Source organism: Pseudomonas sp. AO-1, from assembly GCF_019775695.1.
Lineage (GTDB): Bacteria > Pseudomonadota > Gammaproteobacteria > Pseudomonadales > Pseudomonadaceae > Aquipseudomonas > Aquipseudomonas parakoreensis.
This window is the reverse complement of the sequence record NZ_CP079947.1, coordinates 2518040-2575268: the sequence shown is the minus strand read 5'-3', so window position 1 is coordinate 2575268 and position 57229 is coordinate 2518040. Positions and strand designations below refer to the sequence as shown.

Here is a 57229-nt window from a genome sequence, read left to right as displayed (position 1 = left end):
TGTAACCGATCACCTCCGGCAAACAAGCTTCACCGCAGGCACCGAGTGCCAGTTGCAATGCACCTTGCAGGTAGCGCTCATCGGCGATGGCGCTGGCATCCTGCAAACCGTGTTCAGCGAGCAGTTTGCGGTAGATCACCACATGGTTTTGCGCAGGATTGCCGTCGCCGAGTTCTTCCAGATAGGTACACAGCAAGCCATCAAAACGCGGGTCGCGCCATTGCGCCAACAAGCCGTACAGCCACGCGCCATCGACCAGTTTGGTCGGTGCCACGGCTTGCAGAAAGTACAACGCGTGAGCCTTGTTGCTGAAGAACTGGCGCGGTCCGCCGGCCTGACGCTGTTGCAGGTAATCGGCGTACTGCCGGGCAACCTCGGTGCAGTGCCCGGCGACCCACTCCTGCCACACCGACGGATCCTGCGGCAACGCTTCGGGCAACAGCGCGGCGCGCTGCAACTGCTCGGCGAGAAAATCCTGCGCGAGGGTGTCAGGCGAATGCTCGAGCAGCAGCGCCTCATAAATACGCCGCAGGTCACCGTCGGCAATGATCGGCTGTGGCTGCGCGCTCGGCGCTGGCAGGGAAGTCAAGGCAGTCATGTCAGTGTTCTCACTCGGTTGGCCGGTCAGGGCGTTGTTTCACGCCTCTACAGCAGCAGAGCAACCGCTACGGAGAAAAATTCAATCGACATGAAAATTGCCCTGACGGACGGCGATCAGCGCCAATTCTCTTTCACTTGATCACTTGGTCTGGTCACTGTAGGAGCTGCCGCAGGCTGCGATCTTTTGATTTTGTCTTTTACGATCAAGATCAAAAGATCGCAGCCTTCGGCAGCTCCTACATTTACATCGTGTAAAGGCTTGGCCGAGCGGAGTGTTTCGGGAGCGCTAGTGTTCAAGGACGATGGTTACGGAGGGCAAAGGAATGCCTGAAGCTGCAAAAGCCTGCGGTTTACGCAAGGGACGCTATTCGGAGGTTGGGCGGGTTTATTTGCTGACAGCGGTGGTTGAGCAACGCCGACCGGTTTTTTCGGATTGGAGAGCAGGACGACTATTGGTAGGGCAGATGCGGGCCGCCGATCAAGCGGGAGTGGTTCATTCGCTTGCCTGGGTTGTGATGCCGGACCACCTCCATTGCTGGTCGAATTAAAACAAGGCTCTTTGGCGCAATTAATGTGCCGTGTCAAATCGCGCAGTAGTCGCTCGGTCAACCTGCTGCGAGGCAATTCGGAGCCGGTGTGGCAACGCGGCTATTACGACCGAGCTCTGCGTCGCGATGAAGATCGTAAAGCCGCTGCCCGCTACATTGTCATGAATCCATTGCGGGCCGGTCTGGTAAAGCGTTTGGGTGATTACCCGCTATGGGACGCAATCTGGCTCTGAAGATCAACAGATCGCAGCCTTCGGCAGCTCCTACATTTGGAGCGCTTTTCCCCTGTAGGAGCTGCCGAAGGCTGCGATCTGTTGACTTTTGCTTCAGCCCTGCCCCTTGGCCTGCTGTTCCAGGTGCACCTGCAATTGCGGGTCGATCTGCAGGGCGGCGGCCAGTTCATCCAGATAGTTGCGTTCGGCGTCCTGCTGATCGTCCACCAGTATCACGCTGACCAGGTACATTTCGGCGGCCATGGCCGGGTCGCCGTTGGCGGCCTCGGCGACTTCGCTCGCATCCAGTGGTTTGGCGATTTCGCTTTCGAACCACTGCTGCAATTGCGGATCGTCGGTGTGCTTGCTGATTTCACTGTTGATCATCTGTTGTTCCCGGGTATCGATCTCACCGTCGGCCTTGGCTGCGGCGATCAACGCCCGCAGTACGGCATGACTGTGTTCCTCGACTTCGGGCCCGGCCAGCAGGTTGGCGGTTGGCGGGATCTGTTGCGGTGCCGCTGAGGCCTGACTGCGTTGCCAGGCCTGATACGCCTGGAACGCCATCATCCCCAGCGACGCCAGCGCCGCATAATGGGTACCACCGGAGCGGCTTTGCGTACCGCCACCCAGTGCCCCACCCAACGCGCCGCCCAAGCCACCACCGCTACCGCCGCCGAGCAGACCACCGAGCAAACCGCCCAGACCGCCCAGCCCACCGGACTGCGCCGCACTGCCGCCGGGGCCTGCACCGCCACCCAACAGACCACCGAGCAAGCCGCCCAGTCCGCCGAGTCCGTCCGGATTACCGGTCGAGTCAGCACGTTGTTGTCCCGCCGAGGCCTGGCCTCGCAGCAGTTGTTCGAGCAAATCGCTGGTGTTCATGATGTCGTCCTCAGGCATTGGCATTCACTGCGTCAGGCAACGATAGACCGGCGCAGCCATCGCGCCAGCACCGTCTGGCTGACACCGGCGGTTTTCGCCGAGGTATTTTTCGAGCGGCCAGCTAAGATTCAACAGTGGTGAACCTTATCCCGGCCAAACCGGTCGATAGCTGCAACCCCGACCCGGTTTGCCGGCGCCCTTTGCTCGAGGGTGATACCCGGCTTGCTTCATTTTTCTGGAGAACGCCCCTGTGATATCGACCGTACACATCGCCAGGCTCAAAGCATGGGGCGCCCATGGTTTTACCGCGACCGGCGTGGTCACTGCCTTTCTGGCGACCCTCGCCCTGCTGGAGAACCAGCCGACCCATTGCCTGATGTGGCTGGGTGTGGCATTGATCGTCGACGGCCTCGACGGGGCGCTCGCGCGCAAGGTCAATGTGCAATCGGTGCTGCCGAGTTTTGACGGTTCGATCCTCGATCTGGTGATCGACTACCTGACCTACGTGTTTATCCCGGCGCTGTTCATCTACCGCTACATCCCCCTGCCCGACTACACCCTGCTGCTGAGTGTGTCGCTGATTCTGGTGTCTTCGCTGTTCTGCTTCTGCAACGTCAACATGAAAAGCAAGGACAACTATTTCGTCGGTTTCCCCGCCGCGTGGAACGTGGTTGCCCTGTGCCTGTACATCATTGGCCCGGGACCGTGGATCACTTTCCTGACCATCATTGGCCTGGCGCTGCTGACCGTCACCCGCATGAAGTTCCTGCACCCGTTCCGTGTGCGCCGGTTCATGCCGATCAACATCGCGGTCACGGCAATCTGGCTGTTGTGCAGCCTGTCACTGGTGCTCAATCACCCGGTGATCAATCCGCTGGTGATGGGGTTGTGGCTGCTGATGTCGGCGTACTTTCTGGGGATCTGCATCTGGCGTACGGCGCTGGAGTGGGTTGATGGGGCACACCTGAAATAGCGCCAGACCTGCCAAACACGAATACCTGTGGGAGCTGGCTTGCCAGCGATTTCGTACTGTCAGTCGACATCGTTTTGACAGGACAGCCGCCATCGCTGGCAAGCCAGCTCCCACAGGGATTGGCATTGTTCCGCCATTCAGCGTTTGGTGATCACCACCTCCAGATACTCGCTCGGCACCACCAGCGAACCGGCTCCCGCCCGATTCGAGCGGTTGAGCAAGTCCGCCAGATCACTCTCCAGCGCCTGACCGCTTTCCGGCGGCAATGCCGCGAAGGCCTTGTGCACCGGCCCGTACCAGTGACGGAAGATGTCGATGAAATGCGCCGCCGAGCGATAACGGAAGTTGAACGTGCGGCGGGTGACCTGCAGCAGAAATTCACGTTCATCGAAGTGGCTGTGCAACCACGCTTCGGTGCCCCAGTTTGACGGTGGCTGCGCGACGGCGGGCGGCGGCACGTGACGGCCGAGAACCTTGAACATCTGGCCAACGAACCCTTCCGGGGTCCAGTTCGCCAGACCGATGCGCCCGCCACGCCGGCAGACCCGCGCCAGTTCCGCCGCCGCAGTCGCCTGATCCGGGGCAAACATCACGCCGAAGGTCGACAACACCGCGTCGTAACTCTCGTCAGCGAACGGCAACGCTTCGGCATCGGCGACCTGAAAAATCACCTCCAGATGCTCGGCTCGTGCCCGATCCTGCCCACGTTCGAGCAGCGCCGCGACATAGTCGGTCGAGGTCACCAGGCAGCCACGCCGCGCTGCCGCCAGGGTCGCATTGCCGTTGCCGGCGGCGACATCCAGCACCTCTTCATCGCAGCGCAGGTCGCAAGCCTCGGCGAGGTTTTCGCCGACGATCTGCAAGGTGGTGCCGATCACCGCGTAATCGCCGCTGGCCCAGGCGACTTTCTGGCGCTCCTTCAGACCCGTCAGATCAATGGGCGTACTCATCAATCGTGCTCCGCAGCAGGTTGGAGAACTTCATTCAGCCGTGGTCGGGTCAATGACCGTCATCACCCGTGCCACGCTGTTGGCCGGGAAGCCGCCCAGCCTGGCGTGCTCGCGCACCTGCTCTTCGTCAGGGGCGATGTAAACGCAATAGATTTTGTCGGCGGTGACGTAACTCTGCAGCCACTGCACTTGCGGCCCGAGTTCACGCAACACTTGGCAGGAGGTTTGCGACACGGCTTGGAGTTCTTGCGGCGACAGCTTTCCGGCCCCTGGAATCTCGCGTTCAATCACGAATTTCGGCATGGCAACCTCGCGTTCTTTTTATCAAGGACAGGGTCGGCAGTGGCCCTGCCTGGTCACTATCGCGCCGAGGGTCGATGGCGTCCGTGCCAATCGTCCGAAGAACACGTAAAACAAGGGCTGGGCCGATGAGTGGCGGTTTTTTGTAAAGCCTGCGAAACACCGTCGGGACTGCTCGGGATGGCGAGGAGCACTCAATTTTCGTTGTTGCAGCCATCGGCGAATTTACGGTAATCCAGCACTTGGGTTTTGCCTGCCGAATCGAGGTAGGTCATGCGCGCATCGACAATGCCGCAGGTCACTGAGGTGTCCTGAGTCATCGACAGCACTTTCTGCACGTCCAGGTGCGTGCCGTAGGTGTAGGTGTGCGGGGTAATATCGGCTTCGGCACGGGCCGACAGGGTGCAGATGTTCAGGGCGGCGAACAGGTAGGCGGCGATCACGGATGTGCGGGTCATGGCGGTTACCTCAAGGCGTGGATGGGTTGAGCCGAGGCAAGCTGGGTGCGCCTCGATGGAGCCTATTTGAGGCGCCTGAGGTATCACGTCTGTGTCTGGAAATGCCCGTTATGACGCGCTGTGTATCTGCGCCACCCGGAGATACACAGCGATACAAAACCCTGAAAAAATCGCGTTTTTGCGTGTGTATGTATCCGTCATGGCGCCAGATACACTGCAATACAAACCCCGGCAGGCAAGCCGGCGCAGGCTCGATAGACTGCATGGCATTGCCCTTTGATTAGAGGTTCTGCACCGATGGAACATGTCGATCACATTCTCATCGTCGACGACGACCGCGAGATCCGCGAGCTGGTTGGCAATTACCTGAAAAAGAACGGCCTGCGCACCACCGTGGTCGCCGATGGCCGACAGATGCGCAGCTTTCTCGAAGCCAACACCGTCGACCTGATCGTGCTCGACATCATGATGCCCGGCGACGATGGTCTGCAGCTGTGCCGCGAGTTGCGCGTGGGCAAACACAAGGCCACGCCGGTGCTGATGCTCACCGCGCGCAACGATGAAACCGACCGCATCATCGGCCTGGAAATGGGCGCAGACGATTACCTGACCAAACCGTTCGCTGCCCGCGAACTGCTGGCGCGGATCAACGCCGTGCTGCGGCGCACGCGGATGCTGCCGCCGAACCTGGTGGTCACCGAAAGCGGTCGTCTGTTGGGTTTCGGCCGTTGGCAGCTGGATACCTCGGCCCGACATCTACTGGACCAGGACGGCACGCTGGTCGCGCTCAGCGGCGCCGAATACCGCTTGCTGCGGGTGTTCCTCGATCACCCGCAACGGGTGCTCAGCCGCGATCAGTTGCTCAACCTGACCCAGGGGCGCGAGGCCGATCTGTTTGATCGTTCCATCGATCTGCTGGTCAGCCGCCTGCGCCAGCGTCTGCTCGACGATGCGCGCGAACCGGCTTACATCAAGACCGTGCGCAGCGAGGGTTATGTGTTCTCGCTGCCGGTGGAAGTTTTCGGGGCTTCGGCATGAGTTTCAGGCTGCAGTGGCCGCGTACGCTGGCGTCACGCTTGTCGCTGATCTTTCTGGTCGGGCTGATCCTCGCTCAGGCGCTGTCGTTTGGCGCGCAGTACTACGAGCGTTTCCAGAGTGCCCGAAGCACCATGCTGGGCAATATGCGAAACGACGTCTCGACGTCGATCGCCATCCTCGACCGTTTGCCCGCGCAGGAACGGCCCGCCTGGCTCAAGCAACTGTCCCGCACCAACTACGACTATCTGTTGAGTGTCGGCGAATCCGGTGCGCCGCTCGACCCCGAGGCCGACGAGGTGCCGGTGGCCGTGACCTCGATCAGCGCCGCGCTCGGCGGTGCACACCCGCTGAGCTTCACCCGGTTTGCCGGGGAGCAAAAACACTTTCAGGCCCATGTCAGACTCAGCGACGGCAGCCCGGTGACGATTGATGTGCGTCCGGCCATGCCGCCCTTGTCGCCGTGGCTGCCGGGGGTCTTGCTCGGACAACTGGCGTTGCTGATCGCCTGCACCTGGCTGGCGGTGCGCATCGCCATCCGCCCCCTCGCCCGCCTCGCCAACGCCGTGGACACCCTCGATCCCAACGCCCATCCCGTGATGCTCGACGAGCAAGGCCCGATCGAAGTAGTCCACGCCGCGCGGGCCTTCAACGCGATGCAGACGCGCATCGCCGCGTATCTGAAGGAGCGCATGCAACTGCTGGCGGCGATTTCCCATGACCTGCAAACCCCGATCACCCGCATGAAGCTGCGTGCCGAGTTCATGGACGACTCAGTGGAAAAAGACAAACTGTGGAACGACCTCGGCGAAATGGAGCACTTGGTCCGCGAAGGCGTGGCCTACGCCCGCAGCATCCATGGTTCGACCGAAGAAAGCCGGCGCACTGACCTCGATGCCTTCCTCGACAGCCTGGTGTTCGATTACCAGGACATGGGCAAGGATGTACGCCTGATCGGCAAGAGCGCGGCGGTGATCGATACCCGCCCCCAGGCCCTGCGGCGGGTGCTGGTGAACCTGACCGACAACGCGTTGAAATTCGCCGGTGCCGCCGAAGTCTGGGTCGAAGCCCACAAGGATAGCCTCGCAATCACCGTCATGGATCGCGGTCCGGGCATCGCCGACACCGAACTGGCGCACGTGCTGCAACCGTTCTATCGCGTGGAAAACTCGCGTAATCGTGATACCGGCGGTACCGGTCTGGGACTGGCGATCGCCCAGCAACTGGCCATGGCCCTCGGGGGTTCGCTGACCCTGAGCAATCGCGAGGGCGGAGGGCTGTGTGCCGTGCTGAAGCTGCCGCTGCAGCCCTGAGCCGTTCAACGGCCTCTGTTCAATCGCTGCCGACAGGTAACTGACGGTTAATGTGCACATTGTTGCGCCATGCCTGCACCTTTGTCGCAATCCACTGACTGCGCCGCCGGGTTGTCGCACTTATCGTTATGTTGTCCGTTTCGCGTTGGCGACCACTGGTCACCACTGTCAGATCTGACAGTGGTGAATCAGCGTCGGGATGCGGTTCCATGGCGATTGGTCCAACCTGTCGGGGCGCAACATGACTCTGCTCGAATCCGTCAGCCACGTGTGTACGCGCCTTGCCCCCGGCGGCTGGCATTCGCTGATGCTCGCCCACGGCCTGGATCTGCTCGGTGAACCGTTCGCTGCCGAACTGCAAAAGCCGCTGAACATCGACCGGTCGATACCCGGGTTTGCCGATTTCACAGTGGCCGGCAGCCGCGCGATCGAAGCCGGCGTGCCGGCGCACAGCCTGCTGTATCACGCGCTGGCCTCACCCGATGTGCTCTGCGATGAGAACGGGCAAACATTGCAACTGTTTCCCACCGCCGCCGAGATCGAGACGGTGCTCGACTATGTCTACAGCGTCATCCCGCCCACACTCGACAGCCTGCGCCACAAAGCCCGGGGCGCGCCGTTGGCGGTGGTCGCGTTCGCCAGTGAATATCGTTGCGCCGCCGACACCGTGCATGGCCGGCATGCCGACCTGTGCTTCTCGCGTACCGGTATCGCCCGCGTCGGCACCGCACCCGCGCGCTATGACGCGATGCGGCGCAGTTTCCTGCCCTTTGTCGACGATGACCCGCACGGCATCCGGGTGATGCCGGTACGCTACAGCGCCTACATTGCCGTGCAACTCAAGGGCGATGCCGAACGCTTCGGGCCGATGGATTTCCAGGTGGATCTCGACCCCGGGCTGGATTTCTGGGTGCCCCTGCACAAGTTGTTCAATGGTTCGCAGTGCCTGGAGGGGCTGAACCTGACGCTGACGCTGGACAACCACCAGATCAACGAAAAACTGCGACATATTCATTTGCGCCACAGTGGCACCGGTTGGCAGGAACCGCAGATCAGCCAGCCGCCCTTCGTCGTGACGGACAATCTTGCGCATTGGGCGTCGGCTGTGGATCTCGGGCCGGGTCTGCTGGTGCCGGAAACCAGAGCCCGGCTGGTCGCGCCCGTCGAGTACCAGGGCAAACCGTTGTCCTTTGTGCTGCCGGCCAATACCGGAGGTATGGTGCACGGACGTCACCGGGTCGAGGCGGATGGCAGCATCGAAGACCTGAACGACCACGAAGGTGTCGACGAGTTGGTTCGTCAGGGCGGTTATCGCGCCTTGCATTATCAGGACGGCACCGCCGATGGCTGGGTGTTGCCACGCTGCCGGATGCTGGAAAACTGCTTGCCGACGGTAGCCGCCTATTCGCTGATTGGCCCTCCGGATTTCTACCCGTTATGCACTCAACGCCGGCTGTTGCACTGGCTCCGCAATGAACCGTCGCTACCAGATGCCGGCGTCTGGCACGCCCGACTGGAAGCACTCTCTAACGTACGCTACTGCGCCAACCTGGACTTGCAGGATCAATTGTTCTCCCCGGCTGACCGCGGGGTGAGCGCGATAGTCGGCCTCGTCGATCAGCTCGGCCCGCCGCAATCCAACGGCGCACAAACGTCACCCTCGCGGCCCACCTCGCTGCCCGACGGCGCCGCCGGTGTGTTCGGGCCGGGCTGGGAGGTCGGCTGGGTTCGCCAGCGTACGGCGGACGACGAATGGATCAACGTCCTCGCCGGTTATCAGATGGCCAGCCCGTTTCCCGAGGATGCCAAGATCTGCGCCGCGCTAGGTTCTTTCTGGCCCGGGGTCGCGCCGGATTCGGCACGGGTCTTCGAACCGCGCTCGACGCTGCACAGCATCATTCCCCTGACCGATGAGGAAATCGGCATGGGCGGCGTGGCCTGGGATAATCAGCGCGCCCCGCAACTCATCACTGAAGACGAGCACCTGATCGTCCAATACCACGCGTACGCCCATGCCGATTACACACAGGTGGCCCTCGATGGCCGGTTTTCCCTGAGCCTGACCGGCCACACCGCGCAAGCCGCGTATCAGCAACGCGTGCGCTCGATGTATCGCGTGTACCGCGTGCTCGGCGCCGCCAGCGACAAGCCTCTGCGCAATGCCTGGCCGCTGCTGTCGTTCGTTGAGTTGCAGCGGCCGAATGCCGAACTTGAAACCGCGCAGGAAGAGTCTGGGCGGGTTCTCGACGGCTGGGTGCAGCGCTTTTTGCTGTACAGGCGCGGTGCCGTGAAAGTCGCTGAAAGTGATTTCAGGTTACGCCACGTTGAAGTCGAAGAGCAGGTGATTATGCTGCTCAGCGCGGATGCAATCCTGATCAAACGCGACTCCCTGCCATGGCAGGTAGCCGATGAAGCCATTTGACGTCGTGATCATCGGCGCCGGGCCTGCGGGCAGTGCAACCGCGATCAGTTGCGCCCGACACGGTCTGCGTGTGGCCTTGATTGAACGGCAGGCGTTCCCGCGCTTTCGCCCCGGGGAAAGCCTGCATCCGGGCATCGAACCGCTGCTGCAGCAACTGGGGGCTGCCGAGCAATTGTGTGGCCGCACGGCCCGGCGCTTCGACGGCCACTGGGTGCACTGGGACGGCGCACCGCGCTTCAATGGTTTTGGTGCCGATGATCGCGGCGCCTGGCAGGGTTTTCATCTGGAACGAGCACAACTGGATGCGGCGTTGCTATCGAGTGCCGCCGCGTTGGGTGTAGAGGTCAATCAACCCTGCCGGGCACGACGGGTACTGACCCAAAGCAACCGAGTAATCGGCGTGGAAACCGACAGCGGCTGCTTCTACGCGACCTGCCTGATCGACGCCAGCGGCGCTGGCTGCTGGCTCGGTCGCCAACTCGGTTTGCCGGTGCGCCACTGTTCACCGCCGCTGGTGGCGCGTTACGGCTACCTGCAGGGCCACAGCGCGACCTATGCAACGGCCGCGCATTTGCTGGCCGATCCTGACGGGTGGACCTGGATCGCCCAGGTTGAGCCCCAGTTGCTGCACTGGACGCGCCTGACATTCGAAAACAACGGCCGATCGGCGAGCCTTCCCTTGGCGCTGCATGCATTCCCGGCCGTGGGGCCGATACGAGGCGCCGATGTGACCTGGCGCATCACCACGACCGCCGCCGGTGCCGGCTATTTTCTGGTCGGCGATGCGGCCAACCGGCTCGACCCGGCGTCCTCCCACGGCGTGCTGAAGGCGTTGATGAGCGGTATGCAGGCCGCGCAAGCCGTGGTGGATTGCCTGTGCAAACCGGCCTTGCAAATACCGGCGCAGGCGCAATATCGCCATTGGCTGAACGCTGGATTCGCGCGCGATATGACGCACTTGCGCAATTTCTATCGTCAGCATCCCTGCCCACCGTCCTGGCTGCCTGCCGCATGACTCACAGGAAGCTGGCGAGCACGGAGTCCTGATGAAACTGCCGCAACAACGCCGATCCGCCGACGGTATCCTTCCCACAGTGATAGAACCGCACTGTCTTTGCAGGTTCACAAAGCCTGCAGGTTGCCCCAGCCCGGCTAGACTGATTTATTACCCAGTCGAGGGGGCTGCAGGACGCATCGTCTCGCCCTGCCCGCATCCACGACCACCGCCCGGTGGTGTATGCCTCGACCTTCAACACCGCCGGACTGTGATCCTGTTTCAGGAGCACATGTGATGGACGAGGCCCGACTCAACGCATTCATGGGCAAACTGGTCAACGACATGGGCGGCGCCGCAATGCTGGCGAACGTCATCGTTGGCGAAGAACTCGGGCTGTACCGGGCAATGGCCGACAGTCAGCCGATCACCCCGCAAGCCCTCGCCGAAAAAACCACCTGCAATCCCCGACTGGTGCGCGAATGGCTCAGCGCGCACGCCGCGTCTGGCTACATGGAACATCACGATGGCCAGTTCCGTCTGCCGGAAGAACAGGCACTGGCACTCGCCGTCGAAGACTCACCGGTGTACGTCGCCGGCGGACTCGGCGTGGTGGCCTCGTTTTTCCACGACAAGGACAAACTGGTCAAAGCCATGCGTGGCAACGGCGCCCTGCCCTGGGGCGATCACCATCCGTGCATGTTCAGCGGTACCGAGCGCTTCTTCCGCCCCGGCTATAAGGGGCACCTGATCGCGGAATGGCTGCCGGCGCTGGACGGCGTGGTGGCCAAGCTCGAAGACGGCGCCAAGGTCGCCGACATCGGCTGCGGCCACGGTGCCTCGACGGTGATCATGGCCCAGGCGTTTCCCAACTCGCGCTTCGTCGGTTTCGACTATCACGCACCGTCGATCACCGTCGCCACTCAGCGCGCGGAAGAAGGCGGCGTCAGCAGCCGGGCGAAGTTCTTCCAGAACACCGCCAAAAGCTACCCCGGTGACGACTATGACCTGATCTGCTATTTCGACTGCCTGCACGACATGGGCGACCCGGTCGGCGCTGCGCGGCATGCGTTCGAATCATTGAAGGACGACGGCACGGTGTTGTTGGTCGAGCCATTTGCCAACGATACGCTGGACGACAATATCAACCCGGTCGGACGCCTGTTTTACGCGGCCTCGACCTTTATCTGCACGCCGAATTCGCTGTCCCAGGAAGTTGGCCTGGGGCTCGGTGCGCAGGCCGGTGAAATGCGCTTGCGCAAGGTGTTTGCCGAGGCCGGGTTCAAGCATTTTCGCCGGGCGACGCAGACGCCGTTCAACCTGATTCTGGAGGCGCGCAAATAAACCACCGCTGTCACCTGTGGCGAGGGAGCTTGCTCCCTCGCCACACGGTTAATGCTAACCTGCGAGCACCGTCCTCCCCGGAGTGCCGAGCATGCTCGACAGCCCGATCCGCGAACACTTCAACACCCTGTGCCAGGCCATGGCCGATGGCGATTTTCTGGTGCTGACCGGCGCCGGCATCAGCACGCCATCGGGCATTCCGGATTACCGCGATAACGAAGGTGTGCGCCGGGGCCGGCAGCCGATGATGTATCAGGAATTTCTTGCTGCCCCCGAATCCCGTCGCCGCTATTGGGCGCGGGCCATGCTCGGCTGGCCCCGGGTGCGCCAGGCGCAACCCAACGCGGCGCATACAGCACTGGCGGATTTGCAGCGCCAGGGACGGATCAGCGCCTTGATCACACAGAACGTCGACACCCTGCATGATCAGGCCGGCAGTCAGGATGTGATCGAACTGCACGGCAGCCTGCACCGGGTGCTGTGCCTGGATTGCGGCCAACGCAGCGCGCGCGATGAGATTCAGCAACGCATGGTCGAGCAGAATCCGTATCTGGCCGGGGTCGATGCGGTGCAGGCGCCGGACGGCGATACCCTGCTCGATCCGGCCTTCGAGGCGCGCTTTCAGACGCCGCAATGTCCGTATTGCGACGGGGAGCGGATGAAGCCGGATGTGGTGTTCTTTGGCGAGAACGTGGCGCAGCCGACGGCGGCGCGAGCCATGGCCGCAGCGGAAAAAGCCGAGGGTTTGCTGGTGGTGGGTTCGTCGCTGATGGCGTATTCGGCGTTCCGTCTGTGCCGGGTGATCGCCGATCGCGGCAAGCCGTTGCTGGCGATCAATCTGGGCAAGACCCGCGCCGATGATCTATTGGATCTGAAGATCGAGGCGTCATGCGAACAACTGCTGCCGTTGCTGGCGCAACACTTATCTACCTGAATGCCGAAAATCCCTGTAGGAGCTGCCGAAGGCTGCGATCTTTTGGCTTTGTTTTTTAGAAGCAAGATCAAAAGATCGCAGCCTTCGGCAGCTCCTACCGGGGTTAAACGTTTGAAGATCAGTGTTCGGCTTTGAGGATGTCGAACAGTGCCTGCGCCGCCGCCGACAGTTCATTGCCTGGCTCGGTCAGCACGCCAATCGCTCGCTCCACCGAATCATTCAAGGTCAGGCAATGCGCGCCCAGTTCGAGCATCTGCTCGGCACACAACGCCGGCACTGCACTCACTCCCAGCCCACTGGCGACCATGCGCCCGACGGTTGCCAGTTGATGGCTTTCGAACTCCACCGGCAGCTTCATGCCCCGCGCCTGCAAGTGTTCTTCGAGCATCACCCGCACTGTCGACGGCCGTTGCAGGGTGATGAACGGTTCCTGCAGCAAGGTCTGCCAGTCGATTTCGCCAAGCCTGGCCAGCGCTGAATCTTGCGGCACCACCGCGACAAAGCGGTCCATGTACAACGGGGTGAACGTCAGCGAGGTGTTCTGCATCGGCTCGAACGCGACACCCAGTTCCACGTGGCGGTCGCGCACCATTTCCAGCACTTGTTCGTTGATCACGTCGTTGACCGTGACATTGACGTTCGGATAGCGCGCGCGAAACGTCTTGAGGATCGGCGGCAACAGGTTGCCGGCAAACGACGGCATCGCCGCCAGCGTCACCCGCCCGCGTTGCAGGCTGAAACGCTGGCGCATTTCGTCTTCGGCGTTGTCCCAATCGGCGATCAGGCGCCGAGCCAGCGGCAGCAGCGATTCGCCCTCGGCGGTCAGCGCCACATTGCGCGTGTTGCGGCTGAACAGCCGCCCGCCCAGCCCCTCCTCCAGCGCCTTGATGGTCAGGCTCAGCGCCGATTGCGACAGGTGCAGACGCTCGCAGGCCACGGCGAAACTCAGGCTCTGGGCCACGGCGAGGAAGGCGCGGATCTGCTTTATCGTCATAATGGATAACGCCCTGTTAGCGATATTGTCGAATAAACGCCGTACCCACTGTAGGAGCTGCCGCAGGCTGCGATCTTTTGATCTTGATCCTAAAAAACAACATCAAAAGATCGCAGCCTGCGGCAGCTCCTACAGGTAACAGTCAAAATTATTGAGTTTTATCTATTAATCAACCTTAAAAATCAACTTAACAAATATATCCTCCAGCGCGACACTCCAGTCATTCGGCTAGCCAGCCGCCCGACAAACAATAAAAGAGGTGCATATGGCAGGTTTCGACAAGCGCGTGAGTTCCTACCAGGAAGCTCTGGCCGGTCTTGAAGATGGCATGACCGTGATCGCCGGCGGCTTCGGCCTGTGTGGCATCCCGGAAAACCTGATCGCCGAGATCAAGCGCAAGGGCACCCGCGACCTCACCGTGGTTTCCAACAACTGCGGCGTCGACGGTTTCGGCCTCGGTGTGCTGCTGACCGACCGCCAGATCAGCAAAGTGATTGCCTCCTACGTCGGCGAAAACAAACTGTTCGAAGAGCAACTGCTCAAGGGCGACATTGAAGTCATCCTGACCCCGCAAGGCACCCTCGCCGAGAAAATGCGCGCAGGCGGCGCCGGTATCCCGGCCTTCTTCACCGCAACCGGCGTCGGCACCCCGGTTGCCGAAGGCAAGGAAGTGCGTGAATTCAACGGGCGCAAGTACCTGATGGAAGAATCCATCACTGGCGACTTCGCCATCGTCAAAGGCTGGAAAGCCGACCATTTCGGTAACGTCATCTACCGTCACACCGCGCAGAACTTCAACCCGCTGGCGGCCACCGCCGGCAAGATCACCGTGGTCGAAGTCGAAGAAATCGTCGAGCCCGGCGAACTGGATCCGTCGCAGATCCACACCCCCGGCATCTACGTCGACCGGGTCATTTGCGGCACGTTCGAAAAGCGCATCGAACAGCGCACCATCCGCAAATAATTCAGGCTGACGGAGAATAAAAACATGGCACTTACCCGCGAACAAATGGCTCAGCGCGTCGCCCGCGAAATGCAGGACGGCTACTACGTGAACCTCGGTATCGGCATTCCGACCCTGGTCGCCAACTACATTCCCGAAGGCATGGAAGTCATGCTGCAATCGGAAAACGGCCTGCTCGGCATGGGCCCGTTTCCGACTGAAGACACCATCGATGCCGACATGATCAACGCCGGCAAACAGACCGTCACCGCGCGCATCGGCGCATCGATCTTCAACTCCGCCGAATCCTTCGCGATGATCCGTGGCGGCCATGTCGACCTGACCGTGCTCGGCGCGTTCGAGGTCGACGTCGAAGGCAACATCGCCTCGTGGATGATTCCCGGCAAACTGGTCAAGGGCATGGGCGGCGCCATGGATCTGGTGGCCGGTGCCGACAACATCATCGTGATCATGACCCACGCCTCCAAGGACGGTGAGTCCAAACTGCTGAGCAAATGCAGCCTGCCGCTGACCGGCGCCGGCTGCATCAAGCGCGTACTGACCGACCTCGCCTACCTGGAAATCGAAAATGGCGCTTTTGTCCTCAAGGAACGCGCACCTGGCGTCAGCGTCGAGGAAATCGTCGCCAAAACCGCTGGTAAACTGATCGTCCCGGATCACGTACCGGAAATGCAGTTCGCTGCCCAGTGAGGAATTCGAAAATGCAAGACGTCGTAATTGTTGCCGCCACCCGCACCGCGATCGGCAGTTTCCAAGGGTCGCTGGCCAGCGTGTCCGCGGTGGATCTGGGCGCTGCGGTGATCCGCCAACTGCTCGAACAGACCGGCCTGGATGGCGCTCAGGTCGATGAAGTGATCATGGGCCAGGTGCTGACCGCCGGCGCTGGGCAGAACCCGGCGCGTCAGGCGGCGATCAAGGCTGGCCTGCCCCATGCCGTGCCGGCCATGACCCTGAACAAGGTCTGTGGCTCGGGCCTGAAGGCCCTGCACCTGGGCGCGCAGGCGATCCGTTGCGGCGATGCCGAGGTGATCATCGCTGGCGGTCAGGAGAACATGAGCCTGTCCAACTACGTGATGCCGGGTGCTCGCACCGGTCTGCGCATGGGTCACGCGCAAATCGTCGACACCATGATCAGCGACGGCCTGTGGGATGCGTTCAACGATTACCACATGGGCATCACCGCCGAGAATCTGGTCGATAAATATGAGATCAGCCGCGAGCAGCAGGACGCCTTCGCCGCGGCTTCGCAGCGCAAGGCCGCCGCAGCCATCGAAGCCGGGCGTTTCGTCGATGAAATCACCCCGATTCTGATCCCGCAGCGCAAAGGTGATCCGGTCGCGTTCAAGGTCGACGAACAACCACGCGGCGACGCCACCGCCGAATCGCTGGCCAAACTGCGTCCGGCGTTCAAGAAGGATGGCAGCGTCACCGCCGGTAATGCTTCGTCGCTGAACGATGGCGCCGCTGCAGTAATCCTGATGAGCGCCGAAAAGGCCAAGGCCCTGGGCCTGCCGGTGCTGGCAAAAATCGCCGCGTATGCCAACGCGGGTGTTGACCCGGCGATCATGGGCATTGGTCCGGTCTCGGCCACCCGTCGCTGCCTGGACAAGGCAGGCTGGAACATCGGCCAACTGGACCTGATCGAAGCCAACGAAGCCTTCGCCGCACAATCGCTGGCGGTGGCCAAGGATCTGCAATGGGATCTGGACAAGGTCAACGTCAATGGCGGCGCCATCGCCCTCGGTCACCCGATCGGTGCGTCGGGCTGCCGGGTGCTGGTGACTTTGCTGCACGAGATGCTCAAGCGTGATGCGAAAAAAGGTCTGGCGACCTTGTGCATCGGCGGCGGCCAGGGTGTGGCGCTGGCGCTGGAACGCGGTTAACCCAGAGGAGCAATACAGGCGGCGGACGGATCCACGACATCCGCCCGCTGTCTGGTTTCATCGCTTTTGTGGCGAGGGGATTTATCCCCGATGGGATGCGCGGCAGCCCCAGAATTTTTCGCCTCGACACACATCTTTGCCAGCGCTTCGCACTGGATCGGGGATAAATCCCCTCGCCACAGGGTGCTTTGAAAGTCACACCACCATCTGCAGAATCAACCAGGCATTCGCCCCACTGATCACCACAAACAATCCCCACGCCAGCACCCGGGTCGGCAGCCGATTCACAAACGGCCCCATCAGTTGTTTGTCGCTGGTCATACGGATCAACGGATACAGCGCGAATGGCAGTTGCAGGCTCAACACCACCTGGCTCAACACCAGCAATTTGCCCACCGCGTTATCGCCCATCAGCCACACGCCAATGAATGCCGGGATCAACGCCAGCCCGCGCGTGATCAAACGCCGCTGCCAGCAGGGAATCCGCAGGTTCAGGTAACCCTCCATGATTACCTGCCCGGCGATGGTCCCGGTGAACGTCGAGCTTTGCCCCGACGCCAGCAACGCGACGCCGAACAGCACACTGGCCAGCGCGCCACCGACCAGCGGGTCGAGCAGATGGTAGGCGTCCTGAATGTCGACCACGTCGGTATGCCCGGACTGGTGAAAAGCGGCCGCCGCCAGAATCAGGATCGCCGCGTTGACCAACAGCGCCAATGCCAGCGAACCGATGGTGTCGATCCGCGCCAGGTTCACCGCGTCCTGCTTGCTGGCCAGATCCTTGCCGATCATCCGCGTCTGCACAATCGAGGTGTGCAGGTAAAGGTTGTGCGGCATCACCGTGGCGCCAAGGATGCCGATCGCCAGGTACAGCGGCGCAGCATCGCTGATCGCCGAGAGCGACGGTTTGAATCCGGCGAACACCTGCGGCCAGTAAGGTTTGATCAGCACCAGCTCAACGAAGAAACACACGCCGATGGTCGCCACCAGCACCAGCATGATCGCCTCCAGCCGCCGGAAGCCACGGTTCTGCAGGGCCAGCACCAGCAACGTGTCGAAGGCAGTCAGGGCAATGCCGAAGGTCAGTGAGCAACCGAGCAACAAGTGAAACGCCAGGGCGCAGCCGAGCACTTCGGCCAGATCGGTGGCGATGATCGAGATTTCCGCCAGCACCCATTGCAGGCGCGCGGTCGGGGGGCTGTAGCGCTCACGGGACAATTGCGCGAGATCACGGCCGGTGGCGATGCCCAGGCGCGAGCACAGGCATTGCACGACCATTCCCGCCAGGCTCGCCAGCAACACCACAAACAGCAGGCTGTAACCAAAACGCGAACCGGCCTCGATCGCGGTCGCCCAGTTGCCCGGGTCCATGTAGCCGATCGACACCAGCAAGCCAGGCCCGGCAAAACGCAGCACGCGTTTGAAGAACGAAGCGCTCGGATCCACCGCGACGCTGCCGGCAACTTCCGGCGGGCAGAACGGCGCAGTGGCGATTTTGGGTAAGCTGAATTTCACGCACACATCCAGAAACAAGTTCGAAAGACGCAGCTTAGACGTTTCAGTTGAACCCTTGAAGAGCAAAAGATCGCAGCCTTCGGCAGCTCCTACACTGGAATGCGTTCCCCTGTAGGAGCTGCCGAAGGCTGCGATCTTTTGACTTTAATGGCTCATGCCCAGTAACTGCTGACGCAACTCGGGGTTACGGGTGCGCGGATCCAGCCAGATATCGAAAAACGCCCGGGCAAATTGCGGATCATCGATTTCATGCTGCAACTGCTGCCCGACAAAAAACCGCGCGCCCTGCCCCGGCAGGTACACGCCGGTAATCCGCGTACCCGCCTGCACATCGACGAACGATTGCTGCATTTGCCCTTGCCACTTGGCCAACTGCGCGGGGCTGACGCCTGAGCCTGCCAGCCGTTTGATTTCATCGACACTGGCCTGCACCAGATCATCGCGCGAGATCTTGCGCCGGTAGATCAGCTCCAGGGCAAAGGGCTGTTCGGTCGACAACGGGCGTGCCGCGCTCCACAACCGGGCGTTGTAGACGTCGAAGCCGAACACACTGAAATCGCCGGTGCCGATGATTTGCGCGCCGGGCACCGCGTCCTGCCAATTGGCCCAGGTCGGCGTGAGTAACAACGCCCACAAGCCGATGCCACAGCACCCACGCAGCAACTTCGAAGGTTTGCTCATCGCCGCCATAACTCCCGCTTGAACCCTGTTAGCCAGAGCATAGCGGATGTCCGCCCGACGCTTTGTATACAATGTTTGTCGATCAACGCACCAATCGGTTACCTTGGCCGTTCCATCCCCGGAGGCCTCCCGCGTGCTGATCCTCAAATTACTGCTGATCCCCGGTTTTCTGCTGCTGATTTCCCTCGCCGGCAAGCGCTGGGGGCCGAGCGTCGCCGGTTGGCTGTCGGGGCTGCCAGTGGTGGTCGGGCCGATTCTGTTTTTCCTCGCCATCGAACAGGGGCCGTCGTTTGCTGCGCAATCGGCGGTCGCGGCGCTGTCGGCGATGTTCGCCATGATCGCCTTCTGCATCACCTACGCGCAGGTGGCGCAGCGGGCGAACTGGCCATGGGCGCTGACGATTTCCCTGGCGGTGTGGGCGGTGCTGGCGCTGGTGTTGTCGCTGATTCCGTCGTCACTGACGTTCTCGGTCGCGGCGGCAGCCACTGCCCTGCTCGCCGCGCCGTACCTGTTCCCCAACGTGCAACCGGTGCTGAACGGTCCGGCGCCGAAGTCGGACAAACTGCTCTGGCGAATGATTGCCGGGGCGGCGCTGACGCTGCTGGTGACCATGCTCGCGAGTACCGTGGGCGAGCGCTGGAGCGGTCTGCTCGCGGTGTTCCCGGTGCTCGGGAGTGTGATGGCGGTGTTTTCTCAGCAGACCCGTGGCCCGGCGTTTACTGCGGCATTGCTACGGGCGACGGCGACGGGCATGTACTCGTTTTCGGCGTTTTGTCTGGTGTCGGCGCTGACCCTGCCAAGCCTCGGCCTCAGCGGTTTCATCGTCGGTGTCGCGGTGTCGGTGGCCATGCTCGGGGTCACCCGCAAACTGCTGGCCCGACCTGTTCCGGCAAAAAACCGTATTCCCGAGGCGGATGCGAACACCTGACAAACCGCGCTGGAATGCCGGGCATGCTCCGTGGGATCATCGCCGCCCTGGCGCGACCATCCCTCGGAGATTCACATGTCATTGCTCAGCAAGAAAGCCGTCGTCCTGTTGCTGGCGGCGGTCGCCGCTCTCGGCGCCCTCAACGCCCAGGCAGCCAAGCCCAAGGAAAAGGCCTCGACCAACAACGTGTCGATGCTCGACGGCAAGTTCACCTTCGTCCTGCCCAAAGGCTTCACCGCCGACCCGCTGCCGGCCGGCCCGACCGGTGCCAAAGGCACGATGTACACCAATCAGGCGACCAAGACCGTGGTCATCGCTGCGGAAAACCAGATCGCCGGTGGCACCAGTGTCAAAGACAACGACAACGAATTTCTCGACGGCAGCCTGGCAAGTTTCATCGATGACCAGCGCAAGGCGCTGCCGGACTTCAACAAGCTCACAGAAAAGAGTCTGACCCAGAAAAGCAGCGGCCTCGGCGTGCGTCAGGTCGACAGCACTGCCACCCAAGGCGGCGGCCAGACACTCAATACCACCCTGCTCGCCGCCTCCGGCAAGCGCATGGCGCTGGTCCAGGTGATTTCCCGAGCCAGCGACAAAAGCGGTCACGATGCGCTGGTGAAAACCATCCTCAAGGACAAGTGATCCCTACGGATTGAGCTGCTGCAGCCAGGCGTTCAAGTCGCGCAGTTCGGCGGAACTGATGCTGTGGCCGACACCGGGATAAGCGTGAAACTCGGGGGTGTAGGCGAGTTTCTGCAGCAGCGCATTGGCTTCGGTGCCGTCGCGATACGGCACTCGATCATCGGCGGTGCCGTGGCCGATGAAGACCTTCAGCGGCAACGGCGGCTGCTCGGTCTTTAGCTCGGTTTTCAACACCGGCAACAGCCGTCCGCTCAACGCCGCAATCCCACCGACCGCCACGGGCGGACGCAGGCCCACTTCGTAGGTCATCATTGCGCCCTGGCTGAAGCCGATCAGGTACACCTTGTCCGGGCTGGCGTGATATTTCTGCGCTGCCTGCGCGACAAACTCCCGCAACTTGCGGCCGCTGGCCTGCAGATCATCGGTCTCACCGTTGTAGGCCCCTTCGCCTTTCTTGCGAAACCACTGGAAACGTCCTTCGCCCAACGCCAGCGGCGCCTGCACCGAGAGGTAGTTGTACTGCGCCGGCAGCTGAAATTTCATACCGATCAGATCGGCTTCGTTACTGCCGTAGCCGTGCAGGAATATCACCAGTGGTCGAGTGTTCGCGTCCGGGTGGACCTGTTCGATGTATTTCAGTGGCAAGTCGCTTTGCAGCGTGGTTTGCGCATGCACGGCGCTGGACGCCAGCAGGGTTAACAGGGCAAACGCCTTCAACATAGAGCCTTCCTTCACAGAGTGTCGGGTTCGGGGCAGCCTAACATTGTCTGAACGCTGGGGTGTCACGGATGCCGCCATCGCTGGCAAGCCAGCTCCCACAGTGATCGGTGGTGTTCACAAAACCTGTGGGAGCTGGCTTGCCAGCGATGAGGCCCGCAAAAACACCGAAGCTTTATCAGTCGTTGATCAGCTTGCCCACCCGAATCGGTTCACGCCCCGCCACTTTGGCCTGCCAGATCCCCGGCTGGGTATAACGCCCACGATCAATCGCAAACAGCACGCCACTGGTACCGGCGCGGACAGTGGTGAGGCGGTCATTCAACGGATCCACCACTTCGAACAGCGCATCGCCCTTCTCCACCCATTCCCCGGCATTACGCAGGAAACTGACCACGCCGTGGTGCGGCGCGAACAGGTATTCGGTGCCTTCGAACGGCATGCCTTCGCAGCATTCGCTCGGTGCCGCCGGCCATTCGCCGCTGATGAAACCCTGCTCGGCGAGAAAGCCGAGAATCGCTTCACAATTGGCCTGCGCCTGATCGACCCGGGTATCGCCCATGCTGCCCAGTTCAAGGGTGGTGGCAAGGTTTGCCGGGGGAATCGCCGCGTTCGGAAACGCCCGCGCCAGACGCAACCAAGGCGATGAGCACGACTCGTCGAACGAACTGCCGCCGGAGTCTTCACACAACAGCGCAACGCCGGCCTGCAGTCGCGCCGCCAGCGATTGCCAGCGCGGCCAGTGTTGCGGCAATGCGTAAATGTGAATAGCCGCGTCGAAATCGCAATGCAGATCCAGAGTGATGTCGGCGTCGCAGGCGTGGCGCAGCAACAAGCGGTGCAGAGCCTCCAGCTGCGAGGCCGGGGCCGGCAACTCATCGAGCACCTGGCCCATGGTTTGCCGGATCAACGCTATGTTGGCCTCGGCATCGCTGCCCAGCCGCTCGCCGATGCGCGCCGCCACTGGCGCGCTGAGTTCGACAAACGCGCGGTTGAAATTTTTCCCGCTGCCCAGCTCGAAGCGGCCCATGTGGCTGCCTTGCAGATGCTGGTCGAGGCCAATCGGGTTGGCCACCGGTACCAGCTCGATCACGCCTTGCAGACGGCCCTGCTGTTCCAGCGCGTTGAGGCGTTGCTTGAGTTCCCACGCGGTGCGCATCCCCGGCAGTTCGTCGGCGTGCAGGCTGGCCTGGATGTACACCTTGCGGCTGCCCGCGCCGTAACGGAAGACGCTGAGGGAACGTTCGCTGCCCAGATGGCTCCAGGGCAGGACATGGTCGATGCGTTGCATGGGAAAACTCCTGCAGTCTGGTAGATCTGGATCGATGAGATCCCTGTGGGAGCGAGCTTGCTCGCGAATGCAATCTGACAGTCAATAAAGATGTTGAATGTTAAACCGCATTCGCGAGCAAGCTCGCTCCCACAGTGAATCTCTATCAGTAGAAAGAGAGCACAAAAAAAGTGGCCACCGCGCAAACGGGACCACTTTTTTCTACAGCGTATTAATGGCCGTACACGTCAAAGTCGAAATACTTGTCCTGGACTTTCTTGTACTCGCCATTGGCGCGGATTTCGGTGATGGCCTTGTTGAATTTCTCGGCCAGCTCGGTATCGCCCTTGCGCACCGCAATGCCGGCGCCGCCACCGAAGTACTTGGCGTCTTCGTAAGTCGGGCCGACGAATTCGAAACCTTTGCCGGCGTCGGTCTTCAGGAAACCGTCGCTGAGGTTGACCGAGTCGGCCAGCATCGCGTCCAGACGACCGGATTTCATATCCAGGTTGGCTTCCTGTTGCGAGCCGTAGCGCACCACTTCAAACCCGGCGTCCTTGGCCATGTCGGTGGCGTAGCGGTCGTGGGTACTGGCGCGCAGTACGCCGACTTTCTTGCCCTTGAGCTCGGTCAGCGGGTCTTTGACACCCGAGCCTTCTTTCATCACGAAGCGCGCCGGGGTGTGGTAGTACTTGATGGTGAAATCGACGTTCTTCTTGCGGTCGTCGGTGATGGTCATCGAGGACAGGATCGCGTCGATCTTCTTCACTTTGAGTGCCGGGATCAGGCCGTCGAACTCCTGCTCGACCCACACGCATTTAACGTCCATCTGTTTGCACAGCGCATCGCCGATATCGACGTCGAACCCGGTGAGTTTGCCGTCAGCGGTTTTCATCGAGAATGGCGGGTAAGCGGCTTCGATTCCCAGACGAATCGGTTTGGCGTCCTCAGCCACAGCAGTCAAGGACAACATCGACAGTGCCAGGGCACCGAACATCACTAGCTTCTTCATTTATTACTCCTGTGTGCGGAGGCTTTTATTGGCAGCTTTCGATTGGCGTTCGGTCATGGCCATCAAGTAGCAAAAACCGAAGTGGACGGCAGTCTATGGCGGCGCGCACAGGGTAAATTGTGTTTAGGCGACAAATACTTACAGAACATCGGCGCACGCGTTGACCGGGATCAACGGTGCGCCGACATGGTGCAAAGGCTGTAGGACAAATCTTTGAAAATGACAAAAATTGCCTATGTAGGAGCTGCCGAAGGCTGCGATCTTTTGGTCTTTAAAAGTCAAAAGATCGCAGCCTTCGGCAGCTCCTACAAAAGCATTCAGCATTCACATCCAATAGGCGCCTTGGCGGCTTGAGTAGTACTCAAGCTGAAGCCCTCATCCAGCCAGCCGGTCACGCCGCCGATCATCTCCTTGACCGGGTAACCCAACGCCGCCAGTTTCACCGCAGCCTTGTTGGCGCCGTTGCAGTGCGGGCCGGCGCAATAGACCACGAACAACGTGCTCGTCGAATACTCCGCCAGGCCTTCGGCGGTCAGCAAGCGGGTCGGAATGTTGATCGCGCCCGGCACGTGACCGCGCTCGAACGCCAAAGGCCCGCGCACATCGACCAGGACAAAATCGACTTCACCGGCCTCCTGGCTGCTGTACACGTCAGAACAATCGGTTTCAAACGTCAGACGGTTGCTGAAATGCATCAGGGCAATGGCCGACGGTGCGGCAGGAATGTCGCGAACCAGGCTGGTCATGTTGTGTGGCTCCTTCATATGTTGGGGTGTGAACAGACTTTATCGGGCCGTCACTTGGCGCTACAGTGGCGCGCAAGACACTCACCGGGAACTTTCCGCCAAATGCCTGATTCACCTGGATTGGTCGCGATTCTGGCCTACGACGGCCTCTGTACCTTCGAGTTCGGGATTGCCGTGGAAATCTTCGGCCTCGCCCGGCCGGAGTTCGATTTCCCGTGGTACGAGCACCGCATCGTCGCCGTCGACGCAGGGCCGATGCGCGCCATGGGCGGCATTCACGTCCTGGCCGACGGCGGCCTGGAGCTGCTGGCGCAGGCACGCACCATCATCATTCCCGGTTGGCGGGATCGCGAAGCCCCGGTGCCACCGGCCCTGCTTGGCGCATTGCGTCAGGCCCACGCCCACGGTGCGCGGCTGTTATCGATCTGTTCAGGGGTGTTCGTGCTGGCCGCCAGCGGCTTGCTCGACGGCCACGGCGCGACCACCCACTGGCGCTACAGCGATGAACTGGCGCGGCGCTTCCCGGCGATTGCGGTGGATCCGGATGTGCTGTACGTCGACTCGGGTCAATTGATCACCTCGGCCGGCAGTGCCGCCGGGATCGATGCGTGTCTGCATCTGGTGGCCCGCGACTTTGGCACTCAGGTCGCCAATTCGGTGGCGCGGCGGCTGGTGATGTCGCCGCAACGCACCGGCGGCCAGGCGCAATTCATTCCCACGCCTGTCAGCCCAACGCCGCGCAACGATTTGTCACGGGTGATGCAATGGGCTCGCGAGCGTCTGCACCAACCGCTGGAAGTACGCGATCTGGCGAGCGAAGCGGCGATGAGCGAGCGCACGTTTCTGCGGCGATTCAGCGAGGCCAGCGGGCAATCGCCCAAGGCGTGGCTGCAACACGAACGCCTGGCGCGGGCGCGGGAACTGCTGGAAAGCACAGCACACAACAGCGAACAGATTGCCGAGCGCTGTGGTTACCGATCGGTGGAAAGCTTTCGCGTGGCATTTCGCAGCGTGGTCGGGGTGCCGCCGTCGGTGTATCGGGAGCGGTTTGGGCGTGGGGTCAAAGCGATTTCCTGAGGTGAGTTTCCGGACGCCTTCGCTGGCAAGCCAGCTCCCACAGGTTTGGCGTCGTACACACCACCTCGTCTCAACCCGAAAACCTGTGGGAGCGGGCTTGCCCGTGATGAGGCCCGCATCGACACCCGACAATTCAGGGCTTGCGCAACAGATAGGTATCCATGATCCACCCATGCTCGGCCCGCGCCGCTTTGCGCGTGCGCTCGATCTGATCCGCAACATCCTCAAGCTTGCCGCTGATCAGAATCTCATCCGGCGTGCCGAGGTAAGCGCCCCAGTAAATCTCGGTCTGTTGATCCGCCACATGGTGGTAGGAATCTTCCGCATCGAGCATCACCACCAGGCTGTCCGTTTCACTCACCTGCCCCGCCGCCAGACGCCGGCCCGTGGTGATTTCGATTGACCGGCCAATGCTGTTCAACGGCACTTTATGCTGCGCGGCCAGTGCCTGAACGCTGGTAATCCCGGGGATCACTTCAAACTCGAACGCACAGCGGCCTGACGCCAGAATCGCCTGCAGGATACGAATCGTGCTGTCGTACAGCGCCGGATCGCCCCACACGAGGAAACCGCCGCATTCGTTGTCAGCCAATTCTTGATTGATCAGCCGCTCGAAGGTTTCCTGCTTTGCACGGTTCAGATCTTCGACCGCGCGGGTGTAGTCCACGTCGCCACGCTCACGCTCCGGGCTGTGAGCCTCGACGAAGCGAAAGGCAGGATCGGTGATGTAGCGCTCACAGATGTCGCGACGCAGATCGATCAGTTTGTCCTTGTGCGGGCCTTTGTCCATCAGAAAAAACACGTCTACCCGGTTGAGCGCTTTCACCGCCTGCAGGGTGATGTAGTCGGGGTTGCCGGCGCCGATGCCGATGACCAGCAGTCGTTTCATCACTGTGCTCCCACACGAACGCTACTCGGCAAGCGTAGCCGCCAGATCCCGTTGAACCGCAGTTCAACGACTGACAGCGGTTCAACATCAATCGCGTTGAACGCTACGCCCTGCACCACCTGCATCAATGCAGCCCGCACCACGAAAGGATGGGTGATCGCGACGATAGGCCCCGGCGTGCCTTGCAGGCTGGCCAGCCACGCCGCCACGCGTTCGCCCAATTGCGTCACCGACTCGCCGCCATGGGGTGCCGCCTGCGGATCACTGATCCATGCCTGCAAAGCCTCGGCCTCGCGCAGTTGCAGATCCTTGATCGCTTGTCCGTGCCAGCGCCCCATATCGCAATCGCGCAGCGCTTCGTCTACCTGCGGCGCCGCACCGAACCACTCGGCGGTCTGGCGCGTACGCAATTCCGGCCCGCACAGCAGACGGCCGGCGCTGGCGAGTTGTGTGGCCAACGCACCGAGCCCTGATGCCGGATTTTCAACAGGCTCGTTCGTAGGAAAACGCGACAATTTCTGTGCGACGGTTCGAGCGTGGCAGATCAATGTCAAACAGGTGGATTGCACAGGGTTGCACTCGCTGAACATCGGTTGAATCGGCGGCAAACCGCCGGTTTTGCGGCAATTGTGCCGCAAAACCGGGCGGCTCGGGGGACCTCGCGATCTAGGACGTTACCCCGGCGAGCGTACAAAAACGGCAATGTCTCACACACCAATAGGCAATGGACTACAAGGGTCGAGGACATCGGTGTAGCCCTTGTGACACAGCTCTTTGAGGTTATTTAAACAGTGAATTCCTACCGCAAAAAATTCACTAGACATGTAACCTGAGTTACATAAATACTGTTTTAACGGATTATGAAACAAATTCAACACCCCCCTCATCCAGCAGGAGCCCGGATGCCCCCTCTTAGAGACTTGATCACCGATCCCGGCCTGGAGCTGACGCCGTCGGAGCGCAAAGTGATTCGCGCCCTGCTCGACCAGTATCCACGCAATGGCCTGGGTCCGATGGCGCGTCTGGCCGAACACGCCGGCGTCAGCGATCCGACCATCGTGCGGCTGGTGAAGAAGCTCGGATTCGGCGGTTATGCCGAATTCCAGGACGCCCTGCTCAGCGACATGGACCACCGCCTGCGCTCGCCGCGCACCCTGTTGCAACCGCGTTCGCACCTGAACAAGGACGACGCCTGGGGCCATTATCTGGCCGATAGCCAACGCCTGCTGGTGGAAACCCAGGTTCTGACCCAGCCCGAAGACGTACGCATTCTGCTCGACTGGCTGCTCGATACGCGGCACCAGATCTACTGCTTCGGCGGACGTTTCAGCAGCCTGATGGCCAACTACCTGCTCAATCACCTGCGCCTGCTGCGCCCCGGCTGTTTTGCCCTGGAAGACAACGCGCAACTGCCCGACCGCCTGTTCGATCTGCAACGCCAGGACGTGGTGCTGCTGTTCGACTATCGCCGCTATCAGACCCAGGCCTTGCGCGTGGCCAGTGCTGCAAAAAGCCGCAACGCCCGGGTGGTGCTGTTCACCGACATCTATGCCTCACCGCTGCGCGAACTGGCCGACCTGATCATCAGTGCCCCGGTGGAATCGGCTTCGCCGTTCGACACCATGGTGCCAGCGCTGGCCCAGGTGGAAGCACTGATTGCCTGCCTGACCCTCCGCAGCCCCGATCTGGCCGATCGCCTGGAAGGCATCGACGCCCTGCGCAACGAGTTCAACACCCACTTGCTGGAGGATAAATAAGGATGTTCAGTCTTCCCCACCGCTCGCCGCGAGACTTGCCGTTTGTCACCGATCACACCGCGTTGCTGCTGGTGGACATGCAGCGTGCCTGGCTCGAACCGCAGTTCGATCCGCACCTGAACGGCCCGGACGCCGAGTATTTCCTGACCCGCACCCATATGCAGGTGGTGCCCAACCAGCGCCGCTTGCTCAGCGCCTTTCGCGAAGCGCGGCAGAACGTGCTGCACACCATTATCGAAAGCCTGACCGCCGACGGCCGCGACCGCTCGCTGGATCACAAACTGTCGGACATGCACCTGCCCAAAGGCAGTCAACAGGCGCGGATCATCGACGACCTGACGCCGGTGGAAAACGAGATCGTGCTGCCGAAAACCTCGTCCGGGGTGTTCAACTCGACCAACATCGATTACGTGCTGCGCAACCTCGAAACCCGCCACCTGATCATCGCCGGCATTGTCACCGACCAGTGCGTCGACATGGCGGTGCGTGATGCCGCCGACCGCGGTTATCTGGTGACGCTGGTCGAAGACGCCTGCGCCACCTACACCCCGGCGCGACATGACGCCTGCCTGAATGCGATCAAGGGCTACTGCTGGATCAGCGACACCCAAACCGTGCTCGGCCGCTTGCAGGAGATGCGCCCATGAGCGAGCGCCTGACGCCGTTGCCGATGACCACCATTGTCACCACTGACCTGATCGGCATCACCCGTGGCCGTTCGTTTCCCACCGATCAGCTGGAGCATTATCAAGCGGCCGGTTGCGGCTGGGTGCCGGCCAACAGTGCCTTGACGCCGCAGGACATCATCGCCTCGACCAACCCGTGGGGCGCGTATGGCGATTTGCGGCTGATCCCTGACTTGAGCAGCCGCGTCACCGTCGGCAACGGCCCGGATGCCGCAGCGCCGGCGCTGGACTTCATCCACGGCGACATTCGCGAAACCGATGGCCGCCCGTGGAGTGCCTGTCCGCGCACGCTGCTGCGCGATGAAATCGAACGTTATCGCAACGACCTCGGCCTGCAGGTCAACGCGGCGTTCGAACACGAATTCAACCTGCATGCCGGCTTCGCCGAACACCTGGCGTTTTCCCTCGAAGCCCAGCGTCAGGGCGCCGAGTTCGGCGGCTGGCTGCTCAGCGCCTTGCGTGCCGGTGGCGTCGAGCCGGAGATGTTTCTGCCGGAATACGGCAAGCATCAATACGAAATCACCTGCCGGCCGACGCTCGGTGTGGCGGCGGCGGATCGTGCGGTAAACGTGCGCGAGATCACTCGCGAGATCGCCCGGCAAATGGGCCTGGACGTCAGCTTCGCGCCGAAAACCAAGGCCGATGCGGTGTGCAACGGCGTGCATTTGCACGTCAGCCTGCTCGACCTGCAAGGTCTGCCGCTGCTCTACGACGCCGGCACCAGCAACGGTCTGTCGACCCTCGGCCAGCATTGGGCGGCGGGGATCCTGCATTATCTGCCAGCGCTGTGTGCATTCACCGCGCCGACGCCGGTGTCGTACGAACGCCTGCAGCCGCATCACTGGAGCGCGTCCTACGCGTGTCTGGGGCAGCAGAACCGTGAAGCGGCGTTGCGCATTTGTCCGACCGTGAGCCTGGGCGGCAAATCCGTGGCGGCGCAGTACAACCTGGAGTTCCGCGCCATGGACGCCACCGCTTCGCCGCACCTGGCAATGGCCGCGCTGCTGATCGCCGGACGGCTGGGCATCGAACAGCGTCTGGCGCTGAACGCGATCACTGACGAAATTCCCGATTCACTCAACGACGAGCAACGCAAGGCCCGGGGCATCGTTGCCCTGCCCGCCTCGCTGGCCCAGGCGCTGGATTGCCTGCGTGACAGTGCAGCCTTCAACCAATGGCTGCCCAAGCCGTTGCTCGACACTTACCACGCCCTTAAAACCGAGGAACTGGCGCTGACGGAACAGCTCTCGCCCGCTGACCTGTGTGAGCACTATGCACGCCTGTACTGAATCCGCCGAGCTGGGGTTGTATACCCGCCCGGTCTACAACCTGAGTCGTGAAGATTCATCGCATCCGTTGATCCTGGTGTGTGAGCACGCCAGCCGCTACATCCCCGAAGCCCTGAACAATCTGGGCCTGGACGATGCAGCCGCGCGCGAGCACATCGCCTGGGACATCGGCGCCTTGCAACTGGCTGAAAAGCTCTCGCAAGTGCTCGGGGCGACACTGTTGAGCGCCAACTATTCACGGTTGCTGATCGACCTCAACCGGCCCCGGCATGCCCCCGACAGCATTCCGGCACAGAGCGAGATTTATCAGGTGCCCGGCAATCGCGAGCTGGACGAAGCCACTCGCGAGTACCGACGCCAGACGCTGTTCAAACCGTTTCACGCCCGGCTGCAAACCCTGATCGACCAACGCGTCGCGCAGGGTCAAGCGGTACGGGTGGTGGGGATTCACAGCTTTACCCCGGTGTATTACGGCCAGCCGCGCCCGCTGGAAGTCGGCGTGTTGTTCGGCCAGGCCAGCGCCTATGCACAACGGCTGATCGACGGCCTCGGCCAGCACCCGTTGAAGGTCGCGGGCAACCAGCCGTACCGGATCGATCCGCTGGGGGACATGACCGTGCCAGTGCACGGCGATGCCCGTGGACTGGAGTCGGTGCTGATCGAGGTGCGCAACGATCTGCTGCGCAGCCCGGAAGCGGTTTCGCTGTGGGCCGAGCGCCTGGCACCGCTGCTGTAACGAATGCAAAGATTGATAACGCGGTAAACGATGGACCGACATAACAACTAAAAACGCCGGATAGGCTGACAAGGAGTTGCGCTTCATGGAAATAGAAGAGTTCGGCTACAAACAGGAGTTGAAACGTAGCCTGACACTGACCGATCTGGTGGTGTACGGAATGATCTTCATGATCCCCATTGCCCCGTTTGGCGTGTATGGCTACGTCAATGCCGAGGCGCCCGGGATGGTGCCGCTGGCCTACATCATCGGCATGGTGGCGATGCTGTTCACCGCGTTGAGCTATGGCAGCATGGCGCGGGCATTTCCGATTGCAGGTTCGGTCTACTCCTACGCGCAACGCGGACTCAACCAACACGTCGGCTTCCTCGCCGGCTGGCTGATGCTGCTCGACTACCTGCTGATTCCGCCGCTGCTGTACGTCTACGCGGCGATGGCCCTCAACCATCTTTATCCGGACATTCCGAAAGTCGGCTTCATTCTGGCGTTCCTGGTCAGCGCGACGTTCGTCAACCTGCGCGGCATCACCTTCACCGCACGGATGAACATCATCTTCCTGCTGGCGCAATTGGTGGTGCTGGGGATATTCCTGTTCTACGCCTGGAATGCCCTGCACAACGGCGGCGGCAACGGCGAGCTGACCCTGGCGCCGCTGTATCACCCGGAAACATTCAACTTCGCCCTGCTGATGCAAGCGGTGTCGATTGCGGTGCTGTCGTTCCTCGGCTTCGATGCGATCTCGACCCTCGCTGAAGAAATCAAGGGCGACCCGGGCAAAAGCGTCGGTCGGGCAGCGCTGATCACGCTGCTGGTGATGGGCGCAATTTTCGTCGTACAGACCTGGATCGCCACCGACCTCGCTGCCGGCATGGGCTTCAAGTCCGCCGACACCGCGTTCTATGAAATCGCCGAAATCGCGGCGGGCAGCTGGCTGGCAACGCTGACCGGTGTGGCGACTGCTCTGGCCTGGGGCGTTGCCGTGGCAATCACCTCGCAAGCCGCGGTGTCGCGCCTGCTGTTCGGCATGGCCCGTGACGGCAAGTTGCCGAAAGTGCTGGCCAAGGTGCACCCGAAGCACAACACCCCGTACCTGAGCATTTATCTGGTGGCGCTGCTGTCGCTGGTGATCTGCTACCTGTTCATCAATTCGGTCGACACCCTGACCTCGCTGGTCAACTTCGGTGCCCTCAGCGGTTTCATGCTGCTGCACCTGACAGTGATCAACTACTACTGGCGTCGGCAGAAGTCCGGCCAGGTCGTGCGCCATCTGATCTGTCCGGTGATCGGCTTCATCATCGTCGCCGCCATCATGTACAACATGGGCGTCGATGCGCAGAAACTCGGCCTGATCTGGATCGCGCTGGGTCTGGTGTACCTGTTCTTCCTGAACAAGCTCGGCGCCAGCAGTGCGTTGCCTGACCCGAGTAATGGCTGACAAGAAAAAGAGCGGCGTCTGACAACAAATCAGGCGACCGCCGCTTTAAAGCGTGGCAACCGACAGTGATAGTCAGGTTCGGTGGGGATCACCGGACCCTTTGATACAGGAGTACATCCATGCTGGTCTTACGCCCAGTCGAGCCAACCGACCTGCCGCAATTGCAGCAACTGGCCCGCGACAGTCTGGTCGGCGTCACGTCGCTGCCGGACGACAGCGAACGCCTGCGTGAAAAAATCGCCGGTTCCTGCGCCTCGTTCGACCACGACATTCAGGCGCAAGGCCCGGAGAATTACTTCTTCGTGCTGGAAGACCTCGATACTCGGCGGCTGGTCGGCTGCTCGGAGATCCTCGCCACGGCCGGTTTCAACGAACCGTTCTACAGCCTGCGCAACCGCCACTTCACCAGTGCCTCGCGGGAATTGAACATCGAACACGGCGTGCCGGCGCTGTCATTGTGTCACGACCTCAACGACCACACCCTGCTGCGCGGTTTTCACATCGACAATGCGCTGGTGCACAGCGCTTTTTCCGAACTGCTGTCGCGGGCGCGGCTGCTGTTCATCGCCGCTCACGCGCAACGTTTCGCCGATGCGGTGATCACCGAAATCGTCGGCTACAGCGACGAGAACGGTCATTCGCCGTTCTGGGATGCACTGGGCAAGCATTTCTTCGACCTGCCCTACGTCGAGGCCGAGCGCCTGTGCGGTCTGCAAAGCCGCACGTTTCTCGCCGAACTGATGCCGCAATACCCGATCTACGTGCCGATGCTGCCCCCGGAAGCACAGGCATGCATCGGCCGGATTCACCCGGACGGCCAGGAAGCGTTCGACATCCTTGAACGCGAAGGCTTTGAAACCAACAGCTACATCGACCTGTTCGACGCCGGCCCGACCCTGTATGCGCGCACCGTGAACATCCGTTCGATCGCCCGCAGCCAGACCGCCACCGTGCGCCAGCAAGCACAAATCGATGCACGGGGACGCTATCTGGTGAGCAACGACGCCTTGCACGGTTTCCGGGCCATCGTCGCCGAACTGGATTACCAGCCCGATCAACCGCTGTCCCTTACGCCAGCCCTGTGCACGGCGCTGAAGGTCACCGATGGCAGCACGATCAGGCTGACAGCCCTGTGAACGGCGCCCGGTTGCACACCCAACGACAGTGCCCGAACAGGCGCGTACAAGGAGTTACCGCATGATCGTCCGTCCGGTCAAAGTCAGCGACCTGCCAGCGCTGATGACTCTGGTGAAGCAGGCCGGCCCCGGGTTCACCACCCTGCCGGCCAATGAAGACCGCCTCGCTCACCGGGTGCGCTGGGCGCAACGTGCGTTCGCCGAACAGGTGGAACGCGCCGACGCCGACTACCTGTTCGTGCTCGAAGACGACGACCTGCGCGTGGTGGGTGTCAGCGCCCTGACCGGCGCGGTTGGCCTGCGCGAGCCGTGGTACAACTACCGCGTCGGGTTGACCGTGAGTTCATCAGCGGATCTGGGCATTTCCCGGCAGATACCCACGCTGTTTCTCAATAATGAGCTGACCGGCCAGTCGGAACTGTGCTCGCTGTTTCTCAGCCACGATCATCGTCATGGCAGCAACGGCCGGTTGCTGTCGTTGGGGCGCCTGCTGTTCGTGGCTGAATTTCCGCAGTTGTTTGGGGAAAAGATGATCGCCGAATTGCGTGGCAGTGCCGATGAACGCGGTTGTTCGCCGTTCTGGGACAGTCTGGGCCGGCACTTTTTCCAGATGGACTTCAGCCACGCCGACCACTTGTCGGGCCTGGGCAACAAGTCGTTCATCGCCGAACTGATGCCGCGCCAGCCGTTGTACACCTGCATGCTGACCGAACAGGCACAAGCGGCCATCGGCCAGCCACATCCCAATACCGAGCCGGCGCTGAAGATCCTGCGCGAAGAAGGCTTTGTGCATAAGGGCTACATCGACATCTTCGACGGTGGCCCGGTGATCGAAGCGCCGATCGGCAGCATTCGTACCGTGCGCGACAGCCAGGCGCTGACCCTGAGCCTCGGCACGCCGGACGATCAGGCCCCCTTGTGGCTGATTCACAACCGTCGCCTGGAGAACTGCCGCATCACCGTGGCCCCCGGTCGTCTGGTCGGCAATACCTTGGTGGTCGATCGCCTGACCGCCAAGCGCCTGCAACTGCAGCCGGGCAATTCGGTCCGCGCCGTGCTGCTGCCCAGGCAACAGCAACACGCAGTCGCGGCCTGAACGCCGGCCCTGACACTGGAAATCCGCTGATTGCAGATGAAACCTTTCAGCCTTTGCATCCGTGATCAACGCCTCACTTGCAAATTCGTCATGAACCTTGACCCATTCGCGTGATAGCCTTTTCATTCTTCGGCGTTGACACCTTTGCTCAAGCCGTTCCATTCCTTTGTATTGGTGGAACTCGTATGACCAGGCTTTCCCATCAAGATTTGCGCCGTAACTTCCGTCAATTGCTGGCTTCCGACACCTGCTACCACACGGCTTCGGTGTTCGACCCGATGTCCGCGCGCATCGCCGCAGACCTGGGTTTTGAAGTGGGGATCCTCGGCGGCTCCGTCGCCTCGTTGCAGGTGCTGGGCGCTCCCGACTTCGCCTTGATCACCCTCAGCGAGTTCGCTGAGCAAGCCACCCGCATTGGCCGCGTCGCTCAGCTGCCGGTGATCGCCGACGCCGACCACGGCTACGGCAACGCTCTCAACGTGATGCGCACCATCGTCGAACTGGAACGCGCCGGCGTCGCCGCCCTGACCATCGAAGACACGCTGCTGCCGGCACAATTCGGCCGTAAATCCACCGACTTGATCTCGGTTGCCGAAGGCGTCGGCAAGATCCGTGCAGCGCTGGAAGCCCGGGTCGATTCGGAAATGGCGATCATCGCCCGCACCAACGCCGGCATTCTGCCGAACCAGGAAATCATCAGCCGCACCAAGCAATACCAGGCCGCCGGTGCCGACGGCATCTGCATGGTCGGCGTGCAGGACTTCGATCAGCTTGAGCAAATCGCCGAACACCTGACCGTGCCGCTGATGCTGGTCACCTACGGCAACCCGGCGTTGCGTGATGACAAGCGTCTGGCCGAACTCGGTGTGCGCGTAACCATCGACGGTCACGGCGCATACTTCGCGGCGATCAAGGCCACCTACGACAGCCTGCGTGAGCAACGCCAGATCTTCACCCAGGCTTCGGACCTGAGTGCCACCGAACTGACGCACACCTACACCCAGCCAGAGGATTACATTCTGTGGGCGAAGGAATACATGAGCGTCAAGGAGTGATTGCTCACTGATACGAAGGTTTCGGGCAACTCTAAAGATGGCCGGTAGACGCAATGTCACCGGCCAAGTTGCGAGAAAAGGCGAATTGATAATAGCCAGCTTCTACCAGCGATACACACCTACAAACAAACACCAACATTTAACAACAACTACAGCGTTGATATTAAATATCGCCTCTCTATAATCGCAAACCGTTAAACAGCAAAAACATTCAAACCCTCAAGCGCGGAGATCTGTTTAACAAAACGAAATAACAAACCTGATAATTACGCCTGATCAAATAGTCTAAAAAGTACATTTGACAGAAAATGACAAAGCGACTTCCCATGATAAAAAACCTGCTCAACCCAGACTTGAAGCCTGACCAGCTTATCACCTGCATCAAAACAACAAACATGGGGAGCGAAGTAAAGATCCTGGCCGACCAGCTATCCGAACCTGAAACAGATACCGAGAATTTGTCCCGTCACGCCGCGATCATGAAAGCGACCAACATCCACACCGGAACGTTGACGTTATATTGCAACAAAGATGGAAACATCAGCCTCAAGGCACCTGATAACGCATCCGCGCCTGAGCAACTATATTCCGTACCCGGAAACAGCGTTTTGTTCGCCATCAACGGGCAATCGTATGCCATCCAGCTTTATCGGCTCGACGGTGAATATCTGACTCGCGCAGAGCAGGTGATCGTGGATGCCGAAAATCCGTTGTTCATCGACGGCAGCAAAATGCTGTATGACAGCAATCCGAATGGAAACGGGCACCCGGCGTTTATTGGCAGCATCAATCTGCCCGACAGAACTGCCGACATCAGTGTGTTCGACCCCCACTCGTTGCGCAAAATCGGCTGGTTTCCTCATGACGACAGCGCCGCGCGCTTTCTGGTGAGTCTTGAACTGCTCGAAGCAGCACAGGACCCCGGAGCCTGCAAAGTGGCGCAGGAATTGATTTATCACTATCACCCCGCTGTCGCCTGGCGGGCCTTTCAGATGATCAACAGAACGGATCGTCAGGCCGCACTAAGTTGCGCCCCGCTGTTGAGAAACCTGCAAGACAGTCGCCTGAACTACTTGCTTGACCAGTGTGAAGCGGCATGAAATTACAGTCATTTATCGAGCGCATGGCGACTTACGATCTGCAACTGGACAGTTCAAGGATCGTGGAAGATCTGCGTCAACTGGCGACTAACCGCACGTTGTTGAGCGAGTACCTCTACACCACGATTCAACAGGACGGCTTCAGTACCAAAAACAGGCTTTATGGGGCCTATGCATTTGTCCTGCACTCTAACGATCTGTTTACAGTTCGCCTGGGGTTCTGGTCGCCAGTCACGTCACGGGATGAAAGGGAAACCTTTATCTATGACCTTAACCACAGTCATGACTTCGAACTCTATTGCGTGGGTTACAGCGGTGACGGTTACACCACCGTTTCACGGGAAATTCTGGATCAAGCGCCGCTGCAGGCCGGCAGAAGGCCCGAGTTCGGCGAAGAACGAGTCCTTAAACTTATTCCGGGTGAGGTGCTGCACATGCTTCCACTAAAGGAAGTACACAAACAGCTACCACCTGAAACAATGTCTGCCTCGCTGAGTTTGCTTATTCATCCTCCGCAGGCAGCCAAAACCGAAGAAGCCTGGTGCTTCGACGACAATCTGGTGCCGACTTATCCCGGCATCGCCCGCCAGGAGACAGCACTCTATGACAGCCTGCTGTCACGGCTACAACGTGAGCAGACTTCACTGCTCACTCAATCAGAAAGGAAATCTGCATGAACAAGCAACTCGATAACTGGAACCAGACTCCACTGCTGCACGCCGGCGCCAACGTCATCAATACGCCGGTTGCAACCGCTGCGGCATCGCCATGCACAGGCATCATTCCACGTTACAACGTGGGCAACATTCACGAAATCAAACAATTCTGGAACACCCCGCAACAAGCCTGATTGCTTCAGGATTCACCGTATGAAGGTGGCAGGCCTTAACGGCTGCCGCCTTCACGCGTGGCAACTATTTGCCCGCCAATTCCATGATCATCCGCGACAACAGATAAATCCGCGGCGCCACGCTCGCCACTTCGGCGTACTCCTCCGGCGTATGAATATTGCCGCCGACAATCCCGAAACCGTCCAACGTCGGCGTGCCCACGCCGGCTGACAGGCTGGCATCCGCCGCACCACCACTGCCCTCTTCGGTCAGCTTGCGGCCGATCTCGCCGTAAATCCCTTGGGCCATCGCCATCAAGCGATCCGACTCCGCCGTTTGCGGCATCGGCGGCAAGCCGCGTTTGAGGCTGGTGGTGACTTCGGTTTCCGCGATCAGCTTGTCCTGCGAGACCCGCGCCAGGTCTTTCTCGATCCGGTCGAATTCTTCCGGCACGGCCGCGCGCACGTCAGCCTTGGCGGTGGCGTGATCGGGAATCACGTTGGTGCGGTCGCCGGCCTGGAGCACGGTGAAGTTGATCGTGGTTTTCTTCGCTTCGTCGCCGAGTTTGCCCAGTTGCAGAATCTGGTGCGCCGCTTCCATCGCGGCGTTGCGTCCCAGCTCCGGCGCAACGCCAGCGTGCGCAGCCTTGCCCTTGACCTCGACCAGAGCCGTTGCGCTGCCTTTGCGCCACACCACCAGACCATCGGCCGGACGCCCCGGTTCGAGGTTGAGCGTCACGTCGTGGGCCTTGGCGGTTTTCTTGATCAGGTCGGTGGCGACGTCCGAGCCGGTTTCTTCGCTGGCATCGAGCAGGAAGGTGATTTGCGCGTAATCCTTGAAATCGAGGTTCTTCAGGATCTTCAGCGCGTAGATCCCGGCGACGATGCCGCCCTTGTCGTCCATCACCCCCGGCCCGTAGGCGCGGCCGTCCTTGATGTGGAACGGGCGCTCGGCCGCGGAGCCTTCCTTGAACACCGTGTCCATGTGCGCCATCAAGAGGATTTTTGCCTTGCCGGTGCCTTTGAAGGTGGCCAGCACGTGGTTGGATTTTTCCGGGGTGTTGGGCACCAGTTCGATGGTGGCGCCAAGCTTTTTCAGCTCATCGATGGCGATCTCGCTGACTTGCTTCAGGCCCGGCTCATAGCCGGAACCGGAGTCGATGTTGACCAGCCGTTCCAGTAGTTTGAGGGCTTCGGGTTGATATTGCTCGGCATCCGTCAGCACTTGCTTGTGCGGTTCGGCAAAGGCACCGGCAGCGCTGAAGGCGAGGGAAAGGCCGAGGCTGGCGGCCAGCAGCGAGCGGGAAAATGAGAACGTCATGAATCGATCCTTGTTTCGCGTCGGGGGATTCAAACCGTACCTGACATCAACGCAAGGCTCTATAGCGGATGCGACACCTGAGCCGCCGACACCGAACACTTCCAGGAGCGAGCCTGCTCGCACAGGTGAATGTGCTGAGCAGTCAGACCGAATCGAGCAGTTCCTGCTTCGGCAGATCGTCATTGTTGCAGATCACCCGATTGCGCCCGGTTGCCTTGGCCTCGTACAGCGCCTGGTCCGCATCATTGAGCCAGCGGGTCGCGTCGCCATGCGCCGGATCATAAGCCGCCAGGCCAATGCTCAGGCTGACCTTGAGCGCCGGGTTCTGCTCGTAACCCAGGGTGGCGAAACGCTCGCGCAAGGCTTCCATGGCCTGCGCGGCATTGAACAGCGGCAGGTCGGGCAGAATCACGCAAAACTCATCGCCGCCGTAGCGCCCGGCAATATCCGCAGCGCGCAGGTTCTGCTTGAGCATTTTGCTCAATTGGCGCAGGACGATGTCACCCGCCACATGCCCATACGTGTCATTGATCGACTTGAAGTGGTCGATATCGATCAACGCAATCGCCGCGCCCTGTTGCTGTCGACGGCAACGTTGAAACGCGATGTCCAGTTGATCCTTCCAGGCGCCGTGGTTGAGCAGACCGGTCAGGCTGTCGGTGCGACTCAGGGCCAGCAGTTCACGTTTGTGCAGGCCCAGCGTGTAGGCCTGGCGAAAGCAGATCCAGCCCAGCGCCAACGGGTACAACATCAACAACGGCAGGCAGGCATACAGCTGTAAAGGTGAGGTGGGCGGGATGAACGCCGGGGCGAACACCACCAGACCGACGCCGATTCCAAGGACCTGCGCCGCCAGGCCCGCCGCGAGAAAACGCAAGCCGCCGATGGCGACATTATTCATCGCCATCATCGAAACGGTGGTGGCACTGGGCAACGGATTGAACTGCATGGCGGCGACCCAGAAGCCGCCCATAAACGCGTCGATCAACAGATTGCGGTGTTCAGCATGGTAGGGAACGCTGGAGCGACGAGCCCATTGAAACGCCAGATGCGGCCAGACCAGGCCGTTGAACAGCATCAGTGCCCAGACCCATGGCGGCGGGTCAAGCGGGTACATCGCCACGCTCACGCACAACAACCCCAGCACCAGGCCGAGGGTTCGCGATGTATAAAGCCTCCTGGCCAGTGAAAGTCCCTTTCCCCCCTTGTTTCGCATAAGGGCCTCGACCACTCAACGGAACCTGCGCACACCGTCAGACCGATGTGCTGGGAGTCTATCAGCCAGCCGTTAAATAGCCATCACCGCCCAGCCGCCCGCTCCCACTCGGCGAATTTTTAGCTATACCTGAAAGGATGAAAACGGTGAAACGACTATAAGAAGGAGACCCATGCGCGCCTACCAGGTGTTGATCATCGGCAGCGGATTTGGCGGCCAATGTGCGGCGGTCAATTTGCTCAAGGCCGGCATTGACGATTTTCGCCTGCTGGAACGAAGGGCGTTCTTCGGCGGCACCTGGTGCCAGAATACCTACCCCGGCGCGGCGGTGGATGTGCCCTCACCGCTGTACTCGCTGTCCTTCGCGCCGTACCGCTGGACGCAGATGTTTGCCACCCAGCCTGAACTGCACCGATACACCGAACACGTCATCGAACGCTTCGGCCTGCGCGAACGCGTGGAACTGCAAACCAACGTCGAACGCATCGAATGGGATGACGCCGCCAGGCAGTGGGCGGTGCACACTGACAAAGGGATGTTCTGCGCGCAGTTCGTGATCAACGCCTCCGGGCCATTGAGCCAACCGGTGATCCCGCCCTTCCCCGGCCAGGATCGCTTTCAGGGCAAGACTTTTCATACAAACAATTGGGATCACAGCTACGACTACCGCGGTAAACGCGTGGCCATCGTCGGCAGCGGCGCCAGCGCCGCGCAGGTCATTCCGGCAATTGCCCCCGAGGTCGCACAACTGCACGTATTCCAGCGCACACCACATTGGGTGCTGCCGCGCGCCGATCGACGGTTCGGACCTTTTCAGCGCTGGCTGCTGGGGGTAAAACCGGCCTACAAGCTGCTGCGCTGGCTGCTTTACTGGCAATTCGAAACGCGGGTCATCGCCTTCAAATATTCGAAACCGGCGATTCACCTGGTCCAGCGCCAGGCGCTGCGTTTTCTCAAGCAACAGGTGCTGGACCCGGTATTGCGCGCAAAACTCACCCCGGACTTCACCATCGGCTGCAAGCGCATTCTGCTGTCCAGCACCTATTACCCGGCGCTGACCCGGCCCAATGTCACGTTGCACAGCCGCGAACAAGGCATCGCCGCGCTCGATGAAACCGGGATCACCACCACGGACGGCCAGCACATCGATGTCGATCTGATTATCTGGTCGACAGGCTACGACGCCACCGACGGCGTGGTCTCCTATCCGGTGACCGGCAGGCACGGCGTGCAACTCAAGGATGTCTGGGCGCAGTACCCGCGCGCCTACCTGGGCACCAGCCTGCCGGACTTTCCCAACCTGTTTATCGTCACCGGGCCCAACACTGGCATCGGGCATACCTCGGCGCTGTTCATCATCGAGGCGCAGATGAACTACATCCTCGACTGCATCCACACCCTGCAGGCAAGAGGACTGCGCAGCATCGAAGTGCGCCCCGACGCGGAACGTACCTACACTGCAATGATCCACCGTGAGATGGAGCGCACGGTATGGAAGTCCGGCGGCTGTCACAGTTGGTATCAAAGCAAGAGCGGTCATGTGATCGCGATATTTCCGGGCTTCAGTTTCAGCTATTACCGGTTGACCCGGGCGCTGAAACCGGCTGACCACATTCTGTCCTGAACACGTAAAAGGAAGACGTCGATGCTTGTGCTGTTTGTCGCTCTCGCGGTTTTCGTGGCCTGGAGCTGGTTGAGTTATCCGGCGATCGGCCATTGGCTGTATGACCTGAGCACGGCGCTCGAGGCCAGGCTGTACAAGTTGCACAAGATCGAAGTGCCGATTGCCGAAATGACCGTCTCGACCTGGCAAGGTGGGCCCTATGAAGCCGCCAGCGCGATCCTGATGCTGCACGGCTACAGCGCCGAGAAAAACCTCTGGCTGCGCTTCGCCAGGCACTTTGTCCGCCAGTACCGAGTGATCATTCCGGACATCGCCGGCCACGGTGAAACCGGCTTCAAGGCCGGCGGCGGCTATGACATTGCGCTGCAGGCCAAGCGCATGATCCAGCTGCTCGACGTGTGCGGTGTGGAGAAAGTCCACGTGATCGGCAACTCGATGGGCGGCTACATCGCAGCGTGGCTGGCGGCAACCTACCCGGACCGGATTGCCTCAGTGGCACTGATCGACCCGGCCGGCGTCACCGCACCGCAGGCCAGCGACATGGAGCGCCATCTAGCCCGTGGACATAACCCGTTCCTGATCAACTCCCGGGAAGAATTCCGCCAGTTTTATGCGATGACCATGGCCTCGCCACCGTGGGTACCCGGGCTGGTGCTGGACGCCATCGCCCAGCGTTACCAACGCCAACGTGATGAGCTGGAAGAGATCTTCCGCGACTTTCGCGCCAGCCCGCCGATGGAACCGAAACTGGCCGAAATCAAATGCCCGGCGCTGCTGTTGTGGGGGCGCAAGGACCGTTTGATCGACGTCAGCAGCGTGCCGGTGTGGAGCAAGGGCATCGTCAATCTGCGGGTCGAAGTGTGGGACGGTGTCGGGCACATGCCGATGGTCGAACAACCGGGGAATACTGCGCGGTTGTATCGGGAGTTTCTGGGCAGTCAGCGATGAGTCCCAACACTATCCTTGTAGTGAGGGGATTCATCCCCGATGGGCTGCGTAGCAGCCCCTGCCCAGAAAATGCGGTGTGTCTGATTCAGCTTAGTGCTGGAACTGGGGCTGCTCCGCAGCCCATCGGGGATGAATCCCCTCACCACAATGAATTTCCTCACCACCTTAAGTCTTATTCATCCAAAGAATTAAGGTTGGCAGAAGGTTGTGTGAAATGAACATTCTCTACGACGAACGCCTCGACGGCCCGCTACCGGAAGTGAACAAGGCTGAGCTGCTGAAAACCCTGCAGCACGCCCTCCCGGACCTCGACCTTCTGTGGCGCGAAGACGAACTCAAGCCGTACGAATGCGATGGCCTGTCGGCCTATCGCACCACGCCGATGCTGGTGGCGCTGCCCCGACGACTCGATCAGGTACAAACCCTGCTTAGACTTTGCCATCAACACCACGTGCCGGTGGTGGCCCGTGGCGCCGGCACCGGGTTGTCGGGCGGCGCGCTGCCGCTGGAAAGCGGCCTGTTGCTGGTCATGGCGCGGTTCAACAACCTCCTGCACATCGGCCCGGCGGCTCGCACCGCACGGGTTCAACCCGGGGTGCGCAACCTGGCGATATCCCAGGCGGCGGCGCCGTTCGGCCTGTATTACGCGCCGGATCCGTCGTCGCAGATTGCCTGTTCGATCGGCGGCAACGTCGCGGAAAATGCCGGTGGCGTGCATTGCCTCAAGTATGGTCTGACCGTACACAACCTGCTGAAGATCGAAGTGCTGACCATCGAAGGCGAACGCCTGACACTGGGCAGCGAGGCCCTCGACTCGCCGGGTTTCGATTTGCTGGCGCTGTTCACCGGCTCCGAAGGTTTGCTCGGGATCATCACCGAAGTCACGGTCAAACTGCTGCCCAGACCGCAGGTCGCCAAGGTGCTGCTAGGCAGCTTCGATTCGGTGGAAAAGGCTGGCCGCGCGGTGGCCGACATCATCGCTGCGGGGATTATTCCCGGCGGCCTGGAGATGATGGACAACCTGGCGATCCGCGCCGCCGAAGATTTCATCCACGCCGGTTACCCGGTCGCTGCCGAAGCGATTCTGTTGTGCGAACTCGATGGTGTCGAAGCCGATGTCCACGACGATTGCCTGCGGGTCCGCGAAGTCATGCTTCAGGCCGGCGCCAGCGAAGTGCGCCAGGCCCGCGATGAAGCCGAGCGCGTGCGCTTCTGGGCCGGACGCAAAAACGCCTTTCCGGCGATCGGCCGCTTGTCGCCGGACTACTACTGCATGGACGGCACCATCCCGCGCCGCGAGTTGCCCGGCGTGCTGCAATGCATCGCCCGCCTCGGCGCCGAATACGGCTTGCGCGTGGCCAATGTGTTCCATGCCGGCGACGGCAACATGCACCCACTGATCCTGTTCGACGCCAACCAGCCTGGCGAACTGCAGCGCGCGGAGGCGTTGGGCGGGAAAATTCTCGAATTGTGCGTGCAGGTCGGCGGCAGCATCACCGGCGAACACGGCGTTGGACGCGAGAAAATCAATCAGATGTGTGCACAATTCAACAGCGCAGAGCTGACCCTGTTCCACGCCGTCAAAGCCGCGTTCGACCCGCAAGGCCTGCTCAACCCCGGCAAGAACATCCCGACCCTGCACCGCTGCGCAGAATTCGGTGCGATGCACATTCATGCCGGACAACTGCCATTCCCCGAACTGGAGCGCTTTTGATGGCTGACGTCGACGCCAGCGGCGCCCTGCTGGATCAGGTCAATCAGGCCCGGGCCAACGCCACGCCGCTGAAAATCCAGGGTGGCAACAGCAAGGCGTTTCTGGGGCGCGAGGTGGCCGGTGAAGTGCTCGACACCCGCGCGCACTGCGGCATCGTGCGCTATGAACCGACCGAGCTGGTGGTCAGCGTGCGCGCCGGCACGCCGTTGCGCGAGTTGCTCGCGGCGCTCGACGCGGCCGGGCAGATGCTGCCGTGCGAGCCGCCGGCCTTCGGTGAAGGCGCCACGGTCGGCGGGATGATTGCCAGCGGACTGTCCGGGCCACGGCGGCCATGGTCAGGTTCGGTGCGCGATTTCGTCCTCGGCACCCGGGTCATCACTGGCCTCGGCGAACATTTGAGGTTCGGTGGCGAGGTGATGAAAAACGTTGCCGGCTACGACCTGTCACGCCTGCTGACCGGCAGTTTCGGCTGTCTCGGCGTGCTCACCGAGGTTTCGCTGAAAGTCCTGCCGAAACCGCGTCAATGCCTGAGCATCCGCCTCGATATCGACTGCACCCGAGCGCTCACCAGGCTGGCCGAATGGGGTCAGCAACCGTTGCCGATCAGCGGCGCCTGCCATGATGGGCAAAGCCTGTACCTGCGCCTGGAGGGCGGCGAAGGCTCGGTGACCGCCGCGCATCAACGACTCGGCGGCGAGCCGCTGGACTCGGTGTTCTGGCGCGATTTAAACGAGCAACGCCTGAGCTTTTTCGACGAAGGCCTGCCGCTGTGGCGCCTGTCGCTGCCGAACAATCTCGGGCCGCAAGACTTGCCCGGCCAGCAGTTGATCGACTGGGCCGGCGCGCAACGCTGGCTGAAGTCCGATCACGAGCACGTTCAGATTCTCGCCCAGGAACTCGGTGGCCATGCCACCTGCTTCACCCATGGCGCCAGCGACACACCGTTCCAGCCGCTGCCGCGCACGCTGATGCGTTATCACCAGCAACTCAAGGCGCAACTCGACCCGCAAGGGCTGTTCAACCCCGGCCGGATGTACGCGGAGTTCTAGCCATGCAGACCACCCTCAGCGAACAATCCCGACAACTGCCGCGTGCGGCCGAGGCGGAAAAGATTCTGCGCACCTGCGTGCATTGCGGTTTTTGCAACGCCACCTGCCCGACCTATCAGTTGCTCGGTGATGAGCTCGATGGGCCACGCGGACGCATCTATCTGATCAAGCAAGTGCTGGAAGGGGCGCCGGCCACCGAGCAGACTCAGTTGCATCTGGATCGCTGCCTGTCCTGCCGCAATTGCGAAACCACCTGCCCCTCCGGTGTTGACTATCACAACCTGTTGGATATCGGGCGGGCGGTGGTCGATCAGGCCGTACCGCGTCCCGCTGCCCAGCGCTTGTTGCGCGAGGGCTTGCGTGCACTGGCGCCGAATCCGGGCGTATTCAAGGGCTTGCTGCGCATGGGTACAACGTTCTGGCCCTTGTTGCCGCGAATGTTGGAAAGCAAATTGCCGCAGCGCTCGCCCGTAACCGGCTCACGCCCCGCCCCACGCCATGCGCGGCGGGTGTTGCTGCTCGAAGGCTGCGTGCAACCGGGCCTGTCGCCGAACACCAATGATGCGACGGCACGGGTATTGGACCGGTTGGGGATCAGCGTCACCCCGGTGACCGAAGCCGGTTGCTGTGGCGCGCTGGACTATCACCTCGACGCCCAGGCCAAAGGCCTCGAGCGCGCCCGACAGAACATCGACGCCTGGTGGCCGCACCTGGAAAACGGCGCGGAAGCCATCGTGCAGACGGCCAGCGGTTGCGGCGCGTTCATCAAGGATTACGGGCATCTGCTGGCGCAGGATCCGCGCTACGCCGACAAGGCGCGGCAGATCAGTGAGCGAACGCTGGATCTGGTGCAACTGCTCGCTCAGGAACCGCTGGAGCAAGTGTGCGCCGCCCGCCAGCGGCGGATCGCCGTGCATTGCCCCTGCACCCTGCAACATGCGCTGCAACTCGGCGGCGCAGTCGAAGCGCTGCTGACCCGCCTCGGGTTCAATCTCACACCCGTGCCGGACGGTCACCTGTGTTGCGGTTCGGCCGGCACTTATTCGCTGACGCAAGCGACCCTCGCCCGGCAATTGCGCGATAACCGCCTCAATGCACTGGAAAGCGGGCGCCCGGAGCTGATCGTCACGTCCAACGTCGGCTGCCAGAATCATCTGGCCGGCGCCGGACGCACGCAGGTTTTGCACTGGATCGAACTGGTGGATCAGTCGTTGGCAGAATGAAGTTCGTAGGATTCTTCGTTTGCCGCCGTCGGCGAAGGCTGCGATCTTTTCCTCCATCCTTTACGTGACCGTGGCAGGAATTTTTTTCATGACCGTGCAGCCTTTCGTCAGCCCCGACCTGATCCGTCAACGCTTCTCCAAAGCGATGTCCGACATGTACCGCGAAGAAGTGCCGTTGTACGGCGCGCTGATGGAGTTGGTGGAACAGACCAACCGTGAAGTGCTGGCCGCCCAGCCAGACCTCGCACGGCAGCTCGACAGCACCGGTGAAATCGAGCGCCTGGACATGGAGCGACACGGCGCGATCCGCGTCGGCACCGGCAAAGAGCTTGCGACCCTCGCGCGCCTGTTCGCGGTGATGGGCATGCAACCGGTGGGCTACTACGACCTGACCCCGGCGGGTGTGCCGGTGCACTCCACGGCGTTTCGCGCGGTGCATGAAGCGGCGCTGCAGGTCAGCCCGTTTCGGGTGTTCACCTCATTGCTGCGTCTGGAGCTGATCGAAGATCCCGAGTTGCGCGGTTTTGCCGAATCGGTGTTGAACCGGCGTTCGATCTTTACCCCTGCGGCATTGCAGCTGATCGAGCGGGCGGAGTCTGCCGGTGGGCTGAATGAGGAGGACGCGGCGCAATTTGTCCTGCAGGCACTGGAAACCTTTCGCTGGCATCACAGAGCCACCGTCACCGCCGCGCAGTACCAGACCCTCAGCGCCCAGCACCGTCTGATCGCCGATGTGGTGGCGTTCAAAGGCCCGCACATCAATCACCTGACCCCACGCACCCTGGACATCGATATTGTCCAGGCGCAGATGCCGGTGCACGGCATCACCCCGAAAGCGGTGATCGAAGGCCCGCCACGCCGCAAGTGCCCGATCCTGTTGCGCCAGACCAGTTTCAAGGCGCTGGACGAGCCGATCGCTTTCACCGATCAGCACGAGACACGCGGTAGCCACAGCGCGCGTTTCGGCGAAATCGAACAACGCGGTGCGGCGTTGACGCCCAAAGGCCGAGCGCTGTATGACCGCTTGCTGAATGCCGCGCGCGATGAACTGGGCGACTTTCCCAACGAAGGCAACGCCGCACGCTACAACACGCTGATGACCCGACACTTTGGCGAATTTCCGGACAGCGTCGACGGCATGCGTGAACAGGAGCTGGCGTATTTTCGCTATTTCCCCACGGAAAAAGGCTTGGCAGCGGGTAGCCTTAAGTCGGCATCGCTGGAGGATTTGCTCCGTGAGGGTCATGTGAAAGCTGAACCGTTGGTGTACGAAGACTTTCTGCCGGTGAGTGCGGCGGGGATTTTTCAGTCGAACCTTGGGGACGCGGCGCAAACGCACTATGGCGAGCACTCGAACCGTCAGGCGTTCGAACAGGCGCTGGGGCGTGCGACCATTGATGAGCTGGGGTTGTATGCCGAGACGCAGCGGCGTTCGATTGAGGAGTGTCTGGCAGCGCTTTCGCGCTGAAAGATCAAAAGATCGCAGCGTGCAGCAGCTCCTACAAATGGAATGTGTTTCCCCCTGTAGGAGCTGCCGCAGGCTGCGATCTTTTGCTTTTGCTTCTAGCGCAACCGCGACAACAGCGCGAACGCTGTCTCTTCCGACGACGCCGGATTCTGCCCGGTCAGCAGCAATCCGTCCTCACGGGTGTAGCTCGACCAGTCCGCGCCCTTGGAGAAAATCCCGCCTTTGGCCTTGAGCTCGTCCTCCACCAGAAACGGCACCACGTTGGTCAACTGCACCGCATCTTCTTCGCTGTTGCTGAACCCGGTCACCTGCTTACCCTTGACCAATGGCTGACCGTCCGCACCTTTGACATGGCGCAGCACCCCGGGCGCATGACACACCGCCGCCACGGGTTTGCCACTGTTGTAAAACGCTTCGATCAGCGCAATCGAATGGCGGTCTTCAGCCAGGTCCCACAACGGGCCGTGGCCGCCGGGATAGAACACGGCATCGAAATCCGCGGCCTTCACCGTGTCCAGTTTGACCGTAGAGGACAGTGCCGACTGGGCGGCAGAATCCTTGCGAAAGCGCTCGGTCGCGGCGGTCTGCGCATCGGGCTCGTCACTTTTCGGGTCCAGCGGTGGCTGGCCGCCCTTGGGCGAGGCCAGCGTCAGTTGCGCGCCGGCATCCTTGAACACGTAATACGGCGCGGCGAATTCTTCCAGCCAGAAGCCGGTTTTCTTGCCGGTATCACCCAGTTGATCGTGGGACGTTAAAACCATCAGGATTTTCATGTCGTTCTCACTCGCGGTGGGGAATGTTCAGACGCCTGCGGCGCAGTCGTGAGTGATTGACCGTCGCGCTGGGCGGATCGTTTCAAACGCTCGACGCTGGCACTTGGCCTTACTGCGCAACTTCTTGCGCACCTGTCCGGCAAAAAACGTGACTTATCGCGCTACAGCCCTTGATCGGAGAGGCTTACAGCCAAGTGCGCAACTTCTTGCGCAGTACTGCGCAAGAAGTTGCGCACTTTCCATCTCGATTCAATAAAAAACATCGGCAAAACCGCAAACTACAGCCGCTTCCCCCCCGGCTGCCGGGACCTTCGACAAACCTGGCACGCTCCTTGATAACAGTCAGGCACCCACCGGGCGATTTCGCCTCCCGGGCACCCTAAATTTATCCGCAAGGAGAGCACCCCATGGCAACACCAGCGTACATGTCGGTTACCGGCGAAAAACAAGGCCTGATCACTGCCGGCGCCTTCACCGCCGACTCCGTTGGCAACACCTACCAGGAAGGCCACGAAGACCAGGTCATGGTTCAGGCTTTCAGCCACGACGTGATCATCCCGCGTGACCCACAATCCGGTCAGCCAACCGGTCAGCGCGTTCACAAGCCAGTGATCATCACCAAGGTCTACGACAAGGCTTCGCCTCTGCTGCAAGCTGCTCTGACCTCCGGCGAGCGCATGAGCGAAATCGTTATCCAGTGGTACCGTACTTCTGCTCAAGGTACTCAAGAGCACTACTACACCACCAAACTGGAAGACGCGATCATCGTCGCCATCAACAACAAAATGCACAACTGCCAGGATCCAGGCAACTCGCACTTCACCCACCTGGAAGAAGTGCAGTTCACCTACCGCAAAATCACCTGGACCCACGAAGTATCCGGTACTTCGGGCTCCGATGACTGGCGTGCTCCAGTCGTTTAATTACGGCTGATCGTTACAAGCATCGACCAGCCCTGCTGGTCGATGTTGTTTACGCCCCTCCAGAATTTCGCGTGCGTTGAACCGCTTTGCGGTAGTCGACGAACGCCGCTGTACAGCACGAGGAACAAGGGATGTTCGCGCCGGCCAATGAAACCCACTTTGCCCTGACCATCGAAGGGCTCTCCGCCGATTTTCAGGTATTCACCCTGACCGGCCGGGAAGCCATCAGCCAGCCTTTTGTGTTCGAGGTGGAGCTGGTCAGTGAGCAGCCGTCGCTGGACCTCGAAACCCTGCTGCACAAACCGGCCTTCCTGCAGCTGTCGCCCGATGGCAACGGCATCCATGGCCAGATCTACCGCGCCGCGCAAGGCGATTCCGGCAAGCGCCTGACCCGTTATTCGGTGACCCTGCGCCCGCAACTGTCGTACCTGGCGCACCGCGTCAACCAACGCATCTTCCAGAACCTCACAGTGCCGAAAATCATCGGCATGGTTCTCGAAGAACACGGCATCCAGAGCAACGCCTACGAATTCAAGACCGGTTCGATCTATCCTGAGCGCATCTACTGCGTGCAATACGATGAATCGGACCTGCACTTCATCCAGCGCCTGTGCGAGGAAGAAGGTATTCACTACCACTTCCAGCACAGCGCCACGGCGCACAAGCTGGTGTTCGGCGATGACCAGACGGTGTTCCCGAAACTCCAGCCTGTGGCCTACCAGCAAGACTCCGGCATGGTCGCCAGCAATCCGGTAATCAAACGTTTCGACCTGCGCTTGGAAACCCGCACCAGCCGTACCACGCGCCGCGATTACGACTTCGAAAAACCGCGCCTGACCCTGGAAAGCGAAAACCGCGGCGACGCCCTGCCCGATCTCGAAGACTACGACTACCCAGGCCGGTTCATCGACCGCGAGCGCGGCAAGCACCTGGCCAAACGCGCCCTCGAACGCCACCGCAGCGACTTCCAGCTCGCCGAAGGCAAGAGCGATCAGCCGCTGCTGGTCAGCGGCCATTTCCTCGCCCTGACCGAGCACCCGAAAGCCAAGTGGAACGACCTGTGGCTGCTGACCGAAGTCCTGCACGAAGGCAAACAGCCGCAAGTGCTCGAAGAGTCGGTGACCAGCGACACCACCGCACTGAAAGACGATTTCCATCAGGGCTATCGCAACCGCTTCCAGGCGACCCCGTGGGACGTGCCGAACCGCCCGCCCCTACGCCACCCGAAACCGCGCATCCTCGGCAGCCAGAGCGCCGTGGTCACCGGCCCCAAAGGTGAAGAGATTCACTGCGACGAGTACGGCCGGGTCAAAGTCCAGTTCCACTGGGACCGCGAAGGTCAGGCCGACGACAAGACCAGTTGCTGGCTGCGCGTCTCCAGCGCATGGGCCGGCGCCCAATACGGCGGCATCGCCATCCCGCGCATCGGCATGGAAGTGCTGGTCACCTTCCTTGAAGGCGATCCCGATCAACCGCTGATCAGCGGCTGCCTGTACCACAAGGAAAACACCGTCCCCTACCCGCTGCCGGCGAACAAGACCCGCAGCACCTTCAAGACCCTGAGTTCCATGGGCGGCGGCGGTTACAACGAACTGCGCATCGAAGACAAAAAAGGTCAGGAGCAGATCTTCCTCCACGCCCAGCGCGACTGGGACGAAAACATCGAGCACGACCAGAAGATCCGCGTCGGCAACGAACGCCACGACACCGTCGAGCAGAACAGCTACACGGAATTCAAAGCCGAGGAACACCACACCGTCTACGCCGACCGCAAAGTCGAAGCCCGCGCCAACGACCACCTGACCGTGGGCGTGAACCAGCACATCAAGATCGGCACCGGCCAGTTCATCGACGCCGGCCAGGAAATCCACCTCAGCAGCGGCATGAAGGTGGTGCTCGAAGCCGGCGCCGAGCTGACCCTGGTCGGCGGCGGCAGCTTCATCAAGATCGACGCCGGCGGCGTAACCATGAGCGGCCCGACGATCAACATCAACTCCGGCGGCAGCCCCGGCAGCGGCACCGGTGCCGCCCCGCTGATGCCCGGCGTGCTGAAACAAGCCGACGCCGACAAAGCCGGCCAGGTCCTGACCCCGGCCCAAATCAACACCCTCAAACGCAACGCGCCGTTCTGCGAAGAATGCGAAAAATGCAAGGCAGGTGCCTGTGCCATCTGATCGACTGACACCCAAGGACTGGCTGGCACAACAGCCGCTGCAGAGTGGCGAGCGCCTGTACCTGATCGTCAGCGCAGCGAGCGATGCCGACGCGCTGAAAACCCTGTACCTGACCGAACCCACCGCCCAACTCCTGCCAATCTGGGGCGGCACGCCCTACTCCACCTGGCAACCGGTGATGCCCTACGTCACCGAACTCAAACCGAACTCGGCATTCCTGCCCTGGATCGCCGAAACCGACGCCCTCGACTGGGGCTGGCTGGCTGTCTCACGCGCCGAACCGAACGACGTGTTCGAGCACCTGCGCAGCCTGACACAGGTGAAGATGCCGGACGGGACTGAGGTGTTTTTCCGGTTCTGGGATGGGCGACATATTTACCCGATTCTGAAGGGGCTTGGGGAGAAGGCCGGGGAAGTGCTGCCGGTGTTTGAACGGTATCTGATTAATGGGCAGACGCTGGAGGTTGGGACACGGGTGTTGCCGAAGGTGAAGGATTGGCCGTGGTGGGAGGTGCCGAAGGAGTTGCTGGATGGCTTAGCCAAGGAGAACCCGACGACACTGATCAGCAACCTGATGCAGTGGCTGGAAGAAGACCGCCCGGATGTTTACAACGCTTGGCCTGAGAACAACCTGAAGCTGAAAGTCAGCCGTTTCGTGCGCCGCCCGGATGCACCGAAAAACCTTAAAGAAGCACTGTTAAACCACCTGATTCTGGAGCAAGGCTGATGGATCGCGTTGCCTTTGTTGACAACCAACTGAACACCTTCAAGGACAGTCTGAAGCTGTATCAGGAACAAACCAAAACCTGGTACGCAAGAGCCGCCGACAAGGCCAGTCGAGCCGCTGACCTGCCCTCCCTGTTGGGCATGGAGCGCGTGATCAAGGTTGGAGACACCAGTAAATCAGTGAGCATGAACGACGGTAGTTTCGCCTCGAACGTGGCTCAGTGTCCTCTCAAAGGTCCATTGCTGATCGAAAGTAAATTCGAATCGGTCTACGACATTCCGATTGGCGACATCGAAGTCGAGATCGTCGCGGTGGAAGGTGGTGCGGTCAGCAAAGTCAAACTCGACGCTCAAGGCAAAGCTGAGTGGACCGGAGGTATTCCCGGCAAGTTCTATCAGATCCGCGTTCACAACGAAGTGACACCGGCGCAGATCGACGCCCTCTTCAGCTCCTACAGCGGCGTGACCGCTGACCTGGAGGGCTTCCTGCGTAAAGAGTGGGCAGGGTTCAAACCGCAATGGTCGAATCTGTCAGCTTCGGGCACCGCGATGGCTATCGGCAACGGCATTCTTGAAGGTGGCTGGGAGGCTATCAAGGGGGTGTGGGATGGCATCAGTCTGGTGCTCGATATCCTGCAAGACCCGAAGAAATTTGCTAAGGATCTTGGGGCTGGTGCTGATGAGCTGATCAAGGTCGCCAAAAGCTCGCCAGATGTCATGAAAAAGGCCATGTTGCTGGCCAGTGACGAAGCCGCACTGTTCCTGCTGGTGCGCAGTGCAGTGATCTGGTTGGCCGGTTTGCCACCCATGAAGATGGCAGGCGACGTGGCGAAAATGACCACAGCGATCGTCGTTGGTATCGCGATCGACATCGTGATTGGTGTGGTACTCACCATCGCAGCCGAAGGCACCGGGATCATCTATCTCGCTGCCCGACTCAAGAAGTACGGTGAGTTGGTGCTCAACGCCGTCATCGGTTTCGTGAAGTCGTTGTTCAAGATCATCAACGGCTTTATGGAATACGTCGCGAAGTACACAGCTGTTGCGGCGCGGGGTGTGACGGCCAAGGTGAGGAATGGTATTTCCGAGTTGCGTTTTGACGGGAAGAAAAACGCCAAACTCGCGGATGGCAAAATAGCCGACGATGCTTCCAAACAGGCAAAAACGCCTGCCGAGAAAAGCGCGGAGCCGGCAGCCGACACTTGCACCAATGGATGTCCGGTTTCAATGGTTACCGGTGAAGAACTGTTGACGCTGACCGACGGCCAACTTGACGGTCTGCTGCCGTTTGAATGGACCCGTCTCTACCGAACCAGTGCAGTGGAAATCGATTGTGGCCTGGGTTATGGCTGGAGCCATGCGCTGGCGCATCGCCTCGAGATCAGTGGCGACGAAGTCATCTGGACCGACCACGAAAACCGCTCGACACCCTTCCCCCTCCCAAGCGAACAACGTCCGGCAATTACCAACAGCCTGTCGAAGGCAGCGATATTTCTTGGAGACGATCCGTCAGAACTGGTTCTGGCACAGGCAGGCAAACGTCCATCGTTCTACCACTTCCGCTTCAACAGCAAAGGCGCCACCCTGATCGCCATCAGCGACAGCTATGGCAATCGGCTGCACGTCACGCGCGATATCCACGGTCGGATCAAGCGTCTCGATAATGGTGCCGGTCGCGCCCTGCTGCTGCGCTACGACCGCAAACACATTATCGCTGTGGACTATCAACAGTTCCTGCCGGCGGACAACCTTGAAGATGCCTGGAACACCGTTCAAACGCTGGTGACATACAGCTATGACGCACAGCACCGTCTGATCGAAGCGAAGAACGCGGCCGGCGAAGCCGAGCGCTATCGCTACAACGATCAGCACGTGATTCTGGAGCGCCAACTGGCAGGCGGCGCGGCCTTCTACTGGGAGTGGGAGAACGAAGGCAAACTGTCTCGCTGCATCCGTCACTGGGCCAACTTCTCGCAGATGGAAGCGCACTACGCCTGGGACGATAAAGGCAGCGTAACGGTAACCAACGCCGATGGCAGCGAAGAGGTCTACACCCATGACGACCAGGCGCGACTGATCAGCAAGATCGACCCGGACGGCGCCGAACATCTGAAGGCCTACAACGACAAAGGTCAGTTGATCGCGGAAAAGGATCCTTTGGGTGCTGTCACCGAATACCGGTACGACGACAACGGACTGATGACTGCTGTCATCCCGCCGGAAGACGAAGCCACCACGTATGAATACATCAATGGTTTCGTCAGCGATGTTCATCGCGGCAAAGCCAGTTGGAAGTACCAACGCAACCGTCAGGGCGACATCACCCAGCAAATCGACCCGGATGGCAATGCCACGCTATACAGCTACGACGCCCAGGGTCGCCTGCTGGAGATCCGCCACCCCGACGGCAGCCGCCATCAACTCGGCTGGAACAATCTCGGACACTTACTGGAAGAACGCCTGCCGGACGGCGGTCAACGCAAATATCGCTACGACGCACTGGGTCGGCAGATTACCCGCCAGGAAGAATCCGGCGCCATCACCCACTACCAATGGGATGCGGCCAACCGCCTGGCACAAGTCACGCTGCCGGGCGGTGCAACACGTGCCTTCACCTACAACGCCTATGGCAACGTCACCACCGAACGCGACGAGCTCGGCCGTATCACCCGCTACGAATACGCCGACAACCTGCACCTGGTCAGCCGCCGCATCAATCCGGACGGCAGCCAACTGCGCTACCGCTACGACAACTCGCGTCTGTTGCTCACCGACATCGAAAACGAGCGCGGCGAGCATTACCAGCTCGATTACTACGCGAACGGCCTGATCCAGCAGGAAACCGGCTTCGACGGTCGCCGCACGGCCTACGAATACGACCTCAACGGCCAGTTGCTTAAGAAAACCGAATTCGGCGATGACGGCAGCGAACTCGTTACCGAGTATCAACGCGACGCCGCTGGCCGTCTGCTGGTAAAAACCCTCGCCGATGGCGAGGAGATTCATTACAGCTACGACGCCCTCGGTCGCCTCGTAAACGTCGACGACGGCCACTGGCCGCTCGCCTACAAGTACGACCTGCAAGACCGCCTCATCGAGGAACACCAAGGCTGGGGCACCCTGCGCTACGAGTACGACAGCGTCGGCCAGCTGAGCCATTGTCGCCTACCGGATGGCAGCACACTCGACTACCGCCACCTGTCCGGCGGACGCCTGAGCAGCATCGACCTCAACGGCTCACGTCTCACCGCTCACCAGTTCAGCGCCGGTCGCGAACAACAGCGCCAGCAAGGCCTGTTGCTCAGCCAATACCAATACGACGAACAAGGCCGCCTGCAAGCCCACACTGTCGGTCAGCGTGATAAAAACCTGTTCCAGCGTCGCTACAACTACGACGCCAACGGCAACCTCGCCGGCATCGACGATAGCCGCAAAGGCAATCGCAGCTATCACTACGATCCGCTCGACCGGCTCATCAGCGTACGCGGCGCTACACCGGAGAGCTTCGCCCACGACCCGGCGGGTAACCTGCTCGGTCAGAACAACGAAGGCACGGCCAACCTCGCCAACGTCAAAGGCAACCGTCTGCTGATGCAGGGCGACCGTCATTACGACTATGACGCCTATGGCAACTTGATCCGCGAACGTCGCGGCACCGGCCAGAAACTCGTTACCGAATACCGCTACGACTGCCAGCATCGCCTAATCGGCGTCAGCCTGCCGGGTGGCAGCACCGCGTTCTACAAATACGATGCCTTCGGTCGTCGTATCGAAAAAACTGTCGATGGTCAGACCACCGAGTTCTTGTGGCAAGGCGAACGGCTGATCGCCGAAAGCGCAGACAATCGCTATCGCAGCTACATTTACGAGCCGGGCAGCTTCCGTCCACTGGCGATGCTTGATGGCGAAGGCCCGCGCAAAGCCACGCCGTTTTACTACCAACTCGACCACCTCGGCACACCGCAGGAACTCACCGACTACAGTGGCGAGATCATGTGGTCCGCGAAGTACCGCGCCTACGGTAACCTCGCTGCGCTGGACGTCAGCGAAATCGATAACCCGCTGCGCTTCCAGGGTCAGTATTTCGACGCCGAGACAGGGTTACATTACAACCGGCACCGCTACTACAATCCGGGCACTGGGCGGTTTTTGACGCCGGACCCGATCAAGCTTGCGGGCGGTTTGAATAGCTACCAGTATGTGCCTAACCCTACGGGGTGGGTGGATCCGTTGGGGTTAAATAGCACTAATTGCCCCAAGAAGGTTGATACAAGCGACTATCAAACACGTAAAGACCTAAGAACAGATGTTTATGATGCAAAGCGCCCAGAAGGTAGGCATGCCACAAAGCACACAAATGCGCAATCGGCAGAACAAGCGAAATCGCTCAGCCTAGGTCAAGGGAGTCGTGACGGAAAACCAGAAGCCTCTTATTTACCGGATATCGCGAATAACGTCAGCGGTTTTGAGAAGCAGGCGGCTTATTCAGCGGTACGCGATGGGAATGTATTTGATCATGGGGGTTCAAGATATATGTTTTATAGATCGGAAACCCCCGTTGGATATAACAATGGTGAACTAACAAACTGGGTTAGGATTGAACTTTCCAAAGCTGGCGAACCTGTCATACACAGTTTCCCGGCCTCACCCGATCAAGTTAAAAAA

At 60.9% G+C, this 57229-nt stretch carries 51 protein-coding genes and 1 pseudogene (2 of these 52 cut by a window edge); 35 read left to right on the top strand and 17 right to left on the bottom strand.

Annotated elements, in window-relative coordinates:
- A protein-coding gene (locus tag KVQ82_RS11990) for an iron-containing redox enzyme family protein (RefSeq protein ID WP_222018965.1) crosses the window boundary here: on the bottom strand, positions 1-598 show its beginning. Its footprint begins 782 nt before the window's first position; the window shows 598 of its 1380 coding nt (coding positions 1-598); its start codon is at positions 596-598; the stop codon falls past the left edge of the window.
- A 325-nt stretch (positions 599-923) separates the two neighbouring features.
- Between KVQ82_RS11990 and KVQ82_RS11985 the strand changes: the two are divergent.
- Positions 924-1381, top strand: a pseudogene (locus tag KVQ82_RS11985) (transposase).
- Positions 1382-1474: 93 nt separating this feature from the next.
- Here KVQ82_RS11985 and KVQ82_RS11980 read toward each other — a convergent pair.
- On the bottom strand, positions 1475-2245 hold the full coding sequence (locus KVQ82_RS11980; protein WP_222018964.1) for a tellurite resistance TerB family protein: 771 nt from the start codon (positions 2243-2245) through the stop codon (positions 1475-1477).
- 250 nt (positions 2246-2495) lie between these two features.
- Here KVQ82_RS11980 and pcsA point away from each other — a divergent pair, with 250 nt between their 5' ends.
- Positions 2496-3218 (top strand): phosphatidylcholine synthase, encoded by a 723-nt coding sequence (pcsA, locus tag KVQ82_RS11975; protein WP_041073513.1) that lies wholly within the window; start codon positions 2496-2498, stop codon positions 3216-3218.
- A gap of 137 nt (positions 3219-3355) precedes the next feature.
- Here pcsA and KVQ82_RS11970 read toward each other — a convergent pair whose 3' ends face one another.
- From KVQ82_RS11970 to KVQ82_RS11960, 3 genes are all read right to left on the bottom strand, one after another.
- Entirely contained in the window at positions 3356-4168 is an 813-nt protein-coding gene (locus tag KVQ82_RS11970; RefSeq protein WP_222018963.1) for a class I SAM-dependent methyltransferase, read from the bottom strand.
- A 30-nt stretch (positions 4169-4198) separates the two neighbouring features.
- Complete coding sequence (locus KVQ82_RS11965; protein ID WP_007962415.1) at positions 4199-4471, bottom strand: DUF4242 domain-containing protein; 273 nt, start codon at positions 4469-4471, stop codon at positions 4199-4201.
- Positions 4472-4662: 191 nt separating this feature from the next.
- On the bottom strand, positions 4663-4926 hold the full coding sequence (locus KVQ82_RS11960; protein WP_222018962.1) for a DUF2790 domain-containing protein: 264 nt from the start codon (positions 4924-4926) through the stop codon (positions 4663-4665).
- Positions 4927-5223: 297 nt separating this feature from the next.
- Here KVQ82_RS11960 and KVQ82_RS11955 point away from each other — a divergent pair, with 297 nt between their 5' ends.
- The 6 genes from KVQ82_RS11955 (at position 5224) to KVQ82_RS11930 (ending at position 12968) form a co-directional block, all read left to right on the top strand.
- Positions 5224-5964: a response regulator gene (locus KVQ82_RS11955; RefSeq protein WP_222018961.1), complete on the top strand. Its 741-nt coding sequence runs from the start codon at positions 5224-5226 to the stop codon at positions 5962-5964.
- Positions 5961-7274 carry an ATP-binding protein gene (locus KVQ82_RS11950; protein ID WP_222018960.1) on the top strand — a complete coding sequence of 438 codons (1314 nt, stop codon included), beginning with the start codon at positions 5961-5963 and terminating at the stop codon, positions 7272-7274. The genes KVQ82_RS11955 and KVQ82_RS11950 overlap by 4 nt, the downstream gene beginning before the upstream one ends.
- A 241-nt stretch (positions 7275-7515) precedes the next feature.
- Entirely contained in the window at positions 7516-9696 is a 2181-nt protein-coding gene (locus KVQ82_RS11945; RefSeq protein WP_222018959.1) for a hypothetical protein, read from the top strand.
- Complete coding sequence (locus KVQ82_RS11940) at positions 9683-10711, top strand: NAD(P)/FAD-dependent oxidoreductase (protein WP_222018958.1); 1029 nt, start codon at positions 9683-9685, stop codon at positions 10709-10711. Before KVQ82_RS11945 ends, KVQ82_RS11940 begins: the two co-directional genes overlap by 14 nt.
- Positions 10712-10987: 276 nt before the next feature.
- Positions 10988-12034 carry a class I SAM-dependent methyltransferase gene (locus tag KVQ82_RS11935; protein ID WP_041073528.1) on the top strand — a complete coding sequence of 349 codons (1047 nt, stop codon included), beginning with the start codon at positions 10988-10990 and terminating at the stop codon, positions 12032-12034.
- Positions 12035-12125: 91 nt separating this feature from the next.
- Positions 12126-12968: an NAD-dependent protein deacetylase gene (locus KVQ82_RS11930; RefSeq protein ID WP_182401012.1), complete on the top strand. Its 843-nt coding sequence runs from the start codon at positions 12126-12128 to the stop codon at positions 12966-12968.
- A gap of 118 nt (positions 12969-13086) precedes the next feature.
- Here KVQ82_RS11930 and KVQ82_RS11925 read toward each other — a convergent pair whose 3' ends face one another.
- Positions 13087-13962 carry a LysR family transcriptional regulator gene (locus tag KVQ82_RS11925; protein WP_041073532.1) on the bottom strand — a complete coding sequence of 292 codons (876 nt, stop codon included), beginning with the start codon at positions 13960-13962 and terminating at the stop codon, positions 13087-13089.
- A gap of 265 nt (positions 13963-14227) precedes the next feature.
- On the opposite strand from KVQ82_RS11925, the gene KVQ82_RS11920 reads away from it, so the two are divergent.
- Genes KVQ82_RS11920 through KVQ82_RS11910 form a run of 3 tightly spaced genes read left to right on the top strand, consistent with a single transcriptional unit; the run spans position 14228 to position 16809 of the window.
- A complete protein-coding gene (locus KVQ82_RS11920; RefSeq protein ID WP_222018957.1) occupies positions 14228-14926 on the top strand; it encodes a CoA transferase subunit A in 699 nt (232 codons plus the stop codon).
- 24 nt (positions 14927-14950) lie between these two features.
- A complete protein-coding gene (locus tag KVQ82_RS11915; RefSeq protein WP_041073534.1) occupies positions 14951-15616 on the top strand; it encodes a CoA transferase subunit B in 666 nt (221 codons plus the stop codon).
- A gap of 11 nt (positions 15617-15627) precedes the next feature.
- Positions 15628-16809 (top strand): acetyl-CoA C-acetyltransferase, encoded by a 1182-nt coding sequence (locus KVQ82_RS11910; RefSeq protein ID WP_222018956.1) that lies wholly within the window; start codon positions 15628-15630, stop codon positions 16807-16809.
- A gap of 195 nt (positions 16810-17004) precedes the next feature.
- Here the strand turns inward: KVQ82_RS11910 and KVQ82_RS11905 are convergent, their stop codons facing one another.
- Together KVQ82_RS11905 and KVQ82_RS11900 are read right to left on the bottom strand one after the other, a co-directional pair.
- Complete coding sequence (locus KVQ82_RS11905; RefSeq protein WP_222018955.1) at positions 17005-18324, bottom strand: Nramp family divalent metal transporter; 1320 nt, start codon at positions 18322-18324, stop codon at positions 17005-17007.
- 144 nt (positions 18325-18468) lie between these two features.
- Positions 18469-19005, bottom strand: a complete 537-nt coding sequence (locus KVQ82_RS11900; RefSeq protein WP_086792825.1) for a chalcone isomerase family protein — start codon at positions 19003-19005, stop codon at positions 18469-18471.
- Between the two features lie 133 nt (positions 19006-19138).
- Here KVQ82_RS11900 and KVQ82_RS11895 point away from each other — a divergent pair, with 133 nt between their 5' ends.
- Both KVQ82_RS11895 and KVQ82_RS11890 read left to right on the top strand, forming a co-directional pair.
- Positions 19139-19933, top strand: coding sequence for a hypothetical protein (locus KVQ82_RS11895; protein ID WP_222018954.1), 795 nt, complete (start codon positions 19139-19141; stop codon positions 19931-19933).
- 75 nt (positions 19934-20008) lie between these two features.
- Positions 20009-20575: a hypothetical protein gene (locus KVQ82_RS11890; RefSeq protein WP_041073542.1), complete on the top strand. Its 567-nt coding sequence runs from the start codon at positions 20009-20011 to the stop codon at positions 20573-20575.
- Between the two features lie 3 nt (positions 20576-20578).
- On the opposite strand, the gene KVQ82_RS11885 is transcribed toward KVQ82_RS11890, so the two are convergent.
- The 4 genes from KVQ82_RS11885 to KVQ82_RS11870 all read right to left on the bottom strand — a co-directional run bounded on the left by KVQ82_RS11885 (position 20579) and on the right by KVQ82_RS11870 (position 24320).
- Positions 20579-21295, bottom strand: a complete 717-nt coding sequence (locus KVQ82_RS11885; RefSeq protein WP_222018953.1) for an alpha/beta hydrolase — start codon at positions 21293-21295, stop codon at positions 20579-20581.
- A gap of 175 nt (positions 21296-21470) precedes the next feature.
- A complete protein-coding gene (locus KVQ82_RS11880; RefSeq protein WP_222018952.1) occupies positions 21471-22583 on the bottom strand; it encodes a succinylglutamate desuccinylase/aspartoacylase family protein in 1113 nt (370 codons plus the stop codon).
- Between the two features lie 211 nt (positions 22584-22794).
- Entirely contained in the window at positions 22795-23574 is a 780-nt protein-coding gene (locus tag KVQ82_RS11875; protein ID WP_003226194.1) for an ABC transporter substrate-binding protein, read from the bottom strand.
- A gap of 317 nt (positions 23575-23891) precedes the next feature.
- Positions 23892-24320 (bottom strand): rhodanese-like domain-containing protein, encoded by a 429-nt coding sequence (locus KVQ82_RS11870; protein ID WP_041073551.1) that lies wholly within the window; start codon positions 24318-24320, stop codon positions 23892-23894.
- A gap of 102 nt (positions 24321-24422) precedes the next feature.
- Here KVQ82_RS11870 and ftrA point away from each other — a divergent pair, with 102 nt between their 5' ends.
- Complete coding sequence (gene ftrA / locus KVQ82_RS11865; protein WP_047293405.1) at positions 24423-25397, top strand: transcriptional regulator FtrA; 975 nt, start codon at positions 24423-24425, stop codon at positions 25395-25397.
- Between the two features lie 133 nt (positions 25398-25530).
- On the opposite strand, the gene cobF is transcribed toward ftrA, so the two are convergent.
- Both cobF and KVQ82_RS11855 read right to left on the bottom strand, forming a co-directional pair.
- Entirely contained in the window at positions 25531-26286 is a 756-nt protein-coding gene (gene cobF, locus KVQ82_RS11860) for a precorrin-6A synthase (deacetylating) (protein ID WP_198760015.1), read from the bottom strand.
- Complete coding sequence (locus KVQ82_RS11855; RefSeq protein WP_222018951.1) at positions 26286-26876, bottom strand: histidine phosphatase family protein; 591 nt, start codon at positions 26874-26876, stop codon at positions 26286-26288. Before KVQ82_RS11855 ends, cobF begins: the two co-directional genes overlap by 1 nt.
- Positions 26877-27188: 312 nt before the next feature.
- On the opposite strand from KVQ82_RS11855, the gene KVQ82_RS11850 reads away from it, so the two are divergent.
- The 11 genes from KVQ82_RS11850 (at position 27189) to KVQ82_RS11800 (ending at position 37426) form a co-directional block, all read left to right on the top strand.
- The gene (locus KVQ82_RS11850) at positions 27189-28043 is read left to right on the top strand and encodes a MurR/RpiR family transcriptional regulator (protein WP_041074163.1); all 855 of its coding nucleotides are present in this window, start codon (positions 27189-27191) and stop codon (positions 28041-28043) included.
- A gap of 2 nt (positions 28044-28045) precedes the next feature.
- Positions 28046-28690 (top strand): isochorismatase family cysteine hydrolase, encoded by a 645-nt coding sequence (locus tag KVQ82_RS11845; protein WP_222018950.1) that lies wholly within the window; start codon positions 28046-28048, stop codon positions 28688-28690.
- Entirely contained in the window at positions 28687-30018 is a 1332-nt protein-coding gene (locus tag KVQ82_RS11840) for a glutamine synthetase family protein (protein WP_222018949.1), read from the top strand. The genes KVQ82_RS11845 and KVQ82_RS11840 overlap by 4 nt, the downstream gene beginning before the upstream one ends.
- Positions 30002-30754: an N-formylglutamate amidohydrolase gene (locus KVQ82_RS11835; RefSeq protein WP_041074157.1), complete on the top strand. Its 753-nt coding sequence runs from the start codon at positions 30002-30004 to the stop codon at positions 30752-30754. Before KVQ82_RS11840 ends, KVQ82_RS11835 begins: the two co-directional genes overlap by 17 nt.
- Positions 30755-30839: 85 nt before the next feature.
- Positions 30840-32189 (top strand): APC family permease, encoded by a 1350-nt coding sequence (locus KVQ82_RS11830; protein ID WP_222018948.1) that lies wholly within the window; start codon positions 30840-30842, stop codon positions 32187-32189.
- A gap of 119 nt (positions 32190-32308) precedes the next feature.
- A complete protein-coding gene (locus KVQ82_RS11825) occupies positions 32309-33325 on the top strand; it encodes an arginine N-succinyltransferase (RefSeq protein ID WP_222018947.1) in 1017 nt (338 codons plus the stop codon).
- Positions 33326-33386: 61 nt separating this feature from the next.
- Entirely contained in the window at positions 33387-34421 is a 1035-nt protein-coding gene (gene astA / locus KVQ82_RS11820) for an arginine N-succinyltransferase (protein WP_222018946.1), read from the top strand.
- 185 nt (positions 34422-34606) lie between these two features.
- The gene (locus tag KVQ82_RS11815) at positions 34607-35476 is read left to right on the top strand and encodes an oxaloacetate decarboxylase (RefSeq protein ID WP_007968750.1); all 870 of its coding nucleotides are present in this window, start codon (positions 34607-34609) and stop codon (positions 35474-35476) included.
- Positions 35477-35802: 326 nt separating this feature from the next.
- Complete coding sequence (locus KVQ82_RS11810; RefSeq protein WP_222018945.1) at positions 35803-36576, top strand: hypothetical protein; 774 nt, start codon at positions 35803-35805, stop codon at positions 36574-36576.
- Positions 36573-37253: a transposase gene (locus KVQ82_RS11805; protein ID WP_222018944.1), complete on the top strand. Its 681-nt coding sequence runs from the start codon at positions 36573-36575 to the stop codon at positions 37251-37253. Before KVQ82_RS11810 ends, KVQ82_RS11805 begins: the two co-directional genes overlap by 4 nt.
- Complete coding sequence (locus KVQ82_RS11800) at positions 37250-37426, top strand: hypothetical protein (protein ID WP_186448468.1); 177 nt, start codon at positions 37250-37252, stop codon at positions 37424-37426. The genes KVQ82_RS11805 and KVQ82_RS11800 overlap by 4 nt, the downstream gene beginning before the upstream one ends.
- 64 nt (positions 37427-37490) lie before the next feature.
- On the opposite strand, the gene KVQ82_RS11795 is transcribed toward KVQ82_RS11800, so the two are convergent.
- Together KVQ82_RS11795 and KVQ82_RS11790 are read right to left on the bottom strand one after the other, a co-directional pair.
- Complete coding sequence (locus KVQ82_RS11795) at positions 37491-38726, bottom strand: M20/M25/M40 family metallo-hydrolase (RefSeq protein WP_222018943.1); 1236 nt, start codon at positions 38724-38726, stop codon at positions 37491-37493.
- A 142-nt stretch (positions 38727-38868) separates the two neighbouring features.
- Positions 38869-39942: a diguanylate cyclase gene (locus KVQ82_RS11790; protein ID WP_145595235.1), complete on the bottom strand. Its 1074-nt coding sequence runs from the start codon at positions 39940-39942 to the stop codon at positions 38869-38871.
- A gap of 172 nt (positions 39943-40114) precedes the next feature.
- Here KVQ82_RS11790 and KVQ82_RS11785 point away from each other — a divergent pair, with 172 nt between their 5' ends.
- The 6 genes from KVQ82_RS11785 (at position 40115) to KVQ82_RS11760 (ending at position 47968) form a co-directional block, all read left to right on the top strand.
- Positions 40115-41566, top strand: coding sequence for an NAD(P)/FAD-dependent oxidoreductase (locus KVQ82_RS11785; protein WP_222018942.1), 1452 nt, complete (start codon positions 40115-40117; stop codon positions 41564-41566).
- A 21-nt stretch (positions 41567-41587) separates the two neighbouring features.
- Positions 41588-42514 (top strand): alpha/beta fold hydrolase, encoded by a 927-nt coding sequence (locus KVQ82_RS11780; protein WP_222018941.1) that lies wholly within the window; start codon positions 41588-41590, stop codon positions 42512-42514.
- Positions 42515-42728: 214 nt separating this feature from the next.
- The gene (glcD, locus tag KVQ82_RS11775) at positions 42729-44228 is read left to right on the top strand and encodes a glycolate oxidase subunit GlcD (RefSeq protein ID WP_222018940.1); all 1500 of its coding nucleotides are present in this window, start codon (positions 42729-42731) and stop codon (positions 44226-44228) included.
- A complete protein-coding gene (glcE, locus tag KVQ82_RS11770; protein WP_222018939.1) occupies positions 44228-45277 on the top strand; it encodes a glycolate oxidase subunit GlcE in 1050 nt (349 codons plus the stop codon). Before glcD ends, glcE begins: the two co-directional genes overlap by 1 nt.
- A 2-nt stretch (positions 45278-45279) precedes the next feature.
- The gene (gene glcF / locus KVQ82_RS11765) at positions 45280-46500 is read left to right on the top strand and encodes a glycolate oxidase subunit GlcF (protein WP_222018938.1); all 1221 of its coding nucleotides are present in this window, start codon (positions 45280-45282) and stop codon (positions 46498-46500) included.
- Positions 46501-46588: 88 nt separating this feature from the next.
- The gene (locus tag KVQ82_RS11760; RefSeq protein WP_222018937.1) at positions 46589-47968 is read left to right on the top strand and encodes a VOC family protein; all 1380 of its coding nucleotides are present in this window, start codon (positions 46589-46591) and stop codon (positions 47966-47968) included.
- Between the two features lie 95 nt (positions 47969-48063).
- On the opposite strand, the gene KVQ82_RS11755 is transcribed toward KVQ82_RS11760, so the two are convergent.
- Entirely contained in the window at positions 48064-48741 is a 678-nt protein-coding gene (locus tag KVQ82_RS11755; protein ID WP_222018936.1) for a type 1 glutamine amidotransferase domain-containing protein, read from the bottom strand.
- 407 nt (positions 48742-49148) lie between these two features.
- Here KVQ82_RS11755 and KVQ82_RS11750 point away from each other — a divergent pair, with 407 nt between their 5' ends.
- The 4 genes from KVQ82_RS11750 to KVQ82_RS11735 all read left to right on the top strand — a co-directional run.
- Entirely contained in the window at positions 49149-49664 is a 516-nt protein-coding gene (locus KVQ82_RS11750; RefSeq protein ID WP_003226246.1) for an Hcp family type VI secretion system effector, read from the top strand.
- A gap of 131 nt (positions 49665-49795) precedes the next feature.
- The gene (tssI, locus tag KVQ82_RS11745; protein WP_222018935.1) at positions 49796-51838 is read left to right on the top strand and encodes a type VI secretion system tip protein TssI/VgrG; all 2043 of its coding nucleotides are present in this window, start codon (positions 49796-49798) and stop codon (positions 51836-51838) included.
- Positions 51828-52565 carry a DUF4123 domain-containing protein gene (locus KVQ82_RS11740; RefSeq protein ID WP_222018934.1) on the top strand — a complete coding sequence of 246 codons (738 nt, stop codon included), beginning with the start codon at positions 51828-51830 and terminating at the stop codon, positions 52563-52565. Before tssI ends, KVQ82_RS11740 begins: the two co-directional genes overlap by 11 nt.
- Positions 52565-57229, top strand: the 5' portion of a protein-coding gene (locus KVQ82_RS11735) for an RHS repeat protein (RefSeq protein ID WP_260688087.1). 21 nt of this gene lie beyond the right edge of the window; only the first 4665 of its 4686 coding nucleotides appear in the window; the start codon lies at positions 52565-52567; the stop codon falls past the right edge of the window. The genes KVQ82_RS11740 and KVQ82_RS11735 overlap by 1 nt, the downstream gene beginning before the upstream one ends.

What these genes read in the sequence shown, in the direction of transcription:
- tssI (WP_222018935.1), top strand. Translation starts at nt 49,796, where the DNA reads ATGTTCGCGCCGGCCAATGAAACCCACTTTGCCCTGACCATCGAAGGG.
- KVQ82_RS11840 (WP_222018949.1), top strand. Translation starts at nt 28,687, where the DNA reads ATGAGCGAGCGCCTGACGCCGTTGCCGATGACCACCATTGTCACCACT.
- KVQ82_RS11785 (WP_222018942.1), top strand. Translation starts at nt 40,115, where the DNA reads ATGCGCGCCTACCAGGTGTTGATCATCGGCAGCGGATTTGGCGGCCAA.
- KVQ82_RS11880 (WP_222018952.1), bottom strand. Translation starts at nt 22,583, where the DNA reads ATGCAACGCATCGACCATGTCCTGCCCTGGAGCCATCTGGGCAGCGAA.
- KVQ82_RS11940 (WP_222018958.1), top strand. Translation starts at nt 9,683, where the DNA reads ATGAAGCCATTTGACGTCGTGATCATCGGCGCCGGGCCTGCGGGCAGT.
- KVQ82_RS11780 (WP_222018941.1), top strand. Translation starts at nt 41,588, where the DNA reads ATGCTTGTGCTGTTTGTCGCTCTCGCGGTTTTCGTGGCCTGGAGCTGG.
- KVQ82_RS11750 (WP_003226246.1), top strand. Translation starts at nt 49,149, where the DNA reads ATGGCAACACCAGCGTACATGTCGGTTACCGGCGAAAAACAAGGCCTG.
- KVQ82_RS11815 (WP_007968750.1), top strand. Translation starts at nt 34,607, where the DNA reads ATGACCAGGCTTTCCCATCAAGATTTGCGCCGTAACTTCCGTCAATTG.
- KVQ82_RS11970 (WP_222018963.1), bottom strand. Translation starts at nt 4,168, where the DNA reads ATGAGTACGCCCATTGATCTGACGGGTCTGAAGGAGCGCCAGAAAGTC.
- KVQ82_RS11805 (WP_222018944.1), top strand. Translation starts at nt 36,573, where the DNA reads ATGAAATTACAGTCATTTATCGAGCGCATGGCGACTTACGATCTGCAA.
- KVQ82_RS11790 (WP_145595235.1), bottom strand. Translation starts at nt 39,942, where the DNA reads ATGCGAAACAAGGGGGGAAAGGGACTTTCACTGGCCAGGAGGCTTTAT.
- KVQ82_RS11965 (WP_007962415.1), bottom strand. Translation starts at nt 4,471, where the DNA reads ATGCCGAAATTCGTGATTGAACGCGAGATTCCAGGGGCCGGAAAGCTG.
- KVQ82_RS11935 (WP_041073528.1), top strand. Translation starts at nt 10,988, where the DNA reads ATGGACGAGGCCCGACTCAACGCATTCATGGGCAAACTGGTCAACGAC.
- cobF (WP_198760015.1), bottom strand. Translation starts at nt 26,286, where the DNA reads ATGAAACGACTGCTGGTCATCGGCATCGGCGCCGGCAACCCCGACTAC.
- KVQ82_RS11850 (WP_041074163.1), top strand. Translation starts at nt 27,189, where the DNA reads ATGCCCCCTCTTAGAGACTTGATCACCGATCCCGGCCTGGAGCTGACG.
- KVQ82_RS11795 (WP_222018943.1), bottom strand. Translation starts at nt 38,726, where the DNA reads ATGACGTTCTCATTTTCCCGCTCGCTGCTGGCCGCCAGCCTCGGCCTT.
- KVQ82_RS11800 (WP_186448468.1), top strand. Translation starts at nt 37,250, where the DNA reads ATGAACAAGCAACTCGATAACTGGAACCAGACTCCACTGCTGCACGCC.
- KVQ82_RS11890 (WP_041073542.1), top strand. Translation starts at nt 20,009, where the DNA reads ATGTCATTGCTCAGCAAGAAAGCCGTCGTCCTGTTGCTGGCGGCGGTC.
- KVQ82_RS11920 (WP_222018957.1), top strand. Translation starts at nt 14,228, where the DNA reads ATGGCAGGTTTCGACAAGCGCGTGAGTTCCTACCAGGAAGCTCTGGCC.
- KVQ82_RS11835 (WP_041074157.1), top strand. Translation starts at nt 30,002, where the DNA reads ATGCACGCCTGTACTGAATCCGCCGAGCTGGGGTTGTATACCCGCCCG.
- KVQ82_RS11950 (WP_222018960.1), top strand. Translation starts at nt 5,961, where the DNA reads ATGAGTTTCAGGCTGCAGTGGCCGCGTACGCTGGCGTCACGCTTGTCG.
- glcE (WP_222018939.1), top strand. Translation starts at nt 44,228, where the DNA reads ATGGCTGACGTCGACGCCAGCGGCGCCCTGCTGGATCAGGTCAATCAG.
- ftrA (WP_047293405.1), top strand. Translation starts at nt 24,423, where the DNA reads ATGCCTGATTCACCTGGATTGGTCGCGATTCTGGCCTACGACGGCCTC.
- KVQ82_RS11875 (WP_003226194.1), bottom strand. Translation starts at nt 23,574, where the DNA reads ATGAAGAAGCTAGTGATGTTCGGTGCCCTGGCACTGTCGATGTTGTCC.
- KVQ82_RS11845 (WP_222018950.1), top strand. Translation starts at nt 28,046, where the DNA reads ATGTTCAGTCTTCCCCACCGCTCGCCGCGAGACTTGCCGTTTGTCACC.
- KVQ82_RS11900 (WP_086792825.1), bottom strand. Translation starts at nt 19,005, where the DNA reads ATGAGCAAACCTTCGAAGTTGCTGCGTGGGTGCTGTGGCATCGGCTTG.
- KVQ82_RS11955 (WP_222018961.1), top strand. Translation starts at nt 5,224, where the DNA reads ATGGAACATGTCGATCACATTCTCATCGTCGACGACGACCGCGAGATC.
- KVQ82_RS11910 (WP_222018956.1), top strand. Translation starts at nt 15,628, where the DNA reads ATGCAAGACGTCGTAATTGTTGCCGCCACCCGCACCGCGATCGGCAGT.
- KVQ82_RS11830 (WP_222018948.1), top strand. Translation starts at nt 30,840, where the DNA reads ATGGAAATAGAAGAGTTCGGCTACAAACAGGAGTTGAAACGTAGCCTG.
- KVQ82_RS11760 (WP_222018937.1), top strand. Translation starts at nt 46,589, where the DNA reads ATGACCGTGCAGCCTTTCGTCAGCCCCGACCTGATCCGTCAACGCTTC.
- glcF (WP_222018938.1), top strand. Translation starts at nt 45,280, where the DNA reads ATGCAGACCACCCTCAGCGAACAATCCCGACAACTGCCGCGTGCGGCC.
- KVQ82_RS11885 (WP_222018953.1), bottom strand. Translation starts at nt 21,295, where the DNA reads ATGTTGAAGGCGTTTGCCCTGTTAACCCTGCTGGCGTCCAGCGCCGTG.
- KVQ82_RS11915 (WP_041073534.1), top strand. Translation starts at nt 14,951, where the DNA reads ATGGCACTTACCCGCGAACAAATGGCTCAGCGCGTCGCCCGCGAAATG.
- astA (WP_222018946.1), top strand. Translation starts at nt 33,387, where the DNA reads ATGATCGTCCGTCCGGTCAAAGTCAGCGACCTGCCAGCGCTGATGACT.
- KVQ82_RS11925 (WP_041073532.1), bottom strand. Translation starts at nt 13,962, where the DNA reads ATGACGATAAAGCAGATCCGCGCCTTCCTCGCCGTGGCCCAGAGCCTG.
- KVQ82_RS11870 (WP_041073551.1), bottom strand. Translation starts at nt 24,320, where the DNA reads ATGACCAGCCTGGTTCGCGACATTCCTGCCGCACCGTCGGCCATTGCC.
- KVQ82_RS11960 (WP_222018962.1), bottom strand. Translation starts at nt 4,926, where the DNA reads ATGACCCGCACATCCGTGATCGCCGCCTACCTGTTCGCCGCCCTGAAC.
- KVQ82_RS11980 (WP_222018964.1), bottom strand. Translation starts at nt 2,245, where the DNA reads ATGAACACCAGCGATTTGCTCGAACAACTGCTGCGAGGCCAGGCCTCG.
- KVQ82_RS11855 (WP_222018951.1), bottom strand. Translation starts at nt 26,876, where the DNA reads ATGTTCAGCGAGTGCAACCCTGTGCAATCCACCTGTTTGACATTGATC.
- glcD (WP_222018940.1), top strand. Translation starts at nt 42,729, where the DNA reads ATGAACATTCTCTACGACGAACGCCTCGACGGCCCGCTACCGGAAGTG.
- KVQ82_RS11755 (WP_222018936.1), bottom strand. Translation starts at nt 48,741, where the DNA reads ATGAAAATCCTGATGGTTTTAACGTCCCACGATCAACTGGGTGATACC.
- KVQ82_RS11945 (WP_222018959.1), top strand. Translation starts at nt 7,516, where the DNA reads ATGACTCTGCTCGAATCCGTCAGCCACGTGTGTACGCGCCTTGCCCCC.
- KVQ82_RS11930 (WP_182401012.1), top strand. Translation starts at nt 12,126, where the DNA reads ATGCTCGACAGCCCGATCCGCGAACACTTCAACACCCTGTGCCAGGCC.
- KVQ82_RS11825 (WP_222018947.1), top strand. Translation starts at nt 32,309, where the DNA reads ATGCTGGTCTTACGCCCAGTCGAGCCAACCGACCTGCCGCAATTGCAG.
- KVQ82_RS11810 (WP_222018945.1), top strand. Translation starts at nt 35,803, where the DNA reads ATGATAAAAAACCTGCTCAACCCAGACTTGAAGCCTGACCAGCTTATC.